Below are 56,379 nucleotides of genomic sequence, written 5' to 3' on the forward strand. Positions count from 1 at the left end.
TGACGGTGTGCGCTACGAGCGCGGCAATCGGGCCGGGGAGAAGCCCCAGGGCAAGCACGAAGAGGGCGCCAAGGACGAGGGAGAGTTGCATGAGCGGCGGCACCTCGTGGGCATCCGCTGCTTCAGCGCTGCGCGGTCGGGCCAGGAAGGCGATGCCGTAGGCCTTGACGAAGGTGAGCAGGGCGAGGCCGGCGGTGAGGGCAATCACAGCGACAGCGAGGGGCATGGCAACGGATGCCGCGACCGAGACGACCGCTCCGTCAAGGCGACCGCCGTGAATGAGCGACTGCAGCAGCATCCACTCGGCGACGAAGCCGCTCGTGATTGGGATCGCAGCAGCGCCGAGACTGGCGATGCCGAACGCGGCGGCAGTGACGGGCATGCGGGCGCCAAGCCCGCCGAGCCGGTCGAGGTTGCGTTCGCCGGTGGCATGGATGATGGCGCCGGCGCCGAGGAACAACGTCGATTTGAACGCGGCGTGGCTGACGGCGAGGAGCAGGGCGGCCACAAGCGCGGCATCCGCTGCCGCTGTGGCGTCGTACCCGCGCAGCAGCATGCTCGCGCCGAGTGCGAGAAAGACCAGACCCATGTTTTCCGTGGTCGAGTAGGCCAGCAGTACTTTGAGATCGCTTGACACGGAGGCCTGCAAAATGCCATAAAGAGCGGATGCGCCGCCGACCACCATGATCGCGATGCCCCACCAGGCAGGGCCGTCGGGCAGGAGTCGCACAGAGACCAGCAGGCCGCCGTAAACGCCGATCTTGACCATGGCACCGCTCATCGCGGCCGAAACGTGGCTGGGCGCTTCGGGGAGCACCCGGGGTACCCATACGTGCAGCGGCACCAGTTCGGCCTTGCCGCCGAAGCCGAGCAGAAGCAGCACGAAGGCTACGTTCGCGGGCACGGGTTCGATCGCCTGCAGATTGGTGAAGCTCGTTCCGCCCGACGCGGCGGCGAGCACGGCGAAACCGGCGAGGATGAAGAAAAAGCTCAGCTGCGACATCGCCGAATACCAGATACCGGCCGAAGCGACCGTTGCCCGGCTGGCATGGTCGGCCAGCAATAGCATTGTGGAGCCGAGGGTCATGATCTCCAAGGCCAGCAGAAACGAGACCGAATCCGTCGCGGCGGGCACCAGCTGCATGCCCACGAGGAACATCGGCATGGCGACCCACGCTGTGCGGCTCGCGTCGGGTCCATGGGTGGAACTCATCGAGTAGAGCGATACGAGAATGCCCACACCCGAGACGATGAGCATGAACAGGCCGCCGAGACGATCGGGGGCCAGTAACAGCGGGTCTATCGGCAGGGCAATCGTAATGCGCAGGCCGCCGGTGGCGCCCAGCATGGCCCCGAGGCCGGTCAGAAAGCCGGTCACCGCGATGAGGGTGCAGAGCACGCCGACCGCCCGCGACCGCAGAGACGGTGCTGCCGTCAGGGCGGTCAGCACGGCCAGCGCGCCGAGGCCGAGTTGCAGGAACAATCCTGCACCGATGCCGCTCATCGGCCGGTCATTCGTCGCAAGGCTCGCACAATATCGGTCGGCTCTGGCGGGCTGCCCGGCACCTCGATATCCACATGCACGAAATCGGAAACGGGCCCGATGATGCCGTATCCGTCGCGGAAGGCGCCGCCGTGCAGGGCGCAGTCACCGACCGCGATCACAAACCGGGGCGTGGGGGTGGCCTCGATGGTGCGCAGCAGAGGCTGGGCCATATTTCGAGTCACGCTGCCGACGATGAGCAGCACGTCGGCGTGCCGCGGTGAGGGAACCAAGCGCACGCCGTAGCGTTCCACGTCGTAAACGGGGCCGAACGCGGCGGCCACCTCGAGCGCACAATCGTTGCAGCCACCGGCATTGATGAAACGCACCTGCACACTGCCGCCAAAGGCTTCAGCCCCGGCAAACAGTGGCGGGGCAGGCGGTGCTGGTTCGGCAATGCGTGCGCCGTGCCGAATGAGAGTGGCCAATCGCAGGAAACTCATCCGAGTCTCCGATGTGCATGCATGTTCACGAAACTGGTGCCTTCTCTGGGGAACGCGAAGTCGAAGGGGGAAGGGCAGGCGACGGATTCTACGGTGCGTCTGGTTGCGTGCAAGACTACCAACGCAGTTAACTTCATTACTTCTTTATATAACTATATGAAGAATTTAGCAAATAGATTGCGGCGGGTGAGCACTGGCTACCCCCGGCGGTCGAGCAACGGTGTCAGGCGATACGAGATAACCTCCCCCATCGCGAGCGATGTTTCCGTGCGCTCCACGCCGTCGCAGGCGAGGATCGTTCCGTCGATGCGAAACAGGTCGGCGGCATCCGTGCAGACCACCCGCACGAGGAGGTCGGCCGGTCCGCTCATGCCGTGAGCCTGCACGATTTCAGGGATCAGCGCAAGGTCGATCACGATCTGCGCAAGCCGCTTCTGCTGCACGTGCACCTCGATGAACGCGGTCAGCGGGTAGCCGAGGGCGGCAGGATTGATACGGCGATCGAAGCCGAGAAAGGCGCCAGAGTCTTCCAAGCGCTTCATGCGTGCCTGCACGGTATTGCGGGAGAGCCCGAGCGTGTCGGCGAGCGCAACAAAGGTACTGCGCGGGTCGGCGGAGAGCGCTTGGAGGAGCTTGGTGTCGGTCTTGTCAAGGCTGTACATAGTGCAAGACATTAACACGGTCTGGCGAGCCTGAATAGGGCACTCTGCACACTATTTTTGACAGTGGTTGTGCTCTCTGTCGGGTCGACATAGGCTCACCTCAACTTTAGCAATGACGCTCGGAGCGCCCCATGATTGATTTCTCACCCCAGCTCGTGCAGCTTCTCGCGATTGACGGCGAGCGAAAACCCCGCGGTGACTTCGACCCGTGGGTTGAAGACCTCGATGGAACGGCCCTTCTAGCGCTGTATCGGGACATGGTTGTGGTGCGCCGCATCGACACCGAGGCAACCGCCCTTCAACGCCAGGGCGAACTCGGCCTGTGGCCTCCGCTGCTCGGCCAGGAAGCCGCCCAGGTCGGCTCGGCCCGCGCCCTGCGCAGCGACGATTTTATCTTTCCCAGCTACCGAGAGAACGCTGTCGCCTACTGCCGTGGCGTGAACCTCACCGACATCGTCAAGGTCTGGCGCGGCAACGCCCAGTCCGGCTGGGACCCGTACGCGGTCAACATGGCTACACCAGCCATCATTATCGGCGCGCAGACCTTACACGCCACCGGCTGGGCGCTCGGTGCCCAGCGCGACGACGTCGATTCCGTCGCCATCACCTACTTCGGCGATGGTGCCACGAGCCAGGGCGACGTGAACGAGGCCATGGTCTTCGCGGCGAGCTTCCAGGCCCCGGTGGTCTTCTTCTGCCAGAACAACCAGTGGGCTATTTCCGAGCCGGTCGGGGTGCAGGCGCACCGCAATATCGCCGATCGTGCGCCGGGTTTCGGCATCCCCAGCCTGCGTATCGATGGAAACGATGTGATCGCAGTCATGGCAGCAACCCGCATGGCCCTCGACCGGGCCCGCACCGGCGGCGGCCCCACCTTCATCGAAGCGGTCACCTACCGCATGGGACCACACACCACAGCGGATGACCCCACCCGCTACCGAGACCCGGCGGAATTGGCCGAGTGGAAGACGCGCGACCCCGTGCTGCGTCTGCACCGGCTGCTGCAGAGCCTCGGTCAAATCACGCCCGAGGTCGAGGCGACCACTGCGGCGCTGGCCGATGCCGCAGCCGCCGAACTTCGTGCGGGCTGCATCGGCATGCCCGACCCCGAACCGCTGAGCGTGTTCGATCACGTCTACGCCACCCCCAACGCCACCCTCGAGCGCCAGCGCACCGACTACGACGGCTACCTCAGAAGCTTCGCAACGGAACACGATAGTGCCGAACAGAACCGAAAGGCCTGACGACCATGACCACCCTGATGACCCCGGCAATCGTGTCGACGGTTCCCGGCCTCAATGCGCCGCAACCCACCCCGCTCAGCGAGACCAAGACCCTCACCATGGGCAAGGCCATCAACGAGGGCCTGCGCCAAGCCATGCTCGATGACCCCAAGGTAGTGCTGCTCGGCGAGGATATCGGAGCCCTCGGCGGAGTCTTTCGGGTGACCAGCGACCTGCTCGCCCAGTTCGGGGCTCGCCGGGTCATCGACACCCCACTCGCCGAATCCGCGATCATCGGCACCGCCGTTGGCCTGGCCTATCGCGGCTACCGTCCCGTCTGTGAGATTCAGTTCGACGGCTTCATCTTTCCCGGCTTCGACCAGATCGTCAGCCAGGTGGCCAAATTCCATTACCGCACCCAGGGCGCCGTGCGCATGCCGATCACAATCCGGGTGCCGTTCGGCGGCGGAATCGGAGCGGCCGAACACCACTCCGAATCGCCGGAGGCGTACTTCACCCACACCTCAGGCCTGCGAGTGATCGCCGTTTCCAACGCCCAGGATGCCTACAGTCTTATTCGGCAGGCCATCGCGAGCGACGACCCGGTGCTCTACTTCGAGCCCAAGCGCCGCTACCACGTGAAGGGCGCGGTCGTGCCAGAGCTCGGGCTTCCGATGGAGCAGGCCGTCATCGTGCGCCCCGGAACGGATGTCACACTCCTCACCTACGGGGCGCTCGTAGCGACCGCACGGGACGCGGCGCTCGCCGCCGCCGACGAGGGCGTGTCGATCGAGGTCATCGACCTGCGCTCACTGTCACCGGTGGATTATGCGGTGGTGGAGGCATCCGTTCGTAAAACCGGGCGGCTCGTCGTGACGCACGAGGCGGCCCAGTCGGGCGGACTCGGCGGCGAGATCATCGCGAGCATCACCGAACGCTGCTTCAGCTATTTGGAATCCGCGCCGGTGCGCGTCACCGGCTTCGACGTGCCATACCCGCCGGCCAAGCTGGAAAACCACCACCTGCCCGATCTCGACCGCATTCTCGACGGTGTCGACCGGGTCATGGGGCGACGATGATCAAGGTCTTCAAGCTGCCCGACCTCGGTGAAGGGCTCACCGAATCAGAGATCGTTGCCTGGCTCGTGGCGCCGGGCGATGAGGTCACGCTCAACCAGCACATCGCCGACGTTGAAACGGCCAAAGCCGTGGTTGAACTGCCCAGCCCGTTCGCCGGAGTCGTGCGCGAGCTGCACCAACCGGCCGGGGTAGTCGTGCACGTCGGCGAACCCATCGTCACTTTCCAGATCGGCGCCGCCGATGAGCCCACAGATTCGTCGCCAAAACCGGATGCCCCGGCTCCGGCTCCGTCTGCGGCTGGGGCTGCGTCTCCGGCCGAGCAGCGCGAGGCCAATCTGGTCGGCTACGGCCCCGCCATCGAGCGCGGCGGACACCCCCGGCGTCGCGCCCGCACGGGGGCCGGTGCGTCGGTACCCGCAGCACTCGCCGAACCGCCCACCGCGGCACCCGCGGCAGCAGCGACCGCAGCACCCACTGCGGCACCCGTCGAACCGCCCACCGCGGCGTCCGCTGAGGAAAGACCGCGCTCGACGCCGCCGGTGCGCGCCCTGGCCCGTGACCTCGGGATTGACCTCACTATGGTCACTGGCACCGGAAAGGACGGCCTGATCACGCGTGATGACATTCACGCCCGTGTCACCGAGGTAATGCCGACCCCCGACCTGCATGGGGCCGTGTCACCCAGTGCGACGGCTGCCCGGCCGGCCACGAGCGGTGACCACCTGGACGAGACCCGTTCGCCGATCAAGAGCCTGCGCAAACTCATGGCGGCCGCCATGGTGCAGAGCGCGTTCACCGCGCCACACGTAACCGAGTTTCTCACCATCGACGTCACCCCGACTGTCGAACTGCTCGCTTCGCTGCGCGCCGACCGGCAGTTCGCCAACGCGGGCATCGGTATTCTCGCTGCGGTGGCCAAGGCGCTCTGCCTGGCCGTGGGCCGCACGCCGTCGGTGAACACGCGGTGGGATGAGCCCGCCGGAGAGATCGTGCAGTTCCACCACGTGAACCTCGGCGTCGCTGCCGCAACCCCGCGCGGACTCCTCGTGCCGAACATCGTCGACGCTGATCGGCTCGACCTGCGCGGCCTCGCTGCGGCGCTCGCCGAGCTCACGATGTCAGCCCGGGCCGGCACCACCACCCCGGCGGCGCTTGCCGGCGGCACGATCACCATCACCAATATCGGAGTGTTCGGTATCGACGCCGGCACCCCTATCCTCAACCCGGGGGAGGCGGCGATCCTCGCGATAGGCGCCATCCGCTCGCGGCCGTGGGACTATCGCGGCCAGGTCGCCCTGCGCCAGGTGCTCACGCTCAGCGTGTCGTTCGACCACCGACTGGTCGACGGCGAGCAGGGTTCGCGCTTTCTGGCCGACATCGGCACCATCCTCGCCGACCCGGCCCGGGTACTGACCATGATCTAGCCCAGCCCTTCCACTCTCCTCACCATTACGGCCCGCCACCCGGCCAGCACCAGTCGCTTCAGTCCGTCGCTGGCGCATAACTCCTGCAATCTGTACGACCGACAAAAAAGTTCCGCGGAATGACGGAGCAGCCAGGTTTCGACGCTGCAGATTGCAGGAGTTGTGCACCAGACGGGCGGTTGACCGGGATGCGGGGGCGTAGCAGAGTGGAGGCATGAACGCTCAAGCTGCACTCCTCGCCCCCTTTGTGACGAAGAAACAACTCGCGGGCACCGCTTTCGTGCATCTCGACGGATGCCTGCACGCCACGTTTCGTACCAAGGACTTCGCATCCGCCCTCGAACTGGTCAATCGCATCGGCGAGGCCGCCGAGGCGCTGAACCACCATCCCGACGTGCGTCTCGGCTACGGGACGGTGTCGCTTGTGCTGACCTCGCACGACGCCGGGGGAGTCACCGCGCGCGATGTCGAGCTCGCGGCCCGGGTGCAGCAGATCGCCGACGCACTCGGGGCCGAGGCGCGTCCGGTGCACCCGACGCGCTACGATATCGCGATCGACTGCACCGACGCGGATGCCGTGCGTCCATTCTGGCGGGTCGGCCTCGGCTACACCGAGGTCACCGGCGATGACGGCGTGGAACTGGTCGACCCGCGTGGCCTCGCCCCCAAGGTATGGTTCCAGCACATGGAAATCGCCCGCACCGAGCGCAACCGCATTCACGTGGACGTCTACGTGCCGAGCGATGACGCCGAAGACCGAGTCGCGGCCGTGCTCGAAGTGGGCGGCGCGCTACTCACCGACGAGCACGCCCCCGATTGGTGGGTGCTCGTCGACGTCGAGGGCAACGAGCTCTGCGTCTGCACCGCTGCGTTCTGACCGGTGCGTTCTGACCGGTGCGTTCTGACCGGTTCGTCTGGGCCGTTACGCGCCCGGCAGGCCGAGGGCGGCGAGGGCCATCTCCTCGAGCAGGGCACGCTCTGCGGCCCGTGAGGATACGCGGGCGCTGTGCGGTGTTGAGTTGAGCAGCCCGAATGTCGCGTGGGCCCGAATGCGCAGCAGCGCCTCGTCGACCGCAGGGTGCACCCGGTGCAAAACGCCAACCCACAGTTCCACGTACTCGCGCTGCAGCAGCCGCACCCGATGCCGGTCCGACTCCGCGAGGCTGTCGAGGTCGCGGTCTTGCACCCGGATCACCTCGGGGTTCGACAGCGCGAAGTCAACGTGAAAGCGCACGAGGTCACCCAGGGCGGCAGCAGCATCCGTTGTCTCGGTCACAACGGTTCGACCACCGGCCACGAGATCCTCGCTCACATCGATGAGCAGCGCGGCCAGTACGGCCTGCTTTCCGCTGAAATGTCGGTAGACGGCCGGCCCGCTCACACCGACCGCCGCGCCGAGGTCTTCGATCGAGACCCCGTTGAAGCCGGACTGGGCGAAGAGCGTGGCTGCGGCGCTGAGCAGGGCCGACCGTCGGTCAGCTTTAGCCCGACTCCGCGACGTGGTTTCGATCGGTGCGTTCATGCGAGACTCCCACTGGACATTTCAGTTAATCATGACTAACCTGAACTTCAGTTAGTGAACACTAACTGTACTTGATACCGGGTCGCCCGGCATCGCCACAGGGAAGATGTCGATGGAGACGCTCGCGAGTCAGCTCAACTCTTCTGCCGAGACGTTTCGCAGCAATGACGCTGCCCAGCGACAGCTCGTCGCCGACCTGAAGCAACGCCTCGCCACGGCCGCCCTCGGCGGGCCGGAGAAGTCCCGGCAGCGCCACCTCGCCCGCGGCAAACTGCTGCCCCGCGAGCGCATCGACCAATTGCTCGACGACGGCAGTCCGTTCCTCGAGATCGCAGCGTTGGCCGCGACCGGTCTCTACAATGACGACAGCTCGGGAGCGGGCGTCATCGCCGGAATCGGCCTCGTGCACGGGCGCTATGTGCTCGTGATCTCCAACGACGCCACCGTCAAGGGCGGCACCTATTACCCGATGACGGTGAAAAAGCATTTGCGGGCCCAGGAGATCGCCCTCGAGAACCGCCTGCCCTGCGTGTACCTCGTTGACTCCGGGGGCGCCTTCCTGCCCCTACAGGACGAGGTTTTTCCCGACCGTGACCACTTCGGCCGCATCTTTTACAACCAGGCCCGGATGTCCGCGGCCAAGATTCCGCAGATCGCCGCGGTGATGGGATCGTGCACCGCCGGCGGTGCCTACGTTCCCGCCATGAGCGACGAGACCGTGATCGTGCGGGGCCAGGGCACCATCTTCCTCGGCGGACCGCCCCTGGTGAAGGCGGCGATCGGCGAAATCGTCACCGCCGAAGAGCTCGGCGGCGGTGACCTGCACGCCCGCGTCTCCGGCGTCACCGACCACCTCGCCGAAAATGATGAGCACGCCCTGCAGATCGTGCGCGACATCGTCTCGACCCTTCCTCGGTCCAAGGCTCCGGCGTGGAGTGTGATCGCTACTGTCGACCCGGTCGCCGACGAAAGCGAACTCTACGGCGCCGTCCCCGTCGACGTGCAGGACCAGTACGACGTGCACGAAGTGATCGCGCGCATCGTCGACGGCAGTGAATTCCACGAATTCAAGCGCGAATACGCCACCACCCTCGTGACCGGGTTCGCGCACATCCACGGCCACCCGGTGGGAGTCGTCGCCAACAACGGCATCCTGTTCGCCGAATCTGCTCAGAAAGGCGCCCACTTCATTGAACTCTGTGACCAGCGCGGAATCCCGCTCGTCTTTCTGCAGAACATCTCCGGTTTCATGGTGGGCCAGGCGGCTGAGGCCGGCGGCATCGCCAAGCACGGTGCCAAAATGGTTACCGCCGTCGCGACCGCTCGCGTGCCCAAACTCACGGTGGTGATCGGCGGCTCCTTCGGCGCCGGCAACTACTCCATGTGCGGCCGCGCCTACTCGCCCCGCTTCCTGTGGATGTGGCCGGGAAGCCGCATCTCCGTGATGGGCGGCGCGCAGGCGTCGTCCGTGCTCGCCACCGTTAAGCGCGAGCAGATCGAGCGTGGCGGAGACACCTGGTCGGCCGAGGCCGAGACCGCCTTCACCGATCCGATCCTCGAAAAGTACGAGCAGCAGGGCAGCCCGTACTATTCGACCGCCCGGCTGTGGGACGACGGCGTTATCGACCCGGCCGACACCCGCACGGTGCTCGGCCTCGCCCTCGCTGTGTGCGCCGCCGCGCCGCTTGGCGAGTCCGCCTTCGGCCTGTTCCGAATGTAAGTGAGGCGATTTCCATGACATTTGACACCGTTCTGGTCGCCAATCGCGGCGAAATCGCCTGCCGTATCATCCGCACGCTGCGCGAGCGGGGCATCCGCTCTGTCGCCGTGTACAGCGACGTAGACCGTGACGCTCGGCACGTGTCGCTAGCGGATACCGCGGTGCGCCTCGGTGGCGCCGCGCCGGCTGACAGCTACCTGAACGTAGCGGCCGTTCTGGCCGCTGCTGCCCGAACCAGGGCCCAGGCGATTCACCCCGGCTACGGATTTCTCAGCGAGAACCAGGTGTTCGCACAGGCCTGCGCCGACGCCGGAATCGTGTTCATCGGGCCCAGCGTGCACGCGCTCAATACGATGGGCGACAAGATCCGCTCGAAGAACCACGTGGCCGGTTACGGGGTGCCGATCATTCCCGGGGTGGCTCAGCCGGGCCTCAGCAACGAGCAGCTCATCGCGGCGGCCGTCGACGTGGGGTATCCGATGCTGATCAAGCCCTCCGCCGGTGGCGGCGGCAAGGGCATGCACGTGGTGGAACGGGCGGAAGACCTGCCCGCCACCCTCGAGACCGCACGGCGCGTGGCGCAGAGCGCCTTCGGCGACGACACCCTGCTGCTCGAACGGCTCGTTGCCACCCCGCGGCACATTGAGGTGCAGGTGCTCGCCGACAACCACGGCGCCGTCATTCACCTGGGCGAGCGCGAATGCTCACTGCAGCGTCGGCACCAGAAGGTCATCGAGGAGGCGCCCTCCCCCCTACTCGACGAGGCGATTCGGGCGCGCATCGGCGAGGCCGCCTGTGCCGCTGCCCGCAGCGTGGGCTACAGCGGCGCGGGAACCGTGGAATTCTTGGTGTCGGCGGCCGCTCCCGACGAATTCTTCTTTATGGAGATGAACACCCGCCTGCAGGTTGAACACCCGGTCACCGAGCTGGTCACCGGCCTCGATCTGGTGGACTGGCAGTTGCGCATTGCGGCGGGGGAGCCACTCACGGTCACCCAGTCCGATATATGCCTCACAGGGCATGCGATCGAGGCGCGGGTCTATGCGGAAAACCCCGAGCGCGGCTTTTTGCCGACCACCGGCACCGTGCTGCAGCTGCACGAGGCCAGGGGTGAGGGCGTGCGCGTTGACAGCTCGCTGACTCCGGGCCTGTCGATCGCCTCGCACTACGACCCGATGCTCGCCAAGGTGATCGCCTGGGCACCCACCCGGCTTGAGGCGTTGAACCGTCTCGACCGGGCGCTCGCCGACACCGTCGTGCTCGGGGTGCACACCAACACTGAATACCTTCGGCTGCTGCTAGCGGATGCCGACGTGCGCGCCGGCCGCCTCGACACCGGTTTGATCGAACGCAAGCTTCCCGGCCTCACCTTTCGCACAGCCGACGGGCACGTCCTCGCCGCCGCGGCGCTGTTCCTGCACGGGCGGGCGCCGGCTGGGGCCGATCTGACCGGCGCGAACGCTGTATGGACGCGGCCGAGCGGGTGGCGGGTGGGCTCGCCGCGTCCGGTGCGGTACTCGCTGGGAGTCAGCGCGACCGACGCCGTGGAGGTGCGGGTTGTCGGGGCGTCGGGGGCAGCATCCGTTTCGATCGGTGACGGACCGGCCGTGGAAGCTGGACTCACGCTAATCGAAGGTCGCCAGGGCGCATTTCGTATCGATTACGACGGCGAGACCCGCGTGTTCGCCATCGAGCAGTCCGGAACGCGGGTGTGTATCGGTGCCGACGGGTTCTCGGTTGACCTGCGACACCGATCACGGGCCGAGCAGCTCGCGGAACATCTCGCGGGCCGCGACCGCGTGCCAGGGGAGGTCAGTCCAGACGTGCGCTCGCCGATGCCCGGCACCGTCATAGCCGTGCACGCCGCCACTGGTGACACCGTGCAGGTGGGCCAAACCATCCTCGTGGTCGAGGCAATGAAGATGGAGCACAAACTCGTGGCCGCCACGTTCGGCCAGGTCACAGTGAACCTCAAGACGGGTGACCTGGTGACACTGGACCAGATCGTCGCGACGATCACCACCCCCGACACCATCGCAGACAAGGAAGACGCAGAATGACCTACGAACTCACCCCGGAATACCAAGCCCTGAGCGACACGGTTCGAGACTTCGCCGATACCGTTGTCGCGCCGGCCGCCTACGAGTACGACACCCTGCGCCGCCTGCCCTACGGCATCATCGCCGAAATGGGGCAGATGGGCTTGTTCGGACTGCCGTTCCCCGTGGAGTACGGCGGCCAAGGCAATGACTACTTCGCGCTCTGCCTCGCCGTGGAGCAGCTCGCCCGCGCCGACCAGAGCATCGCCGTCACCCTCGAGGCCGGAGTGGGCCTTGGCATCATGCCGGTTTTCCGCAGCGGCACCGAGGCGCAGAAGCACGAGTGGGTTCCGCGCCTCGCGAGTGGCTCAGCGCTCGCCGCGTTCGGCCTCACCGAAGCGGATGCCGGCTCAGACGCCGCGGGAACCAAGACCACCGCCGAGCTCACGGGCGGCGAATGGGTGATCAACGGCACGAAGCAGTTCATCACCAACTCCGGGTCGGACATTACCCGACTGGTGACGGTGACCGCGGTCACGGGAGAGGCCACTCGCGCCGACGGTTCCATCAAGAAAGAACTGACCGCCATTCTGGTACCGACACCGACCCCCGGTTTCACGGCGCTCCCGCCCTACGACAAGGTCGGCTGGCACACTTCAGACACCCACCCGCTTGTGTTCGACAACGTGCGCGTGCCGGAGGCGAATCTGCTCGGCGAGCGTGGCCGCGGCTTCGCCAACTTCGTGCAGACCCTCGACGAGGGCCGCGTCGCCTTCGCCGCGCTGTGCACCGGCGCGGCGCAGGGCTGCCTCGAAGAGTCGATCCGCTATGCGAACAGCCGTAATGTTTTCGGCCGCTCGATCGGCTCCAATCAGCACATCGCGTTCAAGATTGCACGGATGCAGGCGCGCGTTCACACCGCGCGTCTCGCCTATTACGACGCTGCGCTGAAAATGATCAACGGCAAATCCTTCAAAATGGAGGCTTCGATCGCCAAGATGGTCGGCAGTGAGGCGGCTATGGACAACGCCCGCGATGCTACGCAGATCTTCGGCGGATACGGCTTTCTGAACGAGAATCCGGTCGCGCGGCACTATCGTGATTCCAAGGTGCTCGAGCTGGGCGAGGGCACGACCGAGGTGCAGCTCATGGTCATCTCGCGGGCCCTGGGATTCGCCAGCTGACCCAGATTAAGGAGAAGCAGATGTCCGACCCCGATACGCCCGAGCGCCACCCGGTGCGCCAGCGCGGTCTCTACTTCGAGGAGTTCGACCTCGATGCGCTGTATCAGCACCGCCCTGGCCGCACCGTGACCGAGGCCGACAACGTGCTGTTCACGACGATGACCATGAATACGCAGGCGTTGCATCTCGATGCGGCCTGGTCGGCCACCCAGCCGTTCGGCGAACGTCTGGTCAATTCCATGTTCACCCTCTCGACCATGGTCGGTAGCTCGGTGGCGCAATTGACCCAGGGTACGATCGTGGCGAACCTGGGATTTTCGGCTGTGACGTTTCCCCATCCGCTGCATCACGGCGACACCCTCTACTCGGAGAGCATCGTCACCGACAAACGCCTCTCCGCGAGCCGCCATGGGCAGGGCATTGTCACGCTCGAACACACCGGGCGCAACCAGGACAACGTTGTGGTGGGCACGGCCGTGCGCACCGTGCTGGTCTGGTGCGAGGACGCCGCGCAATGAGCGGCGCGTTCGACGGCGACCTGTTCGGTGGGGAAGAGTTCGATCCGGACTTCGACCCGGCCGGCCCCGATCCCTTCGACGACAGTCCTGCCGGGCTCAGCCCCTTCACCCCGGCGCCGTTTACGCTGGGCCCGGCTCTGCTGTTCTGCCCGGCCGACCGGCCCGAGCGCTATGCGAAGGCGGCCGAGCGTGCCGACGCCGTCATCCTCGACCTGGAGGACGCCGTCGCGCCCGAGGACCGGGCCGCTGCGCGGCGCGCGCTGATCGAGCATCCGCTTGAGGCTGCCCGCACGATCGTGCGCATCAATCCGGCCGACACGACCGATTTTGCGCTCGACCTGGCCGCGCTCGAGCGCACAGAATACCGCGACGTCATGCTCGCCAAAACTGTCAGCGCCGGCCAGGTCGAACGCCTGGCCGAGTACCGGGTGATCGCCCTGTGTGAAACCGCCGCCGGCGTCATCTCAGCGACGGAGATTGCCGCGGCACGTAACGTCGTCGCGCTCATGTGGGGTGCCGAAGATCTCCTCGCCTCGCTCGGTGGTACCTCGAGCCGGTTCGCCAACGGTAGTTACCGCGACGTCGCCCGCTATGCTCGCTCTCAGGTATTACTGGCCGCTCGGGCCCACGACAAGGCCGCGATCGACGCCGTACATCTCGACATCACCGACACGGCCGGCCTCGAACACGAGGCAGCGGATGCCGTCGCGAGCGGCTTCACCGCGACGGCCTGCATCCATCCCAGCCAGGTGGAGGTCATTCGGGCCGCCTATCAGCCGACCGCCGCCGAGGTGGACTATGCCCTCGGGCTGCTCGAAGCCGCCGCGAGTGCGCGCGGTGTTTTTCAGCACGGGGGCCGCATGATCGACGGCCCCGTGCTGCGCCACGCGGAGGCCGTGCTGCGCCGGGCCGCCCGCTGAGCGGCGCCTACTGCCCAAAAAAGAAAGCAGGTCGGGTTCAAACCGAGAACAGCGACCGTCCTACTCACCGAAAGCGCGGTCGAAGAGGCCGTGCAGCGCATCACGTCGGCAAACCGGGTACTGGCGCTCGCCAACGCGGGCTGTCGGCGCCCCTGGCGTCTGACCTGGCGATGCGATTGACCGCCATCGGACGCCCCACGGAATTCGTCTCCGATCCGATCGGCCAGCAGATTTCAGCACGCCAGTTGCGACCTGCAGATGCCTGCGTCGTCATCAGCGGCAGCGGTGCCAATGAGTCGAGCATCAAGGCTGCCCGGTCGACGCGCGCTACGAATGCCGTGCTTGTCGTGGTGACGTCGTTTGCAAGTTCCCCGTTGGTTTCGCTCGCCGACATCGCACTCGTGGTCGCGCCGGCGCACGGATCCTTCCGTCACGAACTGGAATACATGTCCAGAGTTCCACATGCAATCTTGACCGAGTTGCTCGTTGAAATCGTGTCCGGGCTGCTGGGGGAGGCCTCGCGGTCAGCGCGATCAACCGTGCTCGGCATCCTGAGTGACAACCTCAGCGACGAATAGCTGTACTGCCGGGCCCAGGGAATCGGGGCTAGGCGGCTTTTTCAGCCAGGACCTTCTCGATCGCCTGCACGATTTCGGTCGACTCCGGCTCCACCGACGACGCAAAGCGATCCACGATCTCGCCGGTGGGTGTCACCAGAAACTTCTCGAAGTTCCACTTGATCAGGCCGGGCAGCAGGCCCCGCTTGAATTTGGTCAGCTCAGCATAGAGCGGATGCTGCTGCTTGCCCCGCACATCGACCTTGGCTGTCATCGGAAAGGTCACCCCATAGGTCATGCCGCAGAACTGGGCGATGTCTGTTTCAGTTCCGGGTTCTTGGCCCATGAACTGATTGCTCGGTAATCCCAGCACGACCAGCCCGTCGTCGGCGTAACGCTGGTACAGGGCTTCCAAACCGGCGTACTGCGGGGTGAAGCCGCACTTTGACGCGACGTTGACGACGAGAACCGTTTTACCTGCAAACGCGCCGAAGGAGGTGAGCGTTCCATCGATGAGCGTGAGGGGTATGTCGTACAACGTAGAAGAAGTCATTCGCACACAGTATCGACGCTGAATCCTAGCTGCCTGCACAGTCCCTGTGTAGATCGTGCGTTTCCCCCAGCGAGCGACACAGTCACGTAGTCTAGTAACACCTGGGAAGTCATGGCGGTCCACTATCGGACCCGGACTTCTCAGCTCGCGCGGCGCAGCGCATTCTTCCCGCCGAACGGGCCAACACCCCAGCTTCACTCGAACCAGTTCCTCCAGAACAAATTTGAGGGATATCTGTGACTAGTCATTGCTCTGGATCCCAGTCGGCATCCGTCATCAAGAGATCGCACCAGGAGCATCATGAATTCTTACATATCACACACCAGCGAAAGCACCATCCGTCCCAACGCGTACATTTCTCAGACCATGAGTCGATTGGACATGGGGAGCGGGTATGTCAGCGGAACCGCGCAGCACCGTGACGCCGGCGAGTACGTGTCGCACCCCGCCGTCATCTCACCGGTCCGCGCCGTACAGCCGCAGATGGCTGGTAGCAAGCACCTGGCCGCAGCAGCATAGCGCGCTGCGGTTCGGCTGCCGCTGAATTCGAAAAGAGGGACTCCGCAACGCGGAGTCCCTCTTTTGTCGTATTCGACAACCGCAGTGGTGGCATCGAAATGCCAATCGTCGACGCGCCGGTAGACTACAGACGTGCCTGGCCGGTATTTTACTCGCCCGCTGGGCACGACACGAGGTATGCGTATGCGCAAGAGCCCCTCAATTCCGGCTTTCCGCATGCCCGAGCTCGGTCCCCACACACCTCGACATGCAGTACCGCAGACAACGAAATGGGATTCATGAATAACCACTACCTCGACTTGAGCACTCCGCCGGCGCTACCGGCTCGCGGCATGCGCATCATCCCGCTCGGAGGTCTCGGCGAGATCGGCCGCAACATGACCGTCTTCGAGCACAAGGGAAAGCTGCTCATCATCGACTGCGGCGTTCTCTTCCCCGAAGACAACCAGCCCGGAATCAACGTGATCTTGCCCGACTTCACGGCCATCCGCGACCGCCTCCAGGACATCGAGGCCATCGTGCTCACGCACGGCCACGAAGACCACATTGGCGCCGTCCCTTACCTGCTCAAGGAACGTGGCGACATTCCCGTCATCGGCTCCAAGCTCACCCTGGCCTTCCTCGCTGCCAAGCTGCAGGAACACCGCCTCAGCCAGAACTTCATTGAAGTGAAAGAGGGTGAGCGCCGGACCGTCGGCCAGTTCGACCTCGAATTCATCGCCGTCAACCACTCCATCCCCGACGGTCTGGCCGTCGCCATCCGTACCGAAGCCGGCCTCGTGCTTGCTACCGGTGACTTCAAGATGGACCAGTTTCCGCTCGACAAGCGCCTCACCGACCTCGGTGCCTTCGCACGCCTGGCCGAAGAGGGCGTCGACCTGTTCATGACGGACTCGACCAATGCCGAGGTTCCCGGCTTCACCACCGCTGAGAAGGACATCGGACCGGCGATCGACACCGTGTTTCGCACTTCCCCGCGCCGCATCATCGTGTCGAGTTTCGCGAGCCACGTGCACCGCATCCAGCAGGTCATCGACGCTGCCGTCAAGCACAACCGCAAGGTGGCCTTCGTCGGCCGTTCCATGGTGCGCAATATGGGAATCGCGAGTGAGCTCGGCTACCTCAACATTCCCAAGGGCCTCCTCGTCGACATGAAGGCGCTCGAGCGCATGAAGGACGACAAGGTCGTTCTCATCTGCACCGGTTCGCAGGGCGAGCCGATGGCTGCCCTCTCGCGCATGGCGAACCGCGAGCACGTCATCAAGATCGGCGAGGGCGACACCGTGCTGCTCGCGAGCTCGCTGATCCCCGGCAACGAGAACTCCATCTACCGCGTCATCAACGGCCTGATCCGTTGGGGCGCCAACGTCGTGCACAAAGGCAACGCCAAGGTGCACGTCTCCGGCCACGCCAGCGCCGGCGAGCTCGTCTACTGCTACAACATCGTCAAGCCGGTTAACGTCATGCCGATCCACGGTGAATGGCGTCACCTCACGGCCAACGCCGACCTCGCCATCCAGACCGGTGTTCCAGAAGACAACGTCATCGTCGTCGAAGACGGCGTCGTGGTCGACCTCATCGACGGCCACGCCAAGGTCACCGGCCGGGTCGTCGCCGACTACATCTTCGTCGACGGTATGACCGTCGGTGGCGCATCCACTGCCGCGATGGAAGACCGTCGCAAGCTCGCCGAAGACGGCACCATCACCATCCTCGGCATTCTCAACGCCAAGACCGGCACGCTCTCCGAGCCCGTCGAGTTCCTGGCGCGCGGATTCGTGCACGACGACGAGTGGGTCAAGGGCGCGACCAAGGTCATCGATGAGGCCATGAAGGCCGCGAACCGCATCAAGATCGTCGACGGCGCCGAGCTCGAAGACCTCTTCACGCAGTCGGTGAGCCGGTGGATGAACCGCAAGTACCGTCGCAGCCCGGTCATCACCTCCGTGGTCGTCGACGCGTAACCAGCACCGACAGACACGCAAAAGGCCGCATCCTCCACGAGGATGCGGCCTTTCTTGTTCATCGAAGAAGTTACATGAAGTCCTCAGCCGTGGCGTTGGCAATGTCGATCAGCACGAGCTTCGGGTTCTCCTTGATAATCGCCTGCAACCGCCACGGGGTGCTGAACAGCGCGAGCAGCGTGCCATCCGAGCGGGTGAAGACTTCCACCTGACGGGTTCCGGCGAGCACGAGCGCGCTCTCCTTGTCGGTCTTGCGGGCCACCTGGTACGGAAGCGCTTCCATGCGAATATCAGCGTGGAAATCGTGCACCATGCGGTCTTCGACGACCTCGAACTGCATCGGTCCGACCGCTCCGAGCACCGGTGCCTGTTCGCCGCGCACCTCGGATCGCATCACCTGGATGATGCCCTCATGGTCGAGCTGGTCGATGCCACGGCGAAACTGCTTGTGCTTGCTGCTGTCGACCGGACGAATCGCTCGAAAGTGTTCGGGGGAGAACAACGGCAGCGGCGGAAACTCCACCCGCTCATCTTCAAAGATCGAATCGCCCACCCGCAGCGCCGACGCGTTCACCAACCCGACGATGTCACCCGGCCAGGCCTGGTCGGTGACGGTGCGTTCCTTGCCGAACAGCTGCTGGGCATATTTGGTGGCAAAGGGCCGACCGGTTGCCGCGTGGGTGACGACCATTCCGCGTCGAAATTCGCCCGAGCAGACGCGTACGAAGGCCACGTGGTCGCGGTGCGCGGAGTTCATGCCGGACTGCACCTTGAAGACGAAACCGGAGAACGGCGAGGTGACCTTGCGCGGGTTGCCGTCGATGTCGATGCGGGCTTCGGCGGGTGGTGCGAACTCGACCAGGGTGTCGAGCAGCTGCTGCACCCCGAAGTTCGCCACTGCCGCGCAGAACAGCACCGGGGTGGTCTGCCCGTCGAGGAACAGCTCGGAGTCATGATTCTGGGACTCCGCGTCGAGCAGCTCAGATTCTTCGACAGCGGATGCCCAGGCCGGGCCCTCCTCGACCGCCGCGGCGGCCGCATCCAGCCGCACCGACTCGGCCACGGTCGCCCCGCCCGCGGTGCGGGTGTAGCGCAGAAAGTCGCCGGAGCGGCGATCGAGCACGCCGCGCAGGTCGCCGGCTTCGCCGACCGGCCAGTTCAGCGGGGTCGGCAGCAGTCCGGTGCGGGTTTGGATCTCATCCATCAGGGCCAGGGGAGCGTCGCCCGGGCGGTCCCACTTGTTGATGACGGTAATGACAGGAAGCCCGCGCTGCTTGCAGACCGCGAACAGCTTCATCGTCTGCGGCTCGAGGCCCTTGGCCGCGTCGACGAGCATCACCGCGGCATCCACTGCGGACAGCACCCGAAACGTGTCCTCGGAGAAGTCGGCGTGGCCGGGGGTGTCAACCAGGTTGATCACAGCGTCGTGGTATTCGAACTGGATCGCGGCGCTCGTCACCGAAATGCCACGGGCCTTCTCCATCTCCATCCAGTCCGAGACAGTGCCGCTGCGACCGGCCTTGCCGTGCGTGGCGCCGGCCGAGGTGATCGCGCGGGCATGCAGCAGCAGGGCTTCGGTCAGGGTGGACTTGCCGGCGTCGGGGTGGGAGATCACGGCGAAGGTGCGGCGACGCAGAGCCTCGCGGGGAACCTGGGGGTTGGGTACGTCGGCGACGGTGGTCATGGCTGCTTTCCTGCGGCTGATTCGGGCAGGGTACCTCGCCGACCAACCGATTGATCTCTTCGATGGCAGGCGGCCCAGGGCGGATGTACACCTGCACAGGCAGCCCAGTTTTCGCGCAACTGCCAGTCTAACAAATCGAGAACGTGTCAACTGGCAACCGACAGGTGGTGCCCCCTATTCGGACGTCACCGACGTACAATCTGGTAACGGTTTAGCGTGCCGCCGAAAAATGTCGGTGGCCTCGCCTAAAGTCGGGCCAAGAGCAATTCACGAAGAGAAAACCCGGCGAAAACGAACGGTCGGGCGTGCACCCCTGGAGGAGAACGCAATGCCCCGACAGGTGGTCTCGTCTTCGCTCGATGCCCTGTACGTTGATCGTTCGCGGCCGGCCGACACCGTGCAGGCGCAGACCACGGTCGGTGCTGGCCCGGTTCGCCGGCAGATTGCGGGAACCGACCTGCGCGTGCATCCACTCGCCCTCGGCTGCAACGCTTTCGGCTGGACAGCGACGGGTGAAGCATCCAAGGCCATCCTCGACGCGCACCGCGACTTCGGCGGTAACTTTCTTGACACCGCCGACAGCTTCGCTGCTGGGCGCAGCGAAGTGATTATCGGTTCGTGGCTGCGCTCTCGGGGTGCTCGGGCCGAGACCGTTCTGGCCACCAAAATCGGTCGAAATCTCGACAATCCCGGACTGACTCAGCGCAGCATCGTCGCCGCCGTCGAAGCCAGCCTCGTGCGGCTCGGCACCGACTACCTCGACCTGCTCTACTTTCACTTCGACGACAAAACCGTCGCCCTCGAAGAGAGCCTCGTTGCCGTGGACGTCCTCATGCGCGCCGGCAAGGTGCGCTACCTCGGTGCGAGCAATTTCTCGGCGGAACGACTCATGGAAGCCCGGGTGTTGTCCGCCCTCGGCTTGCCCAAGTTCGTCGCCGCCGAAACGCCATACAACCTCGTGCATCGCACCGAACTCGAAAAAGATGTCGCGGTCGTCGCTCGCGCCCAGCATCTTGCGCTGATGCCCGGCTTTGCCCTGGCTCACGGTTTTCTGGCCGGCGCTTTTCGTACCAAAGCGGATGTCGCCGGTACCGCCCGCGGACAACTCGCCAAGGTGTACCTCAATCGTCGCTCGCTGCGCGTACTGGCCGTGGTTGACCGTATCGCCGCAGCGCAGGGTGTGGCACCGGCGTCGATCGCCCTGGCCTGGTTGATCGCCCGACCTGACGTAGTGGCGCCGGTCGCCGGAGCCGGGGAGGTCGATCAGGTGCAGTCCCTGATCGCCGCGGCGGGCATCCGTCTCGGCCGCAGTGACCTGCTCGATCTCGACCGGGTGTCGGCCGACTAAGAGAAAGTCAGGCGACGGATTCGTCGAGCACACGCTGGATAGCGCGCAGCAGGGCGGTGTGGGCACCGATCGGGTCGCCAAGGTTGGCACCGGCAAAGGCGCCATCGCGGGCGAGGAAAAAATCGTCGGCGGCGTCTCCGGGCCGGGCATGGCCCATCCCGCGGAACATGTCTTCGATCGACCGGCCGTACCAGTCACGATGTGCAGAAACGGCCTGGCGCACGGGGTGGGCCGGGTCGGTGAACTGTGCGGCCGCGTTGATAAACGGGCAGCCGTGAAAACCTCCGCGAATGACCTGAGCCGAGATCTCATTGACGACGCCACGCAGCCGCTGTTCCGGGGTGTCACAATTCGTGTCGAGGCTAGCCAGAAAATCGCGCGCCAGACGGTCCCGGCCCTGGAGGTACACGACGATGAGGGCGTCCTTCGAGCGGTAGTACTTGTAGAAGGTCGCTTTGGTGACCTTCGACTCACCGATGATGCGGTCCACACCTACGGTGTGTACACCCTCGGTGTAGAACAAGCGGTCGGCAGTGGCGAGGATACGCAGCTTGGCGTGGGTTGGGGGGCGAACGGCGTCAGCTGTGAGCGTGGTCATGCGTCACTCCTTGATTGAGGCAAGCGAGCGAGCCCGCATGAGCGCAAATCCGGTGTTTTCCCGGTTGGCTCCCAGACTGTAACACACCATAGACAGACCAGTCTGTCGTAATCGACCGTACGGACCGTCACGGTCAAACTGGGGGTAGCTTGGCGAGATCGCACACGGGCGCCGGCAGCGCCGATCGCGTCTTGTAAGGTGGGGATGATATGAACGGTGCAGTCGATTTTCCCCTAGACCAGGCCGAACTCTCGTTTCGGGCCGCCGGTGATGCCCTGGTGCGTCGGACCGTTCTGCCAAGCGGCGTGCGCATCCTGAGTGAGCAGGTGCCGGGTGCCCGAAGTGTCACCGTCGGTTACTGGATCGCCGTCGGTTCCCGTGACGAACAACCGGGTCACTTCGGCTCCACTCACTTTCTCGAGCACCTGTTGTTCAAAGGCACGCCAACGCGATCCGCTCTCGACATTGCCATCTCTTTTGATGCGGTTGGCGGCGAACACAACGCCATGACCGCAAAGGAATACACCTGCTACTACGCCAAGGTGCAAGACCGCGACCTCGGTATGGCCATTGATGTTCTCACCGACATGCTGACCTCCTCACAACTGGATGCCGGCGAATTTGAAACCGAGCGCGGCGTTATTCTCGAGGAACTCGCCATGGCTGACGACGACCCGGCCGACGTCGCCAATGAGCGATTCTTCGAAGCGGTGCTGGGGAAGCATCCGCTCGGCCGTCCCATCGGCGGCAGTGCCGACGACATTCGTAGTGTCTCCCGCACGGCGGTGTGGGAGCATTACCAGGCCAACTATCGCCCGCAAGACCTCGTCGTCACGGTCGCCGGCGCCGTCGACCACGACCAGCTGGTCGCCGCCGTCACCCGCGCCCTCGAACGATCCGGCTGGGACCTCAATATTGCCCAGGCCCCGGTCAGCCGTCGAGACGGCGTGCCCGCCGCGATTCACCAGGGCCAGGCCCTGACCATCATCAAACGTCCGCTGGAACAGGCGAACCTGCTGCTCGGAATGCCCGGCCTGCTGGCGACCGACGACCGGCGCGTCACGATGAGCGTGCTCACTTCGATATTCGGCGGGGGAATGTCGAGCCGGCTTTTTCAAGAAGTGCGGGAGAAGCGCGGCCTGGCCTATTCGGTCTACTCATTCGCGCCCGGTTACTCGGATGCTGGCCTGTTCGGTATGTATGCCGGATGCACGCCGGCCAAGGCCGGCCAGGTCGCCGAACTCATGCTCAGCGAGCTACATCGCCTCGCCGATGGCGGTGTCACCAACGACGAGATGAGGCGGGCGTCTGGCCAGTTGAGTGGAGCGTCGGCCCTCGCATTGGAAGACTCGGACACCCGAATGTCTCGGCTGGGTCGCTCCGAGATAACCCTCGGCGAGTTCGCTGATCTCGACGAAGTGCTGCGCCGCCTTGCGCTGGTCACGGCGGCCGACGTGCAGGGGCTCGCTGCCGAACTCGTCAGTGGCGCGGTATCGATCTCCGCCGTCGGTGCCCTCGATGACGACGCGTTCGCGGCCATCCTTCCCAGCTGACCGGTCGCGACTTAGTCTCTGGTACCTTCCGGCCCGGCCGGATTCCCGCACTCTGAAATGGACAATGATGCCCCAGTACATCTACCTGGTACGCCACGGCGAGCAACAGGATGCCGAACACGGCCTGCACGACGGTCCGTTATCGCCGCGCGGCAAACGCCAGGCGCTGCTCGTCGCCGATCGTCTGAGTGGGGTTCCGTTCACAGGCGCCTGGCACTCGCCGCTGCAACGGGCCGCCGAAACCGCGGCCATCATGGCGGAACGGCTTCCGGCCTTGCAGAGCGAGCCGTCGGCACTGCTGTTTGACTGCATTCCCTCTGGCCGGGCGGCCGAGACACCATCGGCCTACGACCCGTTTTTCGGCTCGGTAACCGAAGACGAGATCGCGGCGGGACGCGCACAGATGGAAGACGCCGTCGCGGAATTTCTGCAACCGCGCCGCAGCCAGCGGCACGACCTGCTGATCACCCATAATTTCGTGATCGCGTGGTTCGTTCGGGAGGTGCTCGGGGCTCCCGACTGGCGCTGGGTTGGTATTAATCAAGCCAATTGTGGGCTCACCGTGCTGCAGCAAAAACCAGGTCGACCGTGGACGCTCGTCACTCACAATGATCTGGGCCATTTGCCGGTCGAGCTGCGTACCGGGCTGCCGGAACCGCTGATGTTCTAGGGTCGAACCAGCGGCTGAAGTTGATTTGCACTGAAATCAGCTTGCGCTGACGTTAGTTTGTGCTGAGCCGTTTGCGATACCAGTGTGTTGCATTGGGGTTGTCGTTGTACGCGGGAATGCTCTCATACCCGGTGCTGTGATAGAGCGCCCCCGCGGTGGACAGGCTCACATTCGTGTCGAGCACCATTTCGGCGGCGCCCAGGTCGCTCGCCCGGCTCTCGAGTGCAGCCAGCAGCATCCGTCCCCAGCCGCGCCCGCGGGCGCGTGGCTGCATCCACAAATGTTTGACCTCGAAGCAGACCGGTTCATTCGTGGTGGTTTGCAGCCGACGGATGCCTCCGCACCCGACATACGTGCCGCCAGCGTCGTTCGCTGCCTGGCCATCGAGCACCACGAGGAACAGGCCCTCAGGCGGCACGAACTGCTCCGTGACCGGATAGGTCGGGTGGTAGGTGCCGTGGGATTGTCGAAACGACAGTTCGGGGCTGCGGAAGTACTCGTTGAGCAGGGCGAGGGCTGCGGCGTCTGCGACCGACACGGCGAGAAACTGGGGCATCTGCTTAGGCTATTGCGTGGGCCGGTAGTGACGTGATCAATTGGTACATTGGTGTCATGACAACAACGGTGGCCATCATTGGAGCGACGGGCAAGATGGGCCGCTTGGTTTCCGACTTGATCGCCCGAACCGAGGGCTTTGAGGTCGTCGCCCGCCTCGATTCCCACAGCGAGCTGAGCGAGATGCTCCGCGCGCAGATCGCCGTTGACCTGACCCGGCCCGACGTGAGCCGTAACGTCGTCGATTTTGCGACCGAGCACGGTCTGCAGGTGCTCGTAGGCACTTCGGGCTGGACCCAGGACGGTATTGATTCTCTCGCCCGGCGTCTCGCCGGCCGGGAGGACACCGGCGTCATCATTATTCCGAACTTCTCGATCGGATCGGTGCTCGCAACGGCCTTCGCGGCCCTGGCCGCCCGGTTCTACGACTCCATCGAAATTGTCGAGGGTCACCAGCCGTCGAAGGTTGATTCACCGTCGGGCACGGCGGTGCGAACCGCCGAACTGATCGGCCGGGCGCGCGCTGAGCTCGGCCCGGTTTCGGCGCCGCACACCGATCAGCGTGCCCGCGGCCAGCAGGTCGCGAGCGTGCCCGTGCACAGCCTGCGCCTGTCCGGACTCCTGGCCCGGCAAGACGTCCTTCTCGGCGGCACCGGTGAAACCCTCACGATCAGCCACAACACCCTGTCACCGAGCGCTTATGAAAGTGGCATCCTGCTCGCCCTCGACGCCGCGCGAACCGCTCGAGGTGTATCGGTCGGCCTCGACCAGATCGTCGACCTGGGATTCAGTATGGCTGCCAGCGAAGGAGCCTCCAAGTGAAGGGCAAGATCGCTGTCGTTGTCATGGCGGTCCTGCTCGTCTTCTACCTGGTGTCGGTCGGCGTACGCGCGGTGCTGTTCATCCAAAGCGGGGAGCCGGTGGGCATCGCCATCGGCCTTGCCCTTCTCATCCTGCCGCTGATTGGTTTCTGGGCTCTGGCGCGTGAAGTGGTGTTCGGTGTCCGCTCGGAGCGCCTGATGCGCGAGCTCGAACGGCTGGGCGGCCTTCCTGCCGCCGATTTGGCGGTTCGACCGAGCGGACGTCCCTACCGGGATGCTGCCGACGAGCAGTTTCCAGCCGCGCAGGCGGGGGTCGAAGCCGAGCCAGAGAACTGGCACGCTTGGCTGCGCCTCGGCCTCGCCTACGACGCCGCCGGCGATCGCAAGCGCGCTCGCGGGGCGATCCGCACCGCGATCAGCCTCGAACGCACCCCGAAGTAGCCGCAGGCTACGGCTGCCGGAGCATCCAGGCGACCGCTGTGGCTGGCGTTCGTTGAGCATACTCGAACCCGTCGTCCAAAAGTTTCTGGGCGCTGACCTGCTGGTCTGCGAGCAGTAGTTGGCGGGCGGCGTCCTGCAACAGCAGCGTCAAGACCTGCTGGGGCACCGGTAGGAAAAACGGTCGGTGCAGCGCAGTGGCCAGGGCCTTGATGATGTCGTTCGCTGTAGCCGAGGATGGCCCGACGAGATTGACCGGGCCGGAGAGCGTCGAGGTGAGCAGATGAAGGATGGCTGCAGCCTCGTCGTGCAAGCTCACCCAGGCCCAGTGCTGATTTCCGCCGCCGAGTGGTCCGGCGAGACCGAGTTTGGCCAGGGGCAGGAGCGGTTTCAGCGCGCCGCCCTTGGCGAGTACGAGGCCGGTGCGTAACGTGACAACCCGGGTCGGTTCCGGAGCGAGCTGGGCCGCTGCCTCCCATTGAGTGACGACATCGGCCAGAAAATCGGTTCCGACCGTGGAGGTCTCGCTCAGGATTTCCCCGGGCCGATTGCCGTACACGCCCACTGCGGAACCGTTGAGCAGAACCGTTGGAGGAGTGGCAGCGTGTCCGAGCGCGTCGGTGATCGTGCGGGTGGCGGACAAACGCGAATTCAGGATTTCCTTGCGATAGCCAGGCGTCCAGGGCAGTCGCGCCAGTGACGCCCCCGAGAGGTTGACGACAGCGTCGATGTCGTCCAGAACGTGAGCGTCCAGGGCGTGGGCAGACGGGTCCCACCGAATCTCGTTCTTGCCGAGGGCTTCACGCCGGACCAGGCGCACGGGAATGTGCCCGGCCCCGACTAACTGCCGGCTGAGTTCCCGGCCGATGAGGCCGGACGCGCCGGCGATCAGAACGCGCACGCCAGACCCCTAAGCGAGCTCTGCTTCGATGGTGATCGGGATGCCCGCGAGCGCTTTAGAGACCGGGCAGTTCTCCTTGGCATCCTGGGCGAACACCTCGAACTCGGCTTCAGTCAGGCCGGGAATCTTGGCACTGACCAGCAGGTGGCTTCCGATAACGCCGGTGCCGGCCGCGAAAGTCACGGCGGCGGTGGCCTGGATGCTCTCCGGAGTGTGGCCGGCCGAACCGAGAGCGTTGGCGAGGGCCATCGAGAAGCAGGCGGCGTGGGCGGCGCCAAGCAGTTCCTCCGGGTTGGTCGTGTTCGACACACCCTCAGCGCGGGCCTTCCAGTTCACCGAGAACACGGCGGCGTGCGAGGAGTCGAGGGTGACGGTACCGGTACCGGTTGGAAGATCGCCGGTCCATACTGAGGTTGCTTCACTCGTGAGCGTCGTGGGCATGTTGTTACCTCCAGGTGATTGAATTCCACCCTAACCGTCCGACCTGCACCGCGAACGCTTGCCGTCTGGGAATTACCTGAGAGCCAGCCGACACGTCAGGGCAGCGTGAGATCCGATCTGCCGGGCGTGTCACGGTCGGGTTGGAGACAGCGACTCAGACGTTCTCGACGGCTTTGCTACCCCGGTTGAGCACGCCGGATCGCAGGAGCAGCAGGTAGATCTGGCAGCCGAGGCAGTAGTCGAAAACCGCGTTCAGAAAGGCAGCGACAAACGCGGCGGCCGCAGCGATTCCGACAGCGCCCGGTACACCGGCCAGACCCAGAATGAGTCCGACCAAGGTCACCGCCAGGCCCACGCCCTGCGCGAAGGTGGGCGGGGCCGCGTCTTCGAGTTCAGTCGGAGGGGCGAGGCGCGGCCGCACGAATTTCTTGAACAGGGCGCCGTACGGATGCCGGCCGGCGCCGGCCAATGCACCCCATGCGAATAACGCGGTGATCGCTGCCAGCAGGGCCAGCGCCGCAGCGGATGCCCCGATGAGCGACATAAACACGACCAGGAGCAACAGCACGGCCGTCAGACCTGCGCCGAATCGGGGTCCGCGCGGATCGAGCCGGGCGCGAGGTGTCTTAGACATGAGAGCTCCCGAGTGTGCTGCTGGATGTGGTGTCCCGCGTGATGGAATCAAGGGTCGTACCGACGTCGGCCCGAGTGGGAGGGCCCCCCACGCGCGCCTGCACCCGACCGGCTCCGTCCAGAATCAGGGTCGTTGGGGTTTGCAGCACGGCGTACCGTTTGGCCAGATCGGGGCGGTGGGTGAGATCCACTTCTACGAATACGACCCCAGGGCGCTGCTCGGCGACAGCGCGCAGTAGGCGGCGGGTGCCCGGGCAGCGAGCGCATAACTCGGTCGAAAACTGCAGCAGGGTGGCGGCGGGGCCGAAAGCGACCGTGGCGGCAACATCCGCTGGAGTGACGACGTCGCCAAAAACACGGGCCACTCGTCCCTGACGGGCTCGTAAAATGAGGCCGAGAACGGTCGTGGCAGCCAACAGCGCGAACAGGAGTCCGATCGCTTCGAGTGGGTTCATGATATTGACGCTACGTGTGCCCAGCCCTGTTCGGGGGACTGTGACGACACATTACGACTGCGCACGGGCGCATTGTCCGACATCCCGGCTAGCCTGAGGCGGTGTCTGAAATTGAGTTTCGATCTGAAATGACCGTGGAGTTGGTGCGTGCAAACGCTCACGATTCCGATGTGCTGTTTGCCGCGCGGGTATCGACCCTGGGGGAGCAGACCGTCGAGCACAGCCAGCTCGACGGTTCAGCGAGCGAGGCCGACGAGAAGCGTGACCGCGGGCTGATCAACTACCTCATGCGTGACCGGCACGGTTCGCCGTTCGAACACAACTCAATGACGTTCTACGTGCGCGCCCCCATTTTCGTCTTCCGCGAATTCATGCGGCACCGCATCGCCAGTTACAACGAAGAGTCCGGCCGCTACCGGGAGCTGGGCCCGGTGTTCTACGTACCGTCCGACGAACGTAACCTTGTGCAGGTCGGCAAGCCCGGTGCCTACGACTTTCTGCCCGGCACCGCCGAGCAGATCGCGCTCGTGCAGCAGCAGACCCGCGCCGCCGCGATCCACGCCTACGAGGCCTACCAGCGGATGCTCGAAGCCGGCGTCGCGCGCGAAGTCGCCCGCATCGTGCTGCCGTTGAACATCTACTCCTCGATGTATGTCACGCTCAACGCGCGCTCACTGATGAACTTCCTCAGCCTGCGCACCAAGCGGGAGGGCTCGTCATTTCCGTCGTTCCCCCAGCGCGAGATCGAAATGTGTGCCGAGCAGATGGAAACCCATTTCGAAAAGCTCATGCCCTTCACTTACGCCGCCTTCAATGTGAACGGCCGGGTGGCCCCGTAGTCTGCAGTGCGGAGGGAGACGATAGCCTGTACACCGTGTCTACCTCTACGAATCCCTTTGGCCAGGTGCTGGTCGCCCTGGTCACCCCGTTTACCTTTGATGGCGAAGTGGACTGGGCTGGGGTGGAGAAGCACATCGACGACGTCATCAACGCCGGCGCCGACGGCATCGTCGTTACTGGTACGACCGGTGAAACGAGCACCCTGACCGACCCGGAGAAGATCCGTCTGGTCGAGGTGGGCAAGTCGGTCGCCAACGGCCGCGCCAAGATCATCACCGGCGGTGGCTCCAACGAGACCGCGCACGCCATGCAGCTGGCCCGCCAGAGCGAGAAGGCCGGCGCCGACGGCAACATGATCGTCACCCCCTACTACAACAAGCCCACCCAGGCGGGCATCCTGACCCATTTCCGCATGATCGCCGATGCCACTGACCTTCCCGTCATCCTCTACGACATCCCCGGGCGCACCGGAGTCGCGATCGCCTACGAGACCATCCTGCGGGCAGCCAAGCACCCCAACATTCTCGCCATCAAGGACGCCAAAGGCGACTTCGCCCAGGTCAGTCGGGTACTCAACCAGACCGACCTCCTGTACTTCTCCGGAGATGACCCCAACGTGCTCGCGCACCTGTCGATCGGCGCCACCGGCCTCATCGGCGTCACCGGAAACATCACGGCCACCCCCTACCGGCACATGGTCGACGCCGTCAACCGGGGCGACTTGAAGGTGGCCACAGCAGCGCACCAGCAGCTGGAACCGCTCGTGCGGGCCGTCATGACGCACGTTCCCGGAACTGTCGCGGTGAAGTACATCCTGCACGGCCTCGGCCGCATCGGTAGCCCGCGGGTGCGACTGCCCCTGGTTGGCCCCGAAGACTCCGAAGCCGCCCAGATCGAGGACGAACTGTCGCTGGTCCGGGACATTCCTGGCGTCGACTTTTCCAACTTCCGCCCGGACCGCAACGCGGCCGCCGGCGGATCGTTGCCCAAGGTCGCCGGCACCACCCGATGAGCAGCTGCTCGCGTGCTCGCGTGCTCGCGGCACTCGTCGCCGGCGCGCATCCGCTCGCGAAACGCTAGGCTCAGCCCATCGAGCCTGACCACGTCCGGTCGGCTGTGTGGGGAGTGTCGTGAACATTGCACGCAAATGGGTCTTTCCAATCCTTCGACTCATCGTCATCGCGGCAATCGCTGTGGCCCTCGTGAAGCTCGCGTTCTACCCCGACACTCAGGTTGAGCGCAACCCCGCCGAACCGACCGGGGTCATCGTCGAACCCCAGGTTCCGGTAGGACTGGGCACCATCAGCAACGACGTGACCCTGCCCGGCACGGTCAGCGCCGATCCGGCAGTCGCCGTCAAAGCCACCGCCATCGGCACGGTCGATGAGATTTTCATAGCGGCCGGCCAAAGCGTGAACAAAGACGACAAGATCTACGACATTCGAGTTGAGACGATCAAGGATCCGGTCGAAACAACGGATGTCGATGGCAACGTCATCATGACCCAGCCGAAACCGGTGGTCACCTTCACCAAGGTGCTCGCCCCGATTACTGGAATCCTCAGTTCGCTCACCGTGATCCACGGCCAGAGCGTGGCCGTGGGGGATGCCACCGGGCAGGTCGCACCGCCGAGCTTCTCGGTGAGCGGAGCGCTCAGCCCCGAGCAGCAGTATCGCCTGTTGACCAAGCCGACCGAGGCATCCGTTGCGATCACGAATGGGCCGGCACCGTTCACGTGCACCGGCCTGGCCATCACGACCCCGCTCGCCGGCGAAGCGACCGGCGGCGACGGTGCATCCGGCGGCCAGCCGACCACGAGTGGCACTACCGTCACCTGCGCGATTCCGGCCGAAGTGACCGTCTTCTCCGGTCTGGCCGCCCAGATCACGATCGCTGCCGGCCTGGCCGAAAACGTTCTCGTCGTTCCGACCACCGCCGTCACGGGCTCCGCCCAGACCGGCGTCGTCTGGTTCGTGATGCCAGACGGTGGCACCCAAGAGCGGCCGGTGACGCTCGGCATGACGGACGGCACCAACGTACAGATCATCGACGGGCTCGCCGAGGGCGACCTGATCAACCAGTTTGTTCCGGGTGCCACCGCGGTCAGCCCCGGCGGCGGGGGCTGCGATCTGCAACCCGACGGCAGCACGGTCTGCTTCGGTCCGAGCATCTCCAGCAGCGGGATCTCCAAATGACCCTGCTGCACCTTGAGGGTGTCACCCGCACCGTGCAGCTCATCGATGCGCCGCCGCTGACCATCCTCTCCGGTGTCGACCTCGACGTTGACGTCGGCGACCGGGTGTCAATCGTCGGACGATCCGGCTCAGGCAAAACAACCCTGCTGAACCTGCTCGGACTGCTCGACAACCCCACGAGCGGAACCATGCTGTTCGAAGACCGCTCGGTGCGGTCGCTGTCCTCCGGCGTTCGGGATCGGCTGCGGGGCCGCGAAATTGGCTTTATTTTTCAGCAGTTCAACCTGCTGCAGGGTCGAACCGCCCTCGAAAACGTGATGACTCCGCTGCTGTACGCGGATGGTCGTCAGTTCTGGCAGCGCGCTCGAATCGCCACCGAGATGCTCGAACGTGTCGGCCTCAGCGACCGGCTCGGTGCGCTACCCGACCGACTAAGCGGTGGTGAGCAGCAGCGCGTGGCGATCGCCCGCGCGCTGGTGCGCGGTCCCCGGCTGATTCTCGCCGACGAACCCACTGGCGCCCTCGACCTCGAAACCGGTGAAACCGTGATGGACCTGATCGATCAGGTCGCCACCGAATCCGGTGCCGCCCTGGTGACGATCACGCACGATCCGGCAATCGCCGCCCGTGCCACCAGGCACCTCCGACTTGATCACGGTGTGCTGCAGGTTCGCGGAACGGTGCCAGCATGAAGCGCGTCGCGAGCAACTTGGTCGGCGCCGTGATCGAGGCCTGGCAGGAAGTGCGCATCCACAAAACCCGCGTCATGCTGTCGCTGATCGGCGTTGCCGTCGCCGTCTGCGCCATCACGACCGTGGTCGGTCTCGGCGCGGTCGCCCAGCAGGCGACCGTCGAAGCGAGCGAACGGTCCGGTGGGCGCGCTGCCAGCCTCTCCCTGTTCGTGTCGATGAATGATGGGTCCACCCCGACTGAAATGCCCGAGATCTGGCGTACGGCGCTCGAACGCTACCAGATCGATTACGCCAGCCGGGTGGTCAACAACAGCCAGACGGTGCAGTTCGTCGACGGAGCAGTGCCGGTGCAGACCATCGGGGTCGACCCTCCCTACGGCACCATGCACCGCATCACCCTCGAGAAGGGCGTCTGGTTTACCGACGCGGATCAGGCCCGGCTCGCGCCAGCCGTGCTGGTCAACTCCATCTTCTGGGACCGCCTCAGCCGACCCGACCTGCGCACCCACCCGACCGTGACCCTGGTGGGCGAACGCACGACGACGGCCGTTGTAACCGGCGTCTACCCCGCCCTGTCGTGGGAGACCGAACCGGCCATGTACATGTTGGCCGACGCGCTTACCGCCATCACGCCGGTTGTCACCGACCCGAACCTGCAGTTCGGACCGCCGTCCTACGAGCTGTGGGTGCCGGTCGACGTGTCCGAGCAGTTGGTCACCGCGCTGCAGCGTGACGTGCAGGGTGCTCTGGGGAGTGAGGCATCCGTTCAGGTGAGTCGGCAGGACTACGCAGCGTATATGGAGGGCGACCCGTATCTCTCGCTCAAGCTCACCGTCGGCGCCATCGCCGGATTGGTGTTGTTGCTCGGAGTGCTCGGCCTGGTCAATATCGCCCTGGTCACCCTCAAGCAGCGCATTCGCGAGATCGGCATTCGGCGCAGTTTCGGGGCGACCGCCGGTCGGGTTTTCTTCGCTGTCATGATGGAGAGCGTCGTCGCGACCGTCGTCGCCGGAATTGTCGGGGTGATCGTCGCCGTGCTCATCGTCACGAGCCCGCTCGTCGAGGACTTCATCAGCCAGGGCCAGGTCACCGATTTTCCACCGTTCCCGGTCGAAGCAGCCATCCTCGGACTGGGGTGCGCGACGGTCGTCGGCGCCCTGGCCGGGCTGATCCCCGCGCTGGTGGCGGTACGGGTGAAGGTGATCGACGCCATCCGCTATTGACAGCGAACGAATGCCGCTGCCGGGCTTTCACCTACCGGTCACGCAGACCGTGGGCGTGGGGTCGGCCGAATGTCGGCGGTGCTTGGTAGCGTTATTTCATGGCTACGAGCACTAAGTCGACCGGGCGTGCCCGCACCCCGGCAGCGAAGGGCGCTCCGGCGCGCAAACCGGCACCCCGTGGAGCCGGCGGTACCGCCGCTCAAAAAACCGTCAAGTTCACCGCCACCGACGTGAAACCGAGCGTGGGTGCACGCGCCTGGATGGGCCTGGCTCATGTCACGGGTGGAGCCGCCCGTGCCCTCGGCCCCGAAAAGCTCTCGAAAGACGAGCGCCGCGACGGACTGCCGTTCTTTCTCGTTCTGCTCGCCATCTCCGGCGCCATCGTCGAATGGTTCCTCATCAATGATGTCGTCGCCCAGCAGCTCGACGCATATACCTTCGGTGGCCTCTTCGGCCGGGTAGCCTTCGCCCTGCCGGTCATTCTGCTGCTGTTTTCGGTCTGGCTGTTTCGCAAACCCAGTTCCGTGCACGATAACGGCCGCATCGGCATCGGGCTCAGTCTGCTGCTTGTGACTATTTCCGGGCTGTGTCACATTTTCGGCGTGCAACCACAGCCGCAAGACGGTATGCCCGCTCTCGCACTGGCCGGCGGTGTCATCGGATGGATGATCGCCGCCCCGCTGATCATGCTGACCACATCGATCGGTGCCACGATCGTCGTTATTCTGCTGTTGTTGCTGAGCTTGTTCATCATCACCAAAACCCCGCCGAACCGGGTCGGTCAGCGCACCCGCGAGCTGTACGACTGGCTGTTCGGTGCCGAGCTCACCGACGACGAAGATCGAGCGGCCGAGAAGACGGTCAAGGGGGGCAAGCCGGGCAAGACCGCGCAGGTTGAGCTCGACGGCGTCGACGACGACGAGTCCGAGGGCGCACTGCCGTGGTGGCGCCGCAACAACAGCAAACGCGAGGAAGACCCCGACTTCGGCAGCGCATTATCGACCGAATCCAAACCTGGCCCGGTTGAGGCCGACCCGCTCAGCGTGCTGCTCGGCGGCAACCAGGCGCGCGGTGGTTTCGACAGCGCCATCGAACCCGAGGTCACCGACCACACCGCGCCGCCCGAACGCGACCATTACGGCACGGAGGTGCTCGAAGACCTGCGCAAGGCCGAGCTCGCCGTCAAGCGGTTCACCGGCGAGGTTGACCTTGGCACCGGGCCGCCCACCGGTTTGCGCTCCGACGATCCGGCCGGACACACTGAGGTTCTTCCCGGCTTCGACGACGTCTTCCCGGAATTGAGCCAGGCAGTGGATGCCGAGGGCGCTGCCCTCCCGCCGCTCGCTTCCGTCGACCCCCACCCGGCCATTCCCTATCTCGTACCCGCGGCATCCACTCTCACCGCCGGCCCGCCGGCCAAGGCTCGCTCGGCCGCCAACGATGACGTCGTCAAGTCGATCACCGAGGTGCTGCGCCAGTTCTCGGTCGACGCCAAGGTCACCGGATTCTCCCGTGGTCCGACGGTCACCCAGTACGAGATCGAACTCGGCCCCGGCGTCAAGGTCGAGCGGGTCACCGCGCTGAGCAAGAACCTCTCCTACGCGGTCGCCTCCAACGAGGTGCGCATTCTTTCGCCCATTCCCGGCAAGAGTGCCATCGGCATCGAGATTCCCAATACCGACCGTGAGATCGTGACCCTCGGCGACGTACTGCGGTCGAACACCGCCACCAATGCCACTCACCCGATGACCATCGGTGTCGGTAAGGATGTCGGCGGCGGTTTCGTTATCGCCAACCTCGCGAAGATGCCCCACCTGCTCGTGGCCGGTTCGACCGGCTCCGGCAAGTCGAGCTTCGTCAACTCCATGATCACAAGCCTGCTTATGCGCGCCAAGCCGAGCGACGTGCGCATGGTGCTCATCGACCCGAAACGGGTCGAGCTCGCCGCCTATGCCGGCGTGCCGCACCTCATCACGCCCATCATCACCAACCCGAAGAAAGCGGCGGAAGCGCTGCAGTGGGTCGTGAAAGAGATGGACATGCGTTACGACGACCTTGCGAGCTTCGGCTTTCGCCACATCGACGACTTCAACAAGGCCGTCGTCAACGGCGAGCTCGTGCTGCCGGTCGGCAGTGAGCGAAAGCTCAAGCCCTACCCCTACCTGCTGGTCGTCGTCGATGAGTTGGCGGACCTCATGATGGTCGCCCCGCGCGACGTTGAAGACTCCATCGTGCGTATCACCCAACTGGCCCGCGCTTCCGGCATCCACCTCGTACTCGCCACTCAGCGACCCAGCGTCGACGTTGTCACCGGGCTGATCAAGGCCAACGTGCCGTCGCGGCTGGCCTTCGCGGTCACGAGCGTCACCGACTCCCGGGTCATCCTCGACCAGCCCGGTGCCGACAAACTCATCGGCCAGGGTGATGCGCTGTTCCTGCCGATGGGCGCCTCCAAAGCTGTGCGCGTGCAGGGCGCCTGGGTCACCGAAGACGAGATCGAGAAGGTTGTCAAGCACGTCACCATGCAGGCCCGGCCGGACTACCGGCCCGACGTCTCCATGGTCGCCCCGCGCAAAGAAATCGACTCTGATATCGGCGACGACCTCGAGGTGCTCCTCGCCGCGGCTGAACTCGTGGTCTCGACCCAGTTCGGGTCGACCTCGATGCTGCAGCGCAAGCTGCGAGTCGGTTTCGCCAAGGCCGGCCGTCTGATGGACCTGCTCGAATCCCGCGAAATTGTCGGCCCATCCGAAGGCTCCAAAGCGCGTGACGTGCTGGTGAATGCTGAACAGTTGCCGAGCGTCTTGGCCCGCCTGCGCGGCTCCGACGACGAGCAGCACGCTTTGAAGGCACAGTCCGGGCAATCCCGTGCCGAGTCAGTGCCCGACCCACGCTATGCTGACGACCCGGTAGAGAAAATGTCACAGGGGTATCCTGAAGTAGATGGCGCCGAAGATGACGAGGATGCCTGGAAACTAACCGGCAGGGACTGAACCATGGCAACACCGCACGAATCCGTCTCCCGCCCCAGCAACTGGAACGTGCCCAACCTGATCACGGTCGTGCGCATTCTGCTCGCTCCTGTCTTCGTCTGGATGCTGCTGGCCGACGATGGTGCCCATGACGCTCTGCGCTGGGCCGCCGCCGTACTGTTCATCATCGCGATCGCTACCGACGGCATCGACGGCATGATCGCCCGGCGACACAATCTGGTGACTGACCTCGGTAAGATTCTGGATCCGATCGCCGACAAGATCCTCACTGGTGGTGCGTTGGTCTGCCTGTCGATCCTCGGTGAATTGCCCTGGTGGGTGACCATCGTCATCTTCGTGCGCGAAATCGGCATCACAGTGTTTCGGCTCGTCATGCTGCGCGACCGGGTCATTCCGGCCAGCCGCGGCGGCAAGCTCAAGACCATTGCCCAGTCCGTGGCTATCTCGTTAGCGTTGTTGCCGTTCTGGCTGGTCTTCGGCGAATGGGTGCACTGGGTCAACACGGCCACCATGACCATCGCTCTGGTACTCACCGTGGTCTCCGGCGTTGACTATCTGATCTCCGCCTGGCGCCTGCGAAAGCATAACCTTGCCTGAGGCGGTGCACACGACGGCAGCGGATGCGACGGCCGACCTGGTCGCGGAACTCACTGCCCGTCATTTCACGATCGCCGTCGCTGAATCACTCACCGGAGGGTTGCTCGTGGCCGAACTCGTTCGTATCCCCGGCGCGTCCAAAGTGGTTCGTGGGGGAGTGGTCGCTTACGACAGCGCAGTGAAGCGCGACCTGCTCCAGGTCGATAGCAGTGTGCTCAACGTGCACGGCCCGGTGCACGCCGACGTTGCAAAGCAGATGGCAAGTGGCGTGCGTACCCTGCTCGCGGTGGACGACGTGCGCGCCGATATCGGCGTGTCGACGACGGGTGTCGCCGGGCCCGGCCCCGACGGCGGACAACCAGCCGGAACGGTGTTCATCGGCCTGTCAAAAGGCACCGGTTCCTGGGCCGTGCCGCTGCATCTGAACGGCGATCGGGCCGAGATTCGCGCTGAAACCGTGCGTCGGGCGATTGATGCTGTGCGTGCGCTGATAGCGGAGGGTGACCCGGAATAGTTACTGTTACGGGCTGGTTACATCGAAGACATTCACAAGCAAAGCCCAGTGATTCTCGGTAGTGTCAAAATGTCGGATCGATACAGTATTCTAAACATCCAGCACTGCAATCCGATGGTTATAGGCCTTAATCGACTAGGCATAAGAAGGAGGTTCCGATGATTCTTGTTCGTCAGGAAATCGGCGATGTGCTCAGGGACTTCCGCCTGCAAAAGGGGCGTACCCTGCGTCAGGTCGCAAGCAAAGCCAGCGTCGCGCTCGGCTATCTCAGCGAGGTAGAACGCGGACAGAAAGAGGCCTCTTCGGAGATTCTTGCTTCTGTCGCAGACGCCCTGGAAACCCCGATCTCGGTCATCATGCGTGAAGTTGGTGACCGTCTCGCCGTTATCGAGGGTATCGACCAGTTCCCCGATACGGTACCGGACGAGTTCGTCAAAACGTTCGATTCCGATTTCATGGTGCGGTAACCACTACCGGCACTGCCTCAGGATTTATAACAAAAATCACGAAAACCACCGCCGACGTTGTCTGTCGGCGGTGGTTTTCATTTCGGGAGCGACTGTCAGGTGATGGCAGACTGAAGGAGTGTTGTGCGACTGAGCGAATTTCGCACCGCGATGAAAGAAGAGTTCGGCGACGCCTATGGGCGTGTCCTCACCCGCGACCTCGTGCTCAACCCACTTGGCGGCCGAACCGCCGATCAAGCCCTCACGGCCGGTGTTCCCGCCCGCGATGTCTGGCTGGCCCTGTGCGCCGAGGTCGACGTGCCCCGCAGTCGCTGGTACGGCGCCGGCGTCCCGGCTCCCCGCCCGTAGCGCGGTGGAGCCTTTCTCCCGTTAGGGCGATACTTCGACACGCCGCAAAGAATTTGCGGTAATGCTCGAATGTCTGTTCGGTCTTGATAGACTCCTCCACAGCAGACTTCTTGACAGATTGTGCACCGTTCGATCGTGCCCCCGGCCAGTGTCGGAGGTGCGGCGTACAGTCGAATTTGTCAGAGAACGTCAGCAATTGCCTTGTCGAAACACGCATCGGAGCTCTCGCGGTGGGTGCGCCGACAGCCTATAGGCGCCACTATGCACACCCGCAGCGCCGTTCACAGTCGGCGACAGTGCAGACCCCAAGGAGATAACGACCATGGCATCACAAGCTAACCGCGAAAAAGCTCTCGAAACCGCACTCGCGCAAATCGACCGTCAGTTCGGCAAGGGCTCGGTCATGCGTCTCGGCAGCGACGATCGCGCCCCCGTTGAGACCATTTCCACTGGGTCGATCGCCCTGGACGTCGCACTCGGCGTTGGGGGACTGCCGCGCGGGCGCATCGTAGAAATCTACGGCCCGGAGTCTTCGGGCAAGACCACCCTCACACTGCACGCCATCGCGAACGCTCAGAAGAATGGTGGCATCGCCGCCTTCATCGACGCCGAGCACGCCCTCGACCCGGAATATGCCAAGAAGCTCGGCGTCGACATCGACGCCCTTCTCGTGTCCCAGCCCGACACCGGTGAGCAGGCCCTGGAAATTGCCGACATGCTCGTGCGAAGCGGTTCGATCGACCTGATCGTCGTTGACTCCGTTGCTGCCCTCGTGCCGCGCGCCGAGATTGAGGGCGAGATGGGTGACTCCCACGTGGGACTGCAGGCCCGTCTTATGTCGCAGGCTCTCCGCAAGCTCACCGGTGGCCTCAGCCAGACCAACACGACCATGATCTTCATCAACCAGTTGCGCGAGAAGATCGGTGTGTTCTTCGGCAGCCCCGAGACCACCTCGGGCGGTAAGGCACTCAAGTTCTATGCCTCGGTGCGCCTCGACATTCGGCGCATTGAAACCTTGAAAGATGGCACCGACGCCATCGGTAACCGCACCAGGGTGAAGGTCGTCAAAAACAAGATGGCACCGCCCTTCAAACAGGCCGAGTTCGACATCATCTACGGCATCGGTATTTCCCGCGAGGGCAGTCTGATCGATTTTGGTGTTGACCAGGGCATCGTCAAAAAGTCCGGTGCCTGGTACACCTACGACGGCGACCAACTCGGCCAGGGCAAAGAGAACTCGCGCAACTTTCTCCTCAAGAACCCCGATATGGCCAACGAGATCGAGCGCAAGATTCTGATCAAGCTCGGAATCGGCCCCGAAGGCATCGCAGCCAAGGCCGCCGAAAAGGCCGCTGCCGCGATCGCGCTGGAGGCCGAAACCAAGGCCAAGGCCGAAGCGGATGCCGCGGCTCTGCTCGCCGGTGGCCCGCTCGCTACGAAGGCTCTGCCCGCTCGCAAGACCGCATAACCCGGCAACGCAGCACTAGCAAGGCACCGCACTAAACGAACACCGAAAGGCAGGTCACAGGAATGGTTCGCTTCGAACCCCAGGATGACGCAGGAGAACGCACAGACGCCGGATTGGCTCCCGTGACCTACCTGCATGGTGCGGCCCCGGGCATGAAACGTCGCTCACCCCTCGAGGCCGGTCCGGCCGAGGTCGATTCGGCCGAGGTCGATTCGGCCAAGGTCGAATTGGACGATTCGGCCGAGGTCGATCGGTTTACAGCGGCAGTGGCAGCGGCAGCGGCCAGCAAGCCTGGGACCGATATCGCGGCTGGCGCTGTTCCCGCCGATATGGCGCCAGGCGCCGATGATGACGACTCTTTCTCCTCGGCCGATGCACTCGACCAGCGCGAACGTGCCGAAAAAGTGCTGTTGCACCGACTGCGAGGCCGATCGCTGTCGACGGTCGAAGCACTGCTGGTGCTGAATGCCACCGGTGTCGACTCGGGCGAAGCGAGTGAGATCATCGCGAAGTTCATCGAGTTGAACTACCTCGACGAGACCAAACTCGCCGATCAGATCATCCACAGCCATAACGTGCGCAAGGGTCTAGGACGTACCGGCGTCGAAGCTGAAATGCGTCGGCGCAAGCTCGACCCGAGCGTCATGATGGACAAGCTCGAAGAACTCCCCGACGATGAAGCAGAGCGGGCCATCGAGCTCGCCACCAAGCGCATCGGTCAGATGGAACGCTTCGACGACCAGACTATCGATCGCAGACTTACCGGCTTTCTCATGCGTAAGGGCTACAGCTCGTCAGCGGTACGTCTCGCGATCAAGGCCGCCATGGACAGCCGCGGCGGCGGTGCCGCTTCCCGCGTACGGTTCCGTTGACACCGTCACAAATGCAGAAGTCCATCCGGCACACGGTTCACACACCGCATTGCTCGCGTAAACTACTCTTATTATGAGTATTGTCGCCCCCGCACTAGCCCGCCGCACCGTGATCGCCCCCTCGGCAGCCGCGATCGACGATTCAGGGCAGGCCCGCACCTACGAGGTGCGCACCTTCGGCTGCCAGATGAACGTGCACGACTCTGAGCGGCTCAGCGGCTCGCTCGAGGCGGCCGGCTACGTCTCCGCCAACGGGGGCGAAGCTGACATCGTCGTGATCAATACGTGTGCGGTACGTGAGAACGCCGACAACAAGCTCTACGGCAACCTGGGCTACCTCGCCTCGGTCAAACGTAAGCACGCCGGCATGCAGATTGCCGTTGGCGGCTGCCTGGCCCAAAAAGACAAGAACACCATCCTTGAGAAGGCACCGTGGGTCGATGTTGTCTTTGGAACGCACAACATGGGTTCTCTTCCCAGCCTGCTTGAACGAGCGCGCCACAACGGCGAGGCCCAGCTCGAAATTCTTGAATCCCTCGAGACCTTCCCCTCGACCCTGCCCACAAAACGCGACTCCAGCTACAGCGGTTGGGTATCCATTTCGGTCGGCTGCAACAATACCTGCACGTTCTGCATCGTTCCGGCCCTGCGTGGCAAGGAGAAAGACCGTCGTCCGGGCGAGATTCTCGCCGAAATTCAGTCCCTCGTCGACGACGGCGCTATCGAGGTCACCCTTCTGGGGCAGAACGTCAACTCCTACGGGGTTGAGTTCGGGGACCGTCTTGCTTTTAGCAAGCTACTGCGCGCGGCCGGTAAAATCGAGGGGCTGGAGCGCATCCGCTTTACCAGCCCGCACCCCGCAGCGTTCACGGACGACGTCATCGACGCCATGGCTGAAACGCCCGCCGTCATGCCGCAGCTGCATATGCCGCTGCAGTCGGGATCTGATCGCATCCTCAAATCGATGCGGCGCTCCTACCGCGGAGCGAAATTCCTTGGGATCCTCGATCGAGTGCGCGCCCAGATGCCCAATGCCGCCATCAGCACCGACATCATCGTCGGCTTCCCCGGCGAAACCGAAGAAGACTTTCAGGAGACCCTGCGGGTCGTCGAGCTGGCTCGATTCGCTACGGCGTTCACTTTTCAGTATTCGATTCGTCCGGGTACCCCGGCTGCGACCATGCCCGACCAGGTTCCCAAAGCCGTCGTTCAGGACCGCTACGAGCGGCTCGCGGCTCTGCAGGAACGCATCTCTCTTGAAGAGAACCAAACGTTGATCGGCCGCGAGGTGGAACTGCTCGTCGCTAACGGTGGACGAAAAGACAGTGATACCCATCGTCTGAGCGGACGCGCCCCCGATAGCCGCCTCGTGCACTTTGATGTACCAGCGGGTTCGGCCCGCCCTCGTCCCGGCGACATGGTCACCGTCACCGTGACCCAGGCAGCGCCGTTCCACCTGATCGCCGACTCGACCGACGGTGCGCCGCTGCGTATCCGCTCCACCCGGGCTGGCGATGCCTGGGACCGCCTGGAGGCGCAGTCCTGCGGATTGCCCAGCCATGGTGGTAGCACCGGCGGGGCCGGACCGGTTTCCCTGGGCCTGCCGACCATCGGACTCCGGCTTGCGAGCGGCTCCACCACGATTCCCATTTACAACGTGAACGACGACGAGCGATAGAATTTTGTCGCCTGCACCAGCGGTGACAGCTGTACCAGCGGGACTGATCGCAATCATTGGCTCGACCGGTACTGGCAAGTCTGATTTGTCCCTCGACCTCGCTGAACGGCTGATTGAACGCGGCCAGCTGGTCGAAATCGTTAATGCCGATGCCATGCAGCTGTACCGCGGCATGGACATCGGCACCGCCAAATTATCGCGGTCGGAGCGTCGCGGCATTCCGCACCACCTGCTCGACGTGCTCGACGTGACGGATGAGGCCACCGTCAGCAACTACCAAAGGGATGCCCGCACGGCCATCAACGAAATCGTCGCGCGCGGGGCAGTACCGATCCTGGTCGGCGGCTCCGGCCTCTACGTTTCCGCGGTCGTCTTTGACTTTCAGTTTCCCGGTACCGATCCGGTGTTGCGGGCCCGGCTAGAAGCTGAACTATTGGCGCGCGGAGCGGGCCTGATGTATACCCGCCTGCAGGCCGTCGACTCGCAGGCCGCTTTGCGGATCGGCCCGAGCAACGGTCGCCGTCTGGTGCGCGCTTTGGAGATCGTCGAACTGACCGGCGCACCGCACGTGGCCGCCCTGCCCGCAGAGCCGGTGTACTGGCAGCCCAGCGTGCTGCTCGGACTGCGCACCCCGCGCGAGCAGCTCACTCCTCGGCTCGATGCCCGGGTGCAGCAGATGTGGAGAAGCGGCATCGTCGATGAAGCTCGAGCCCTACTCTCGGTCGGCATCGAAAGAGGCGTCACGGCGAGCCGTGCGATTGGCTATGCTCAGGCCCTCGGCCAGGTGCACGGCACGCTCAGTCAAGACGACGCGATCGAAGCCACCCAACAGCTGACCCGCCGTTACGCTCGCCGGCAGGTGAGCTGGTTCAAACGCTATGCGCACACCCACTGGATGGAGTCTGATTCGTCTAACCGGGTCGACGACGCACTCGCGCACGTTGACCGGGGCAGTGCACCCAGCTCGCCCTCACCAGCGACAGCGTGCGCCGGTTCGGGAGTGCACCCAGCGGCTGCACCGTAAACTAACAGCATGGGCATGACTTTGAACTTCACCAAGGGCCAGGGCACGGGCAACGACTTTGTGCTGTTCGCCGATCCCGATGGCACGTCGGAGCTCACCCCGGCGCAGATTCGCGCCGTGTGCGACCGTAAATTCGGCGTCGGCGCCGACGGCGTCATCCGTGCGGTGCGCAGTAAGAATCTGCCAGACGGCGCGGCCGCCCTCGCCGAGGACGACGCTGCCGAGTGGTTCATGGATTACTGGAACGCGGACGGGACCGTCTCGGAAATGTGCGGCAATGGCATTCGGGTCTATGCCAAATTCCTTATTGAGAACAACCTGGCCGAGCTGCACCCCGGCGACACCCTCACCATCGGCACCCGCGGCGGAGTGCGCGACGTGCAGCGCAACGCGTCCGGTTTCCAGGTCGACCTCGGACGGTGGAAGCTCGACGGGACCGAAGCGCTCGTACGCACCAAAAACTTGCCAGTAGCGCGTCCGGGCCTTGGCGTCAACGTCGGCAACCCACATACGGTTGTCGCTCTCGCCGACGATGACGAACTCGATGCGGCCGATCTCACCTTTATTCCCCAGCTGGATCCCGAACCTGCTGGTGGGGTGAATATCGAATTCGTGGTGCCGAACGACCCGCTGGTCGTCAACGGCGTCGGCCGGTTTCGCATGCGGGTGCATGAACGCGGCAGCGGCGAGACGCTGTCCTGCGGCACCGGTGCAGTGGCGGCCGCTTTGGCCACTCGGCACTGGGCGGGTAAGTCGGCGCCGCACCAGTGGCGGGTGGAGGTACCCGGTGGGGTGCTCGGGGTGCGGATGTTTCCGGCGGAAGATGGAGAACATGTGTCGCTGTCCGGGCCAGCGGAGCTTGTCTTCGACGGGGTCTTGAACCTGGGTTAGTCGCGGTGCACCTGGAGTACTCGAAAGCCCTTGCTGATGGCCTCCCGGGTGGTATCGAAGTGCGACGGGAGTTCTGCTGCGAGCCAACGCTGGAGGGAGTCTGAACCGAGGTTGCGCTGGATGACGAGCCAGGCATCCGCTTTCGGTTCGAGACGAGGCAGCCAGGTCTGCATGAGCCCGTGCAGTTCGTCCTTGCCGACCCGAATGGGCGGGTTCGACCAGATCGTGCGAAACGACACGTCTGTGGGTACGTCGGCGGCGAGCACGGCCCTGATGTTGGTCAGGCCGAGGGCGGCCGCGTTAGTGCGCACAAGATCAAGAGCACGCTCGTTGACATCGACGGCCCAAATGGTTGCCTCGGGGGAGGCGAGCGCAAGGTGCAGGGCGATGGGCCCCCAGCCGCAGCCGAGATCGAGAAAGTGGCCGGTCAGTGGTGGCTCGGGAGCGTACTTGAGTAAAACCTCGGTGCCGGTGTCGATATGGGCCGGGCTAAACACCGAGTTGGCCGTCGTTAGGAGCCGATCCTGACCGTGTAATTGCACGGTGATCTGGCGAGTTTTCAATACGGTGCCAGGCGCCGGAGAAAAATAGTGGTCGGACGACATAAGGGAACCTTTCAACTTCGTTCAACTAAGGTTAATGGGATGAATGATCCAACGGCGCCCTCGGGCAACGACACGGTAGACAACCCAGGCGCAGAATCTCTCGACCCAGACGATGTTGTGGCGCGAGTGTTAGCGAGCGCTGACAGCAAAGCTAGCGGTTACTCACTGTTCCGGAGTGGGTCAGCCCAGGCTCTCCAAGCGCAGTTTTCCGGCGAATACGACGGCAGTGACCACGACGGTGACCAGTCCGAACGTGCCGACCGCAACGCCCTGCGCCGAGTCGGCGGACTGTCCACTGAGCTCGAAGACGTCACCGAGGTCGAATACCGCCAGCTCCGTTTGGAAAACGTTGTGCTGGTGGGCGTCTATACACACGGCACAGTCGACGACGCGGAAAACTCCATGCGCGAACTGGCCGCCCTCGCAGAAACCGCCGGGGCGACCGTGCTCGACGGCTTACTGCAGCGTCGCGCCACCCCTGACCCGAGCACCTACCTCGGTAAGGGCAAGGCCCAGGAAGTCGCCGACATTGTGAAGGCGCTCGGCGCCGATACGGTCATCGCCGACACCGAACTCGCGCCCAGCCAACGGCGTGCCCTCGAAGACGTAGTCAAGGTCAAGGTCATCGACCGTACAGCCGTGATCCTCGACATTTTCAGCCAGCATGCCAAGAGTCGCGAGGGCAAGGCGCAGGTGGAACTCGCCCAGATGGCCTACATGCTGCCCCGCCTGCGTGGTTGGGGTGACTCGATGTCCCGCCAGGCCGGCGGCCAGGTCGGTGGCGCCGGCGCCGGAATGGGGTCGCGTGGCCCCGGTGAGACCAAGATCGAACTCGACCGCCGCCGCATCCACACCCGCATGTCCAAACTGCGCAAGCAGATGGTCGAGATGAAGCCGGCCCGGGAGGCCAAACGCGCCAACCGCAAGCGCAACGCCGTTCCCTCCGTCGCCATCGTCGGCTACACCAACGCCGGCAAGTCCAGCCTGCTCAACCGGATCACCAAAGCCGGAGTACTCGTTGAAAACTCCCTGTTCGCGACCCTTGACGCCACCGTGCGCAAGTCGACGACCGTCGACGGACGCCTGTATACCCTCACCGACACAGTCGGGTTTGTGCGCAACCTGCCGCACCAACTCGTCGAAGCATTTCGCTCAACCCTTGAAGAAGTCGCCGACGCCGACGTCATCGTGCACGTCGTTGACGGCTCGCACCCCGACCCGGTCGCCCAGCTCGCCACCGTGCGCGACGTCATCTCCGAGGTCGGCGCGCGCGACATTCCCGAATTGGTCGTCTTCAATAAGAGTGACCTGATCAGCGACGATGACCGCCTCGTTCTGCGCGGCCTCGAGCCGAAAGCAACGTTCGTGTCGGCCCGCACCGGAGAGGGCATCGAGACCGTCCTCGCCGCCGTGGCGCTCTTGCTGCCGACGCCGCAGATTGAACTCGACCTGCTCATTCCCTACGACCGCGGCGATCTCATCGCAGTTTTGCACGATCTGGGTCGGATTGAGACGACCGAATATGTGGAGACCGGCACCCATGTCACGGCCTTCGTCACCGCGGAGATCGAAGCATCCTTCGCTCCGTATGTCATCATGCCCGGGCTTTCCGCCTAGCGGTCGACAGTCCGCCGCCTGCCGCGATGACACGAACTGTCACATTCGGGCGCGGCGGTGGTGGTGTTGTTAGTGTCTAATCAATCGTTGCCGACGGAATTCGTTCCCCGGCATGGAGCGACAGCCGAGCCCGGCATCCGCCCGCGAGGAACCGCCAGTCTTGGCGCGTCCGCGGCCGCCCGGCCACCACTGCTGTACCGCTTCTGCCGAATGAGGAACCATGACCGCGACAGGGATTTCCGCGTGTAACGCCCGCCCGGCGTTCTCGTTCGAGGTGTACCCACCGAAATCGGTGGCCGCAGCATCCGCTCTCGCCCGCACGATCGATCATCTCGCCGCCGCCGGTCCGGAGTTCATCTCGGTCACCTATGGTGCCAACGGTTCCTCCCGCAACTCCTCGCTCGACGTTCTGCGCTACATCAAGGATCACACGTCAGTGGACGCCATGGCCCACCTCACCTGCGTCGGCTCCTCGCACGCAGACGCCAGTCGGCTCATTCGGGAGTTCCTCGACGCTGGCATCGACAGCTTCCTCGCGATTCGCGGAGACGCACCGCAGGGCACGGTTGAAGGCGACACCACATTTCTCGGCGACCTGCACAGCGCCGGGGAGCTGGTGCAGCTCATCCACCGCGTGCAGACCGAACGCGTGCCATATACCGAGACGGTGATTCCCGGTCTTCCCGGTGCCCGTGGGGTGAAAACCGAACGCAGCAAGGTGCGCATCGGCGTCGCGGCCTTCCCCAACGGCCACCCCAACTCGCGGTCGATTGCCCAGGATATCGACACACTGTTGGCCAAGCAGGCTGCCGGGGCCAACTTAGCGATCACCCAGCTGTTCTTTCACGCCGACGACTATCTGAGCTTCATCCAACGAGCTCGTTCTGCCGGAGTGTTCTTTCCCATTCTTCCCGGCATCATGCCGGTGACCAGCCCGAACCGGTTGCGTCGTATCCTGCAGCTCTCCGGGGAAAAATTGCCGGCCGAACTGTCCATCGAACTCGAGGTCGAACCGACCGAGGAAGGACAGCGCCAGATCGGCATCGACTACGCCGTTCGACTCGGGCAGGACGTTCTCGCGGGCGGTGCCCCCGGCCTGCATCTCTATGCCTTCAACCAGCACGACACCGTGCTGTCGATACTCGAGGGGTGCGGGGCGCGTCCGGTGCCCGCAGCCATGCCCTAGGCCTCGCGCCCGTTCCAGCGCGTAGGCCCACCCACCACGCTCGTCCTCTTCGACCATTCCAGCCACAATCGCTCAGTGAAGGATTCACCATGCCCAGCGCGCCCGTATCCAGCACCTTTCCCCCCGGCACCATCCTCGGTTACCCCCGCATCGGAAGGCGACGGGAGCTGAAGCAAGCCGTCGAAGCATTCTGGTCCAAAACGATCGATGCCGCGGCCCTCGAAGCTGTCGCCGCCGGGCTGCGGCAGCAGACCCGCGACAGGCTCGTCGATCTCGGTCTCGGCCGTACCGACTCCTCGATCCCCGAGTCGTTTTCTTACTACGACCAGGTGCTCGACACCATCGTCGCCGTTGGCGCGATCCCCAGCCGGTTTGCCTCACTCGTCGCCGCAGACGGAACCCTTGACTTGGCTGGCTACTTCACCCTGGCGCGGGGCGAGGGTGAGAACCTACCCCTCGAAATGACCAAGTGGTTCGACTCCAACTACCATTACCTCGTGCCCGAGATCGGCCCGGAGACGGTGTTCTCGCTGGCCGGTGACCGGATCGTGCGTGATTTCGTCGAAGCCAAAGCAGCCGGGTTCCTCACCCGTCCGGTGCTCGTCGGGCCGGTCACGTTTCTGTTGCTCAGCAAGGCCAGCGTTGAAGCTTCGGCCGGATTCTCGCCACTGTCCCGGCTCGATGATCTTCTTCCCGTTTACGCGGCGCTCCTGGCGCGGTTAGCGGATGCCGGCGCGGATTGGGTGCAGCTCGACGAGCCTGGCCTGGTCAGTGAATCCATCGACGTGCCGCGCGCCGAGACGCTGGCGGCCGTCGCATCCGCTTACGGGGTGCTGGGTCGGTTGACCGGCCGGCCGGCGCTGTTCGTTGCGGCGCCCTACGGCAGCCTCGATGATGCCCTCCCGGTTCTCGCCGCCACAGCCGTTGAAGCAATCGGCCTCGACCTGGTGCGGGGAACTCTGCCGCAGGCGGTACCGGGGCTGGCCGGCAAGACCCTCGTCGCCGGGGTGATTGACGGCCACAACATCTGGCGCGGCGACCTGACCGAGGCCATCGGAGTTGCTGAGGGTGTGCGGGCGCTATCGGACTCCGTTTCCGTCTCCACCTCGACCTCCCTGCTGCACGTGCCGCACGATGTGCTCGATGAAACGTCGCTGCCGGGCTCATTGGTGAGCTGGCTGGCCTTCGCGGATCAGAAGGTGGGGCAGGTCGCTACCCTCGCTCAGGGACTTGTCCATGGACGGGCCTCGATCGCCGGGCCGTTGGCTGAAGCCGAAGCGGCGCTGGCTGCGCGGCACAGCGCCCCTGGCGTGCGCGACGGCGCCGTGCGCCTCCGTGCTGCGGCGCTCACCGAGGCCGACTTCAGTCGAGGCGCTTACGCCGATCGACTGAGCGCGCAGGATTCCGCTTTGCAGCTGCCGCCGTTGCCGACAACCACGATCGGATCGTTCCCGCAGACCGGTGACATACGCCGAACACGAGCCCAGTTTCTCAAGGGAACCCTGGCCGCCGATGAGTATCGGTCCCTGATGCGCGCCGAGATCGGTCGGGTGGTGGCCCTGCAGGAGGAGATCGGGCTTGACGTGCTGGTGCACGGAGAACCCGAACGCAACGACATGGTGCAGTACTTTGCCGAAAACCTCGATGGGTTTGCCGTGACCGAGAACGGCTGGGTGCAGTCATACGGCAGTCGCTGCACGCGGCCGTCCATTCTGTGGGGTGACGTATCGCGCCCGGCACCGATCACGGTGGACTGGTCGGTGTACGCGCAGAGCCTTACGACGAAGCCGGTCAAGGGCATGCTCACCGGACCGGTCACGATTTTGGCATGGTCTTTTGTGCGCGATGATCAGTCGCTCGGCGAGACCGCCCGCCAGGTAGCCTTGGCCCTGCGCGATGAGATCGGCGATCTGGAGGCTGCGGGCATCAAGATCGTCCAGGTCGACGAACCGGCCCTGCGTGAACTGTTGCCGCTGAAGAAAAAGGACCACGCGGACTACCTGGATTGGTCGGTCGGCTCGTTCCGTCTCGCCACGGCCGGTGTAGCGGATGCGACCCAGATTCACACCCACCTCTGCTATTCGGAGTTCGGTGTTGTCATCGAAGCCATCCGCAACCTTGACGCAGACGTCACGAGTATCGAAGCAGCCCGCTCCCGGATGGAGGTCGTGCGGGAGATCGAGGCTGGCGGGTTCGATCACGGCATCGGCGCTGGAATCTATGACATTCATTCACCGCGGGTGCCGAGCGTAGACGAATTGACGACCCTGCTCGATACCGCCCTGGAATCGATTCCCGAACGACAGGTCTGGGTGAATCCGGATTGCGGCCTCAAGACGCGTGGCTACGACGAAACAGTGCAGTCCCTGCAGAATATGCTCGCCGCCACGCGGATAGTGCGCGAACGCCTCAGCGCCGACGTGATCGTCTGACGCGTCTAACGCGGTGACTCGTCTGACGCGGTGACAAAAAGGGCCCGACCACCGGTTGGTGGTCGGGCCCTTTTGTGTGACACCAATCAGCGCGAAGACTAGACCGAGCGCAGGACCGCGACTACTTTTCCGAGGATGTCCGCAAAGTCACCGACAATCGGCTCGAAGTTGCTGTTGCGTGGCAGTAGCCAGGTGTGGCCATCGCGCTTCCGCAAGACCTTCACCGTGGCCTCATTGTCGAGCATGGCCGCGACGATCTCGCCGTTCTCTGCGGTTTTCTGCTGACGAACAACGACCCAGTCGCCGTCGCAGATGGCAGCGTCGATCATGGACTCACCCACAACCTTGAGCATGAACAACTCTCCCTGCCCAACGAGCTGGCGGGGAAGCGGGAAGATCTCGTCTATCTGCTGGTCGGCCGTGATCGGGATGCCCGCGGCGATACGACCGACGAGGGGTACCATCGCAGCATCGCCGACCTGTACGCCCGGGTGAAAGCTGTCCTGGTCACCGGTGCCGACGTCTTCTGGGGCACGCTGAATCTCGATGAGGACTTCGAGGGCACGGGGGCGATTCGGGTCCCGGCGCAGGTAACCGCTGAGTTCGAGTTGATTGAGCTGGTGGGTCACGCTCGACAGCGAGGCGAGACCGACCGCGTCGCCGATTTCCCGCATGCTCGGCGGGTAACCGCGCGAGCTCACCGAGCGCTGGATCACGTCGAGAATAGCGAGCTGGCGTTGGCTCAAACTCTTGCGGCGCCGAGTGCCGCCCTTGTCGCGGGTACCACTGGTGTCTTGTGTCACGATGTGCCCTCCTGGAGTATGTCCCGCCTGGCCTGAAACCGTGTCATGCGGGAATGTCGGTGGTGTCTGGTTGAGTGTCAATGCAGCAATTGTCCTATCGAAAGTTTATCCAGTTCCATGCCCTGGAACAAACACTTATTCGAGTGTGTCGCGCTCAATTCCGGGCTGAGCCGAGAAAAAGCTTGCATGTTCGATTGTTCGAAGTTATATTCGGAACATAGTTTCGTATCTGGGCCTCCCGGCCGAGGTCCGGATACGAGACTCGCAACGCGCTTACCTTGGAGGTTTGACATGACCACAGTATTTGCATCAGCAGTTCCCGTATCGGCAGCCCTCACGCCCGTTCCGCGCCTTCGCCTCACCCGCCGCGGTCGCTTGGTTTTCACAATTCTCGCTGCCGTACCGCTGGTGTTCGGCGCCGTGTCTTTCGCCATCAACGGGGGTGCGGCTGGGGCTACGGACTCCGCCACGGGCATCGACCTCATGTCGTACACAACCGACTCCGGAATCGTCACGACCCTGACGTACTCGCCAACCGACGTCGGTTCAGCCCGGTTCATCACGGTCGAACCCGGACAGACCCTGTGGGACCTCGCTGAAGATATTTCGCCGGCGGGCGACCCGCGCGACGTAGTGGCCGACATCAAACGACTCAACGCCCTGGCTGTTGAAACGTTGCAGCCGGGCCAGCGCCTGGAAATCCCCTCCGACTCCTAGGAAGGTATCGGCAGACGCGCGGGGCCGTAGCATGGAGAGGGTGACCAGTCTCGAAGATCTCCCGCTCCGCACCAATCTGCAAGGCCTCACCCCATACGGTGCTCCGCAATTGCATGTTCCGGTGGCCCTGAACGTCAACGAGAACACGCACCCCATTCCTGATGCGGTGGCGCGCGACATCCTGGCTAACCTGGCCGAGGCCATCCACTCGGTGAATCGGTATCCCGACCGTGAGTTCACGGCGCTGCGCGAGGCGCTGGCCCTCTACCTCGGTGAGGGGCTCACCGCCGACAATATCTGGGCGGCGAACGGGTCCAATGAAGTGCTCCAGCAGGTGCTTCAGGCGTTCGGCGGGCCGGGGCGCACCCTGCTTGGCTTTGCCCCGACTTACTCGATGTACTCGATTCTCGCCTCCGGTACCGACACCACCTGGATTCCGGGCGCGCGTGACGCCGACTACGAGCTGTCTCCGGCGACCGCCGTGAGTGAGATCACCCGAATCAAACCCGATATCGTTTTTCTCTGCTCCCCGAACAATCCCACCGGCACCCCGCTCTCGCTTGAAACCATCGCCGCCGTCTACGACGCGACCGACGGCATCGTTGTCGTTGACGAGGCCTACGCCGAATTCGCGCCCGCTGGCACCCCGAGTGCCGTCACCCTGCTGCCCGGTCGGGAACGGCTTCTCGTCTCCCGAACCATGAGCAAAGCCTTCGCCTTTGCCGGTGCCCGGGTTGGCTACCTGGCTGCTGATCCGGCGGTGACGGATGCCCTGCGCCTGGTCCGCCTGCCGTACCACCTCTCGGCCCTGACCCAGGCCGCTGCGAACGCCGCCCTGGCGCACAGCGCCGAGATGCTCGCCATGGTCGACGACATTCGGGGGCAGCGTGACCGGCTCGTGGATGAGCTCGCCCGCCTGGGCTACTCCCCGCACCGAAGCTGGAGTAACTTCGTACTTTTTGGAGGAGTGGCCGACCCGCGAGAGACCTTTGAGGCGTTGCTCGCTGAGGGAATCCTCATTCGCGACGTGGGTATTGCTGGCCATTTGCGGGTGACGGCGGGGACCGAGAACGAGACGTCTCAATTCCTCGAGGCACTGGGCCGCCTGGGACGAGCCGGCACGCCCGGTCAAACCGATTCGGCCCGAGGCGAATAAGCTAGCAGTATGAGTTCTCCTGCCGGCATTCTCGCGCCCCGCGTCGCCCACCTGCAACGGGAGACGAGTGAATCCAGCATCGACCTCTCGCTCAATCTCGACGGCACCGGCGTCAGCGATATCCGCACCTCGGTGCCGTTCTACGACCACCTCCTCACCGCGTTTGCGAAACACTCGCTGTGCGACCTCACTGTGCGTGCTTCCGGCGACATCGAAATTGACGTACACCACACGGTCGAAGACGTGGGAATCGTGCTCGGCCAGGCTATTCGTCAAGCACTTGGCGATAAATCGGGCATCTCGCGCTACGGTGATGCGCTGGTTCCGCTCGACGAGGCTCTCGCCCAAGCCGTTGTCGACATTTCGGGTCGCCCCTACCTGGTGCACACCGGCGAACCGGCCGGCTTCGAATTCCACCTCATCGGCGGACACTTCACCGGGTCCATGGTGCGTCACGTCTTTGAAGCCATCACCTTTCACGCCGGGTTGACCGTGCACGTCACGGTGCTGGGTGGTCGCGACCCACACCACATCGCTGAAGCCGAGTTCAAGGCTTTCGCCCGCGCTTTTCGCCTCGCCAAGGCTCTCGACCCGCTGGTGCACGGTATTCCGTCGACCAAGGGTGCCCTGTGAGCCGGGTCGTTGTCTTTGACTACGGCACGGGCAATGTGCACTCCGCGGTCAAGGCACTCGAACTAGCGGGCGCTGACGTCACCCTGACGAGCGATCGAACCGTCGCCCTCGAGGCCGACGGCCTCATCGTGCCCGGTGTCGGTGCGTTCAGCGCTGTGATGGCCGCTCTCAAGGCGGTGCGCGGCGACGATATCGTCGATCGCCGCCTGGCTGGCGATCGTCCGGTGCTCGGCATCTGCGTCGGCATGCAGGTCATGTTTGAACACGGTGTCGAGCGTGGGATCGACACCGTGGGACTGGGTGAATGGCCCGGAGCGGTCACCGAACTTCCCGCACCGATTCTGCCGCACGTGGGCTGGGACACCGTCACCAGCGCCCCTGACTCCGTGCTCTTCCGAGGAATCGAAGAGGAACGGTTTTATTTCGTGCACTCGTACGCGGCCCAGGCCTGGACGCTCGAGGTCATGCCGCCGTTTCCCGAACCCCGGCTCACCTGGGCCGAACACGGGGCACCGTTCCTGGCTGCCATTGAGAACGGCCCGCTGAGTGCCACCCAGTTTCACCCGGAAAAATCCGGTGAGGCAGGCATCCGCCTGTTGAAGAACTGGATCGGCACTCTGCGCGACTAGCTCGGTGCGCCTAGACTTCACAGTCCAAACCTCACCTGCCTACCCATCACCGGCACCTGCCATGAACCAGGTCGCAGCACGCGGCCGCACCAACCAAGGACATCAATGAGCGAGTTCAACAAGATACCGAGGCTCGTCCTCCTGCCCGCCGTCGATGTGGCCGGCGGTAAGGCAGTTCGCCTGACAAAGGGGGAGGCCGGTACGGAAACAAACTACGGTGACCCCGTCGATGCTGCGGCTGATTGGGCACGGCAGGGTGCAGAGTGGATTCACCTCGTCGACCTCGACGCAGCGTTTGGCCGGGGCAACAATACCGGCGTGATCAAAAAGGTCATCCGCCAGGTCAAGGGCGTCAATATCGAGCTCTCCGGCGGCATCCGCGACGACGAATCGCTGGAAGCAGCACTGACCACGGGAGTCAAGCGCATCAACCTCGGCACAGCGGCACTGGAAAATCCGGAGTGGGCGGCGAGCGTTATCGCGCAATACGGCGAGGCCGTTGCCGTTGGCCTCGACGTGCGCGGTACGACCCTCGCCGCACGCGGCTGGACACAAGACGGTGGAGACCTCTGGCAGGTGCTTGAACGTCTCGAAGAAGCGGGCTGCGCCCGCTATGTAGTGACCGATGTCACCAAGGACGGCACCCTGCAGGGTCCGAACATCGATCTGCTTCGCCAGGTGCTCGACCGCACCCGCAAACCCGTGATCGCCTCTGGCGGCATCTCCAGCCTCGATGACATTGACGCCCTGCGCCGCCTGGTTCCGCTCGGGCTTGAAGGTGCCATCGTGGGCAAAGCACTGTATGCGGGGGCCTTCACCCTTGCCGAGGCACTGGACGTCGCGGGGGACTAATGGCGAAGGCGCGAAACCTCGGTTCCACCGGTGACCCATCTGGACGTCCGGATGGTGCCGCGCCATCAGGTCAACCCGGCGATCACAACGAGTCGGCCAACACGGCCGACTCCGCTGGCCAGCCTTGGGTCGGTCGCGAATTCGAGGCGAATCTCGATGCCGGCGATGACGGATCCGCGCCAGCAGCGCTTGCCGAGGCGCTCGCCCGGTTTCAGGCGCGCGAGGCCGGGGAAGAGAGCGTCATCGACGCCATTCGCAGTTCCCGCCTGCTCATCCCTCTGGTGACCAAGCTCGGCGATGCCGCACTGAACGGGCGCGGCCAGACGATCGATAAAACCCAGGAGCTGTCGATCATCACCGTGGCCGGTCCAGACGGCCGCACCGTACTGCCTGCTTTCTCTTCAACCGCCTCGATGACGATCTGGAATCCCCTCGCCCGGCCCGTTCCAGCGGATGCCGTGCGCGTCGCCCTGGCCGCCGCGCAGGAAAATACCGACCTCGTTGTGCTCGACCCGACTTCGCCGGGTGAATTCGTCATTCGCCGTCCGGCCTTATGGGCCATCGCCCAATCCTTGCCGTGGACACCGAGTTACGCCAGTCACCATGTCGCCGACGCTTTCACCGCATCGATCGCGACCGAACTTTCGGTTTTGACCGTGCAGCTTTCTGCCGGTGACCCGCTTGGCCGGCTCACCGGCCCCGAGCTGGTGGTTCAACTGGAACTGGTCGACGGCCTCACCCAGACGGAACTTGACGCAATCCTCACTCGGCTTGGCACGCGCTGGTCGGAAAGCGAGACCATCACGACCGGCGTTGATTCGCTGAGCGTCAAGCTCGTCGCATCAGCCTGACGCCCGATATGGCCCTGCTCAGTGCACTGTCGGTGGGTCAGGCGAGAATGACGGTATGACCGACGTTCTCGATCAATTCTCCCCGGCTGCCCGGGCCTGGTTCACCGAGGCGTTTGCCGCGCCGACCGCAGCGCAGCTCGGTGCGTGGACTGCTATCGCGCAAGGGTCGCACGCCCTCGTCGTGGCTCCCACCGGATCGGGCAAGACCCTCGCCGCCTTCCTGTGGGCCATCGACCAGTTGGCGAACGAGTCAGCACCGGCATCAGCCGAGCCCGGTACCCGTGCGCCTGGTACCCGTGCGCCTGGTACCCGTGTGCTCTATATTTCACCGCTCAAAGCCCTCGGCGTTGACGTCGAACGCAACCTCACCGCGCCACTGGTGGGAATCACCCGTGCCGCGCAACGGCTTGGACTCCAGCCGCCGCAGGTCACGGTCGGTGTGCGTTCGGGAGATACGCCGACCGCCGACCGCCGCAAGTTGATCTCCTCGCCCCCCGACATCCTCATCACCACTCCGGAATCATTGTTTCTGATGCTGACGTCGGCAGCTCGGGAATCGCTGAGCGATGTGCAGACGGTCATCATCGATGAGATACATGCGGTCGCGGCCAGTAAACGCGGAGCCCACCTCGCCGTATCGCTCGAACGCCTCGACGCGCTCCTCGGCCACCCGGCCCAGCGCATCGGGTTGTCGGCCACCGTGCGCCCGCAGAGCGAAGTGGCGCGCTTTCTCGGTGGCGCCGCGCCCGTGCACATCGTGGCGCCGCCCTCCCTGAAACGGTTCGACCTCCGAGTGGTCGTGCCGGTCGACGATATGAGCGACCTCGGGCCGGTACCGCAACGCGAAGGGGTCACGTCGGCCGCTGCTGCGCAAACCGGGTCCATCTGGCCCCACGTTGAGGAGGCCATCGTTGACGAGGTGCTGGCGCACTCCTCGAGCATCGTGTTCGCGAATTCCCGGAGACTCACTGAACGGCTGACCGCCCGGTTCAACGAAATCTATGCCGATCGCCTGGCCGGGGCGGAGGCATCCGCTCTGGTGCCCGTCTTGACTGCCGAGGGCGAGATGGCCGAACACGGTGTGATGCGCCCGCCGGCCGAGCTGATGGGGGCAAGCGGGCAGAGCATA

The 56,379-nt window shown here is 64.4% G+C and carries 56 protein-coding genes (2 of these 56 only partly in view); 42 read left to right on the forward strand and 14 right to left on the reverse strand.

What is annotated here, in order from left to right; all coding sequences use genetic code 11:
• From E3T38_RS13475 to E3T38_RS13485, 3 genes are all read right to left on the reverse strand, one after another.
• Window positions 1–1,504, reverse strand: the 5' portion of a protein-coding gene (locus tag E3T38_RS13475; RefSeq protein ID WP_134548658.1) for a proton-conducting transporter membrane subunit. It extends 509 nt beyond the left edge of the window; only the first 1,504 of its 2,013 coding nucleotides appear in the window; its start codon is at window positions 1,502–1,504; the stop codon falls past the left edge of the window.
• A complete protein-coding gene (locus tag E3T38_RS13480; RefSeq protein ID WP_134548659.1) occupies window positions 1,501–1,986 on the reverse strand; it encodes an NADH-quinone oxidoreductase subunit B family protein in 486 nt (161 codons plus the stop codon). Before E3T38_RS13480 ends, E3T38_RS13475 begins: the two co-directional genes overlap by 4 nt.
• Window positions 1,987–2,183: 197 nt before the next feature.
• The gene (locus E3T38_RS13485; RefSeq protein WP_134548729.1) at window positions 2,184–2,648 is read right to left on the reverse strand and encodes an Lrp/AsnC family transcriptional regulator; all 465 of its coding nucleotides are present in this window, start codon (window positions 2,646–2,648) and stop codon (window positions 2,184–2,186) included.
• A gap of 131 nt (window positions 2,649–2,779) precedes the next feature.
• On the opposite strand from E3T38_RS13485, the gene pdhA reads away from it, so the two are divergent.
• The 4 genes from pdhA to E3T38_RS13505 all read left to right on the forward strand — a co-directional run bounded on the left by pdhA (window position 2,780) and on the right by E3T38_RS13505 (window position 7,251).
• Window positions 2,780–3,892, forward strand: a complete 1,113-nt coding sequence (gene pdhA / locus E3T38_RS13490) for a pyruvate dehydrogenase (acetyl-transferring) E1 component subunit alpha (RefSeq protein WP_134548660.1) — start codon at window positions 2,780–2,782, stop codon at window positions 3,890–3,892.
• 98 nt (window positions 3,893–3,990) lie between these two features.
• Window positions 3,991–4,950 (forward strand): alpha-ketoacid dehydrogenase subunit beta, encoded by a 960-nt coding sequence (locus E3T38_RS13495; RefSeq protein ID WP_241984487.1) that lies wholly within the window; start codon window positions 3,991–3,993, stop codon window positions 4,948–4,950.
• Entirely contained in the window at window positions 4,947–6,374 is a 1,428-nt protein-coding gene (locus E3T38_RS13500; RefSeq protein ID WP_134548661.1) for a dihydrolipoamide acetyltransferase family protein, read from the forward strand. The genes E3T38_RS13495 and E3T38_RS13500 overlap by 4 nt, the downstream gene beginning before the upstream one ends.
• A 214-nt stretch (window positions 6,375–6,588) precedes the next feature.
• Complete coding sequence (locus tag E3T38_RS13505; protein ID WP_134548662.1) at window positions 6,589–7,251, forward strand: 4a-hydroxytetrahydrobiopterin dehydratase; 663 nt, start codon at window positions 6,589–6,591, stop codon at window positions 7,249–7,251.
• Between the two features lie 45 nt (window positions 7,252–7,296).
• Here the strand turns inward: E3T38_RS13505 and E3T38_RS13510 are convergent, their stop codons facing one another.
• Complete coding sequence (locus tag E3T38_RS13510) at window positions 7,297–7,896, reverse strand: TetR/AcrR family transcriptional regulator (protein ID WP_134548663.1); 600 nt, start codon at window positions 7,894–7,896, stop codon at window positions 7,297–7,299.
• Window positions 7,897–8,008: 112 nt separating this feature from the next.
• Between E3T38_RS13510 and E3T38_RS13515 the strand changes: the two genes are divergently transcribed.
• From E3T38_RS13515 to E3T38_RS13540, 6 genes are all read left to right on the forward strand, one after another.
• The gene (locus E3T38_RS13515; protein ID WP_134548664.1) at window positions 8,009–9,616 is read left to right on the forward strand and encodes a carboxyl transferase domain-containing protein; all 1,608 of its coding nucleotides are present in this window, start codon (window positions 8,009–8,011) and stop codon (window positions 9,614–9,616) included.
• A 14-nt stretch (window positions 9,617–9,630) separates the two neighbouring features.
• On the forward strand, window positions 9,631–11,676 hold the full coding sequence (locus E3T38_RS13520; RefSeq protein ID WP_134548665.1) for a biotin carboxylase N-terminal domain-containing protein: 2,046 nt from the start codon (window positions 9,631–9,633) through the stop codon (window positions 11,674–11,676).
• The gene (locus E3T38_RS13525; RefSeq protein ID WP_134548666.1) at window positions 11,673–12,839 is read left to right on the forward strand and encodes an acyl-CoA dehydrogenase family protein; all 1,167 of its coding nucleotides are present in this window, start codon (window positions 11,673–11,675) and stop codon (window positions 12,837–12,839) included. The genes E3T38_RS13520 and E3T38_RS13525 overlap by 4 nt, the downstream gene beginning before the upstream one ends.
• A gap of 20 nt (window positions 12,840–12,859) precedes the next feature.
• Window positions 12,860–13,357 carry a MaoC family dehydratase gene (locus tag E3T38_RS13530; RefSeq protein WP_134548667.1) on the forward strand — a complete coding sequence of 166 codons (498 nt, stop codon included), beginning with the start codon at window positions 12,860–12,862 and terminating at the stop codon, window positions 13,355–13,357.
• Window positions 13,354–14,277, forward strand: a complete 924-nt coding sequence (locus E3T38_RS13535) for a CoA ester lyase (RefSeq protein ID WP_134548668.1) — start codon at window positions 13,354–13,356, stop codon at window positions 14,275–14,277. Before E3T38_RS13530 ends, E3T38_RS13535 begins: the two co-directional genes overlap by 4 nt.
• A 170-nt stretch (window positions 14,278–14,447) precedes the next feature.
• Window positions 14,448–14,855 carry an SIS domain-containing protein gene (locus E3T38_RS13540; protein ID WP_241984482.1) on the forward strand — a complete coding sequence of 136 codons (408 nt, stop codon included), beginning with the start codon at window positions 14,448–14,450 and terminating at the stop codon, window positions 14,853–14,855.
• A gap of 28 nt (window positions 14,856–14,883) precedes the next feature.
• Here the strand turns inward: E3T38_RS13540 and E3T38_RS13545 are convergent, their stop codons facing one another.
• Entirely contained in the window at window positions 14,884–15,387 is a 504-nt protein-coding gene (locus E3T38_RS13545; RefSeq protein WP_134548669.1) for a glutathione peroxidase, read from the reverse strand.
• A gap of 300 nt (window positions 15,388–15,687) precedes the next feature.
• Here E3T38_RS13545 and E3T38_RS13550 point away from each other — a divergent pair, with 300 nt between their 5' ends.
• Both E3T38_RS13550 and E3T38_RS13555 read left to right on the forward strand, forming a co-directional pair.
• The gene (locus tag E3T38_RS13550) at window positions 15,688–15,906 is read left to right on the forward strand and encodes a hypothetical protein (RefSeq protein ID WP_134548670.1); all 219 of its coding nucleotides are present in this window, start codon (window positions 15,688–15,690) and stop codon (window positions 15,904–15,906) included.
• Window positions 15,907–16,184: 278 nt separating this feature from the next.
• Window positions 16,185–17,870, forward strand: coding sequence for a ribonuclease J (locus E3T38_RS13555; protein WP_134548671.1), 1,686 nt, complete (start codon window positions 16,185–16,187; stop codon window positions 17,868–17,870).
• 70 nt (window positions 17,871–17,940) lie between these two features.
• On the opposite strand, the gene E3T38_RS13560 is transcribed toward E3T38_RS13555, so the two are convergent.
• Entirely contained in the window at window positions 17,941–19,554 is a 1,614-nt protein-coding gene (locus E3T38_RS13560) for a peptide chain release factor 3 (protein WP_134548672.1), read from the reverse strand.
• Between the two features lie 328 nt (window positions 19,555–19,882).
• On the opposite strand from E3T38_RS13560, the gene E3T38_RS13565 reads away from it, so the two are divergent.
• Complete coding sequence (locus E3T38_RS13565) at window positions 19,883–20,902, forward strand: aldo/keto reductase (RefSeq protein ID WP_134548673.1); 1,020 nt, start codon at window positions 19,883–19,885, stop codon at window positions 20,900–20,902.
• A 7-nt stretch (window positions 20,903–20,909) separates the two neighbouring features.
• On the opposite strand, the gene E3T38_RS13570 is transcribed toward E3T38_RS13565, so the two are convergent.
• Window positions 20,910–21,500 carry a TetR/AcrR family transcriptional regulator gene (locus E3T38_RS13570; RefSeq protein ID WP_134548674.1) on the reverse strand — a complete coding sequence of 197 codons (591 nt, stop codon included), beginning with the start codon at window positions 21,498–21,500 and terminating at the stop codon, window positions 20,910–20,912.
• Between the two features lie 209 nt (window positions 21,501–21,709).
• Between E3T38_RS13570 and E3T38_RS13575 the strand changes: the two genes are divergently transcribed.
• Entirely contained in the window at window positions 21,710–23,053 is a 1,344-nt protein-coding gene (locus E3T38_RS13575; protein ID WP_134548675.1) for a pitrilysin family protein, read from the forward strand.
• Between the two features lie 67 nt (window positions 23,054–23,120).
• Window positions 23,121–23,723, forward strand: a complete 603-nt coding sequence (locus E3T38_RS13580) for a histidine phosphatase family protein (protein WP_134548731.1) — start codon at window positions 23,121–23,123, stop codon at window positions 23,721–23,723.
• Between the two features lie 52 nt (window positions 23,724–23,775).
• Here the strand turns inward: E3T38_RS13580 and E3T38_RS13585 are convergent, their stop codons facing one another.
• Entirely contained in the window at window positions 23,776–24,279 is a 504-nt protein-coding gene (locus tag E3T38_RS13585) for a GNAT family N-acetyltransferase (RefSeq protein ID WP_134548676.1), read from the reverse strand.
• A gap of 56 nt (window positions 24,280–24,335) precedes the next feature.
• On the opposite strand from E3T38_RS13585, the gene dapB reads away from it, so the two are divergent.
• Together dapB and E3T38_RS13595 are read left to right on the forward strand one after the other, a co-directional pair.
• Entirely contained in the window at window positions 24,336–25,100 is a 765-nt protein-coding gene (dapB, locus tag E3T38_RS13590) for a 4-hydroxy-tetrahydrodipicolinate reductase (RefSeq protein WP_134548677.1), read from the forward strand.
• Window positions 25,097–25,540, forward strand: coding sequence for a hypothetical protein (locus tag E3T38_RS13595; RefSeq protein WP_104196997.1), 444 nt, complete (start codon window positions 25,097–25,099; stop codon window positions 25,538–25,540). The genes dapB and E3T38_RS13595 overlap by 4 nt, the downstream gene beginning before the upstream one ends.
• Before the next feature lie 7 nt (window positions 25,541–25,547).
• On the opposite strand, the gene E3T38_RS13600 is transcribed toward E3T38_RS13595, so the two are convergent.
• The 4 genes from E3T38_RS13600 to E3T38_RS13615 form a co-directional block, all read right to left on the reverse strand.
• Window positions 25,548–26,438, reverse strand: coding sequence for a TIGR01777 family oxidoreductase (locus E3T38_RS13600; protein WP_134548678.1), 891 nt, complete (start codon window positions 26,436–26,438; stop codon window positions 25,548–25,550).
• Between the two features lie 9 nt (window positions 26,439–26,447).
• Window positions 26,448–26,879: an OsmC family peroxiredoxin gene (locus tag E3T38_RS13605; protein WP_134548679.1), complete on the reverse strand. Its 432-nt coding sequence runs from the start codon at window positions 26,877–26,879 to the stop codon at window positions 26,448–26,450.
• A gap of 154 nt (window positions 26,880–27,033) precedes the next feature.
• Window positions 27,034–27,513, reverse strand: coding sequence for a DUF4395 domain-containing protein (locus E3T38_RS13610; protein ID WP_134548680.1), 480 nt, complete (start codon window positions 27,511–27,513; stop codon window positions 27,034–27,036).
• Complete coding sequence (locus E3T38_RS13615) at window positions 27,506–27,967, reverse strand: thioredoxin family protein (protein ID WP_134548681.1); 462 nt, start codon at window positions 27,965–27,967, stop codon at window positions 27,506–27,508. The genes E3T38_RS13610 and E3T38_RS13615 overlap by 8 nt, the downstream gene beginning before the upstream one ends.
• Before the next feature lie 128 nt (window positions 27,968–28,095).
• On the opposite strand from E3T38_RS13615, the gene thyX reads away from it, so the two are divergent.
• From thyX to dapF, 15 genes are all read left to right on the forward strand, one after another.
• Window positions 28,096–28,806, forward strand: a complete 711-nt coding sequence (thyX, locus tag E3T38_RS13620; RefSeq protein WP_241984488.1) for an FAD-dependent thymidylate synthase — start codon at window positions 28,096–28,098, stop codon at window positions 28,804–28,806.
• A 35-nt stretch (window positions 28,807–28,841) separates the two neighbouring features.
• Window positions 28,842–29,819 carry a 4-hydroxy-tetrahydrodipicolinate synthase gene (dapA, locus tag E3T38_RS13625; RefSeq protein WP_104197150.1) on the forward strand — a complete coding sequence of 326 codons (978 nt, stop codon included), beginning with the start codon at window positions 28,842–28,844 and terminating at the stop codon, window positions 29,817–29,819.
• 118 nt (window positions 29,820–29,937) lie between these two features.
• Window positions 29,938–31,002, forward strand: a complete 1,065-nt coding sequence (locus E3T38_RS13630; protein WP_174775247.1) for an efflux RND transporter periplasmic adaptor subunit — start codon at window positions 29,938–29,940, stop codon at window positions 31,000–31,002.
• Entirely contained in the window at window positions 30,999–31,694 is a 696-nt protein-coding gene (locus tag E3T38_RS13635) for an ABC transporter ATP-binding protein (RefSeq protein ID WP_134548683.1), read from the forward strand. Before E3T38_RS13630 ends, E3T38_RS13635 begins: the two co-directional genes overlap by 4 nt.
• Complete coding sequence (locus E3T38_RS13640) at window positions 31,691–32,917, forward strand: ABC transporter permease (protein ID WP_134548684.1); 1,227 nt, start codon at window positions 31,691–31,693, stop codon at window positions 32,915–32,917. The genes E3T38_RS13635 and E3T38_RS13640 overlap by 4 nt, the downstream gene beginning before the upstream one ends.
• A gap of 98 nt (window positions 32,918–33,015) precedes the next feature.
• The gene (locus E3T38_RS13645; RefSeq protein ID WP_134548685.1) at window positions 33,016–35,910 is read left to right on the forward strand and encodes a DNA translocase FtsK; all 2,895 of its coding nucleotides are present in this window, start codon (window positions 33,016–33,018) and stop codon (window positions 35,908–35,910) included.
• Between the two features lie 3 nt (window positions 35,911–35,913).
• Window positions 35,914–36,507 (forward strand): CDP-diacylglycerol--glycerol-3-phosphate 3-phosphatidyltransferase, encoded by a 594-nt coding sequence (pgsA, locus tag E3T38_RS13650; protein WP_134548686.1) that lies wholly within the window; start codon window positions 35,914–35,916, stop codon window positions 36,505–36,507.
• A gap of 4 nt (window positions 36,508–36,511) precedes the next feature.
• Complete coding sequence (locus E3T38_RS13655; RefSeq protein ID WP_134548687.1) at window positions 36,512–37,021, forward strand: CinA family protein; 510 nt, start codon at window positions 36,512–36,514, stop codon at window positions 37,019–37,021.
• 158 nt (window positions 37,022–37,179) lie between these two features.
• Window positions 37,180–37,488 (forward strand): helix-turn-helix domain-containing protein, encoded by a 309-nt coding sequence (locus E3T38_RS13660; RefSeq protein ID WP_104127242.1) that lies wholly within the window; start codon window positions 37,180–37,182, stop codon window positions 37,486–37,488.
• Window positions 37,489–37,611: 123 nt separating this feature from the next.
• Window positions 37,612–37,836, forward strand: coding sequence for a DUF3046 domain-containing protein (locus tag E3T38_RS13665; RefSeq protein ID WP_104127241.1), 225 nt, complete (start codon window positions 37,612–37,614; stop codon window positions 37,834–37,836).
• A 322-nt stretch (window positions 37,837–38,158) separates the two neighbouring features.
• Window positions 38,159–39,304 carry a recombinase RecA gene (gene recA, locus E3T38_RS13670; RefSeq protein ID WP_134548688.1) on the forward strand — a complete coding sequence of 382 codons (1,146 nt, stop codon included), beginning with the start codon at window positions 38,159–38,161 and terminating at the stop codon, window positions 39,302–39,304.
• Window positions 39,305–39,366: 62 nt separating this feature from the next.
• Window positions 39,367–40,176 carry a regulatory protein RecX gene (locus E3T38_RS13675; protein WP_134548689.1) on the forward strand — a complete coding sequence of 270 codons (810 nt, stop codon included), beginning with the start codon at window positions 39,367–39,369 and terminating at the stop codon, window positions 40,174–40,176.
• 73 nt (window positions 40,177–40,249) lie between these two features.
• Window positions 40,250–41,854: a tRNA (N6-isopentenyl adenosine(37)-C2)-methylthiotransferase MiaB gene (gene miaB, locus E3T38_RS13680; RefSeq protein WP_134548690.1), complete on the forward strand. Its 1,605-nt coding sequence runs from the start codon at window positions 40,250–40,252 to the stop codon at window positions 41,852–41,854.
• Window positions 41,855–41,876: 22 nt separating this feature from the next.
• Entirely contained in the window at window positions 41,877–42,878 is a 1,002-nt protein-coding gene (miaA, locus tag E3T38_RS13685; protein WP_134548691.1) for a tRNA (adenosine(37)-N6)-dimethylallyltransferase MiaA, read from the forward strand.
• 15 nt (window positions 42,879–42,893) lie between these two features.
• Window positions 42,894–43,769, forward strand: a complete 876-nt coding sequence (gene dapF, locus E3T38_RS13690; RefSeq protein WP_134548732.1) for a diaminopimelate epimerase — start codon at window positions 42,894–42,896, stop codon at window positions 43,767–43,769.
• Here the strand turns inward: dapF and E3T38_RS13695 are convergent.
• The gene (locus E3T38_RS13695) at window positions 43,766–44,374 is read right to left on the reverse strand and encodes a class I SAM-dependent methyltransferase (RefSeq protein ID WP_134548692.1); all 609 of its coding nucleotides are present in this window, start codon (window positions 44,372–44,374) and stop codon (window positions 43,766–43,768) included. The genes dapF and E3T38_RS13695 overlap by 4 nt on opposite strands.
• Window positions 44,375–44,413: 39 nt before the next feature.
• Between E3T38_RS13695 and hflX the strand changes: the two genes are divergently transcribed.
• The 3 genes from hflX (at window position 44,414) to metE (ending at window position 49,609) form a co-directional block, all read left to right on the forward strand.
• Window positions 44,414–45,991 (forward strand): GTPase HflX, encoded by a 1,578-nt coding sequence (hflX, locus tag E3T38_RS13700; RefSeq protein WP_134548693.1) that lies wholly within the window; start codon window positions 44,414–44,416, stop codon window positions 45,989–45,991.
• Window positions 45,992–46,211: 220 nt separating this feature from the next.
• The gene (locus E3T38_RS13705; protein ID WP_174775248.1) at window positions 46,212–47,177 is read left to right on the forward strand and encodes a methylenetetrahydrofolate reductase; all 966 of its coding nucleotides are present in this window, start codon (window positions 46,212–46,214) and stop codon (window positions 47,175–47,177) included.
• An 89-nt stretch (window positions 47,178–47,266) separates the two neighbouring features.
• Window positions 47,267–49,609, forward strand: a complete 2,343-nt coding sequence (gene metE / locus E3T38_RS13710; RefSeq protein ID WP_134548694.1) for a 5-methyltetrahydropteroyltriglutamate--homocysteine S-methyltransferase — start codon at window positions 47,267–47,269, stop codon at window positions 49,607–49,609.
• 98 nt (window positions 49,610–49,707) lie between these two features.
• On the opposite strand, the gene lexA is transcribed toward metE, so the two are convergent.
• A complete protein-coding gene (gene lexA, locus E3T38_RS13715; protein WP_092341044.1) occupies window positions 49,708–50,412 on the reverse strand; it encodes a transcriptional repressor LexA in 705 nt (234 codons plus the stop codon).
• 291 nt (window positions 50,413–50,703) lie between these two features.
• Here lexA and E3T38_RS13720 point away from each other — a divergent pair, with 291 nt between their 5' ends.
• The 7 genes from E3T38_RS13720 to E3T38_RS13750 all read left to right on the forward strand — a co-directional run.
• Window positions 50,704–51,129 carry a LysM peptidoglycan-binding domain-containing protein gene (locus tag E3T38_RS13720; RefSeq protein WP_134548695.1) on the forward strand — a complete coding sequence of 142 codons (426 nt, stop codon included), beginning with the start codon at window positions 50,704–50,706 and terminating at the stop codon, window positions 51,127–51,129.
• A gap of 31 nt (window positions 51,130–51,160) precedes the next feature.
• Window positions 51,161–52,285: a histidinol-phosphate transaminase gene (locus E3T38_RS13725; RefSeq protein ID WP_134548696.1), complete on the forward strand. Its 1,125-nt coding sequence runs from the start codon at window positions 51,161–51,163 to the stop codon at window positions 52,283–52,285.
• Between the two features lie 9 nt (window positions 52,286–52,294).
• Complete coding sequence (hisB, locus tag E3T38_RS13730) at window positions 52,295–52,918, forward strand: imidazoleglycerol-phosphate dehydratase HisB (RefSeq protein ID WP_134548697.1); 624 nt, start codon at window positions 52,295–52,297, stop codon at window positions 52,916–52,918.
• Window positions 52,915–53,547: an imidazole glycerol phosphate synthase subunit HisH gene (gene hisH, locus E3T38_RS13735; protein ID WP_134548698.1), complete on the forward strand. Its 633-nt coding sequence runs from the start codon at window positions 52,915–52,917 to the stop codon at window positions 53,545–53,547. Before hisB ends, hisH begins: the two co-directional genes overlap by 4 nt.
• A gap of 105 nt (window positions 53,548–53,652) precedes the next feature.
• Entirely contained in the window at window positions 53,653–54,399 is a 747-nt protein-coding gene (gene priA / locus E3T38_RS13740; RefSeq protein WP_134548699.1) for a bifunctional 1-(5-phosphoribosyl)-5-((5-phosphoribosylamino)methylideneamino)imidazole-4-carboxamide isomerase/phosphoribosylanthranilate isomerase PriA, read from the forward strand.
• Window positions 54,399–55,250 carry an SseB family protein gene (locus E3T38_RS13745; RefSeq protein ID WP_134548700.1) on the forward strand — a complete coding sequence of 284 codons (852 nt, stop codon included), beginning with the start codon at window positions 54,399–54,401 and terminating at the stop codon, window positions 55,248–55,250. The genes priA and E3T38_RS13745 overlap by 1 nt, the downstream gene beginning before the upstream one ends.
• A gap of 55 nt (window positions 55,251–55,305) precedes the next feature.
• Window positions 55,306–56,379, forward strand: partial view of an ATP-dependent helicase gene (locus E3T38_RS13750; RefSeq protein WP_134548701.1) — the 5' portion only. The gene runs 3,618 nt beyond the window's last position; the window shows 1,074 of its 4,692 coding nt (coding positions 1–1,074); its start codon is at window positions 55,306–55,308; its stop codon lies off the right edge, out of view.

This window comes from Cryobacterium sp. Hb1 (assembly GCF_004403585.1).
Lineage (GTDB): Bacteria > Actinomycetota > Actinomycetes > Actinomycetales > Microbacteriaceae > Cryobacterium > Cryobacterium lyxosi.

Coding starts and splice junctions, on each gene's coding strand:
- E3T38_RS13480 (WP_134548659.1), bottom strand. CDS start 1,986: ATGAGTTTCCTGCGATTGGCCACTCTCATTCGGCACGGCGCACGCATT.
- E3T38_RS13485 (WP_134548729.1), bottom strand. CDS start 2,648: ATGTACAGCCTTGACAAGACCGACACCAAGCTCCTCCAAGCGCTCTCC.
- pdhA (WP_134548660.1), top strand. CDS start 2,780: ATGATTGATTTCTCACCCCAGCTCGTGCAGCTTCTCGCGATTGACGGC.
- E3T38_RS13495 (WP_241984487.1), top strand. CDS start 3,991: ATGGGCAAGGCCATCAACGAGGGCCTGCGCCAAGCCATGCTCGATGAC.
- E3T38_RS13500 (WP_134548661.1), top strand. CDS start 4,947: ATGATCAAGGTCTTCAAGCTGCCCGACCTCGGTGAAGGGCTCACCGAA.
- E3T38_RS13505 (WP_134548662.1), top strand. CDS start 6,589: ATGAACGCTCAAGCTGCACTCCTCGCCCCCTTTGTGACGAAGAAACAA.
- E3T38_RS13510 (WP_134548663.1), bottom strand. CDS start 7,896: ATGAACGCACCGATCGAAACCACGTCGCGGAGTCGGGCTAAAGCTGAC.
- E3T38_RS13515 (WP_134548664.1), top strand. CDS start 8,009: ATGGAGACGCTCGCGAGTCAGCTCAACTCTTCTGCCGAGACGTTTCGC.
- E3T38_RS13520 (WP_134548665.1), top strand. CDS start 9,631: ATGACATTTGACACCGTTCTGGTCGCCAATCGCGGCGAAATCGCCTGC.
- E3T38_RS13525 (WP_134548666.1), top strand. CDS start 11,673: ATGACCTACGAACTCACCCCGGAATACCAAGCCCTGAGCGACACGGTT.
- E3T38_RS13530 (WP_134548667.1), top strand. CDS start 12,860: ATGTCCGACCCCGATACGCCCGAGCGCCACCCGGTGCGCCAGCGCGGT.
- E3T38_RS13535 (WP_134548668.1), top strand. CDS start 13,354: ATGAGCGGCGCGTTCGACGGCGACCTGTTCGGTGGGGAAGAGTTCGAT.
- E3T38_RS13540 (WP_241984482.1), top strand. CDS start 14,448: ATGCGATTGACCGCCATCGGACGCCCCACGGAATTCGTCTCCGATCCG.
- E3T38_RS13545 (WP_134548669.1), bottom strand. CDS start 15,387: ATGACTTCTTCTACGTTGTACGACATACCCCTCACGCTCATCGATGGA.
- E3T38_RS13550 (WP_134548670.1), top strand. CDS start 15,688: ATGAATTCTTACATATCACACACCAGCGAAAGCACCATCCGTCCCAAC.
- E3T38_RS13555 (WP_134548671.1), top strand. CDS start 16,185: ATGAATAACCACTACCTCGACTTGAGCACTCCGCCGGCGCTACCGGCT.
- E3T38_RS13560 (WP_134548672.1), bottom strand. CDS start 19,554: ATGACCACCGTCGCCGACGTACCCAACCCCCAGGTTCCCCGCGAGGCT.
- E3T38_RS13565 (WP_134548673.1), top strand. CDS start 19,883: ATGCCCCGACAGGTGGTCTCGTCTTCGCTCGATGCCCTGTACGTTGAT.
- E3T38_RS13570 (WP_134548674.1), bottom strand. CDS start 21,500: ATGACCACGCTCACAGCTGACGCCGTTCGCCCCCCAACCCACGCCAAG.
- E3T38_RS13575 (WP_134548675.1), top strand. CDS start 21,710: ATGAACGGTGCAGTCGATTTTCCCCTAGACCAGGCCGAACTCTCGTTT.
- E3T38_RS13580 (WP_134548731.1), top strand. CDS start 23,121: ATGCCCCAGTACATCTACCTGGTACGCCACGGCGAGCAACAGGATGCC.
- E3T38_RS13585 (WP_134548676.1), bottom strand. CDS start 24,279: ATGCCCCAGTTTCTCGCCGTGTCGGTCGCAGACGCCGCAGCCCTCGCC.
- dapB (WP_134548677.1), top strand. CDS start 24,336: ATGACAACAACGGTGGCCATCATTGGAGCGACGGGCAAGATGGGCCGC.
- E3T38_RS13605 (WP_134548679.1), bottom strand. CDS start 26,879: ATGCCCACGACGCTCACGAGTGAAGCAACCTCAGTATGGACCGGCGAT.
- E3T38_RS13610 (WP_134548680.1), bottom strand. CDS start 27,513: ATGTCTAAGACACCTCGCGCCCGGCTCGATCCGCGCGGACCCCGATTC.
- E3T38_RS13615 (WP_134548681.1), bottom strand. CDS start 27,967: ATGAACCCACTCGAAGCGATCGGACTCCTGTTCGCGCTGTTGGCTGCC.
- thyX (WP_241984488.1), top strand. CDS start 28,096: ATGACCGTGGAGTTGGTGCGTGCAAACGCTCACGATTCCGATGTGCTG.
- E3T38_RS13635 (WP_134548683.1), top strand. CDS start 30,999: ATGACCCTGCTGCACCTTGAGGGTGTCACCCGCACCGTGCAGCTCATC.
- E3T38_RS13640 (WP_134548684.1), top strand. CDS start 31,691: ATGAAGCGCGTCGCGAGCAACTTGGTCGGCGCCGTGATCGAGGCCTGG.
- E3T38_RS13645 (WP_134548685.1), top strand. CDS start 33,016: ATGGCTACGAGCACTAAGTCGACCGGGCGTGCCCGCACCCCGGCAGCG.
- pgsA (WP_134548686.1), top strand. CDS start 35,914: ATGGCAACACCGCACGAATCCGTCTCCCGCCCCAGCAACTGGAACGTG.
- E3T38_RS13660 (WP_104127242.1), top strand. CDS start 37,180: ATGATTCTTGTTCGTCAGGAAATCGGCGATGTGCTCAGGGACTTCCGC.
- recA (WP_134548688.1), top strand. CDS start 38,159: ATGGCATCACAAGCTAACCGCGAAAAAGCTCTCGAAACCGCACTCGCG.
- E3T38_RS13675 (WP_134548689.1), top strand. CDS start 39,367: ATGGTTCGCTTCGAACCCCAGGATGACGCAGGAGAACGCACAGACGCC.
- miaB (WP_134548690.1), top strand. CDS start 40,250: ATGAGTATTGTCGCCCCCGCACTAGCCCGCCGCACCGTGATCGCCCCC.
- dapF (WP_134548732.1), top strand. CDS start 42,894: ATGACTTTGAACTTCACCAAGGGCCAGGGCACGGGCAACGACTTTGTG.
- E3T38_RS13695 (WP_134548692.1), bottom strand. CDS start 44,374: ATGTCGTCCGACCACTATTTTTCTCCGGCGCCTGGCACCGTATTGAAA.
- hflX (WP_134548693.1), top strand. CDS start 44,414: ATGAATGATCCAACGGCGCCCTCGGGCAACGACACGGTAGACAACCCA.
- E3T38_RS13705 (WP_174775248.1), top strand. CDS start 46,212: ATGACCGCGACAGGGATTTCCGCGTGTAACGCCCGCCCGGCGTTCTCG.
- metE (WP_134548694.1), top strand. CDS start 47,267: ATGCCCAGCGCGCCCGTATCCAGCACCTTTCCCCCCGGCACCATCCTC.
- E3T38_RS13720 (WP_134548695.1), top strand. CDS start 50,704: ATGACCACAGTATTTGCATCAGCAGTTCCCGTATCGGCAGCCCTCACG.
- E3T38_RS13725 (WP_134548696.1), top strand. CDS start 51,161: ATGGAGAGGGTGACCAGTCTCGAAGATCTCCCGCTCCGCACCAATCTG.
- hisB (WP_134548697.1), top strand. CDS start 52,295: ATGAGTTCTCCTGCCGGCATTCTCGCGCCCCGCGTCGCCCACCTGCAA.
- priA (WP_134548699.1), top strand. CDS start 53,653: ATGAGCGAGTTCAACAAGATACCGAGGCTCGTCCTCCTGCCCGCCGTC.
- E3T38_RS13745 (WP_134548700.1), top strand. CDS start 54,399: ATGGCGAAGGCGCGAAACCTCGGTTCCACCGGTGACCCATCTGGACGT.